The following is a 57,671-nucleotide window of genomic DNA, read 5'->3' as shown; positions in this document are numbered from 1 at the left end:
CCTGGCCCGTCCCGGACGGGACGCTCTTCGGCGCGGCGCCCGGCGGCGGCCCACCGGGCGTCCTCACGGGCCGGTGGGTCGACGCCCGCACCTACGACTCGGTGACCCGCACGACCACCCGCCTCGGCCCGCCCGCCTGAGACCCGGGGCGCCGTGCGGCACCGGTGCCGTACGGCACACACGACGGCCGGATCGCGTGCCCCCGCCGCCACTCCGTACCGGGGATCGTGTCGATGACGGGGACGGCTGAGGGGCGAGGCGCTATTGTGCCGCCCTCCGCGCCGGTGACCGTGCTCGCGACGGCGTGAACCGTTACTGCGGTGAACCTTTTCCGCCAAACGAGTGAGCGGAGGGCCGTTGGGTTTCGGCCGAATGTGAACCGGCCGGTACAACGCGGTGTGGCCCGGAACTGCACACGGGACGGGCGCGGCGCCCCGGCGCCCGTCCCGGTGCCGGTGCGTACGGGTCGTAATCCCCCATTTGTGTTCTTGAAGGGTGTTCACCATGAGCCGCAGTCTGATCGTCGTGGATGTACAGAACGACCTCTGTGAAGGGGGCCGCGTGCCCGTCACCGGAGGTGCCCGGATCGCGACGGCGATCGCCGAGCTGGTCGAGCGGACCGCCGGCGGCGACTACCGGTACGTCGTCGCGACGCGCGACCACCACGTCGACCCCGGCGACCACTTCTCCGACGAGCCCGACTTCCAGGAGAGCTTCCCGGTCCACTGCCTGGCCGGAGACCCGGGCAGCGAGTTCCACCCCGGCTTCGCCCCGGTCGTCACCGCCGGCAAGGTCGACGCCGTCTTCTTCAAGGGCGAGCGCAGCGCCTCCAAGAGCGGCTTCGAAGGCGCCGACGCGCAGGGCACGTCCCTCGGGGACTGGCTGCGCGCCCGCGGGGTGGAGGACGTCGACGTGGTCGGCATCGGCACGGAGCACTGCGTCCGCGCGACCGCGCTGGACGCCGTCGCGGCCGGGTTCCGCACGCGGGTGCTCCTGGAGTACTCGGTCGGGGTCACCCCGGACACCACGGCCGCCTCGCTGGAGGACTTCCGTGAGGCCGGCGTGACCGTGACCGGTCAGGTCCCCGTGGGGTGACGGCCGCGAGCCGCGCACGGCGTCCCGGAGCCGGCCCCGGGCGACCCGGGGCCGAGCCGTGCGTCCGCCGCGGCTGAGCACGTCGCAGCCCCGTCCGGTACGTCGAGCCGGACGGGGCTCGCCGTCGTCCCGTGCCGTCACGCACCGGGGCCCGGGTCCGGGTGGACCGGCTCCGTGACACCCGCCCTCGCGGCCTCCAGCTGCGCGGCGAAGGCCACCCCGAGGAACAGGGCGACACCCGTCACGTTGGCCCACAGCAGCAGCGCCACGAACGCGGTGAGCGGGCCGTACACGGCGCCGAACGAGCCGCTCCGGCCCACGTACAGGGCGAGCAGCCAGGTGGCGACGACCCAGAGGAGGAGGTGGACGCCCGAGCCGAACACGAGCCACGTGTAGCCGGGCTGGTCGCGGCGGGGCGCCCAGCGGAAGATCACGGCCGACGCCACCGCCGCGAGCAGCACCCCGAGCGGGACGTGCAGCGGCTGCCACCAGCCGAGGAGCGCGGGCGGCCAGTGCAACGCCCGGACCACCGACTCGCCGATGTCCCGGCCGGCGACGACCGCCAGGAAACCACCGCCGAGCGGGAGCCCCGCGCACACGGCGAGCACCACGCCCCGACCGTACTTGGCGAGGAAGGGGCGGTCGCGTTCGATGCCGTAGATCCGGTTGCAGCCGCGCTCGATCTGCGCCATGGCGGAGGCGAGGTTGAGCACGGCGAAACCGAGGCCCAGCCACATGGCCACGGCACCCGCGACGTCCGCCCCCGCACTGCGCCGGGTGTCCGCGAGGGCCTGCCGGACCAGGTCCGCGCTGGTGCCCGGCACGATCCGCGCCAGCGTCAGTTCGATGACCCGGCCGACGCCCTCCGTGTGCATGGTCGTGGCCACCCCGACCAGGGCGATCGTGAAGGGCACGATGCCGAGGACCACCTGGTAGCCGAGGGAGCGGGCGGAGCTGAAGCCGTCCGCGTACCGGAAGCGGGCGAACGAGTCGAGGACCAGCTCGCGCCCCCCGTACCGCCGCAGCGCGGTGAACGCCTCGTCCCCGGAGAGCTCCTCCCCGACCATGTCCCGCGTCTGCGGCACATGCACGACCGTGCCCATGTCGTCCCTTCCGCCGGACTCCGGCAGCTCCTCCGCCGCGTCCCGCGCGGTGGGGGTCCACCTCATGGACGGGGGGAGGGGCGGCCGCGGCCACCCCTCCGACGCGGTGTCTGCCGTCTGCCCCGGGGGAAGGCCCCGTACGCCCGTCGGGCCGCCGGACCTCCGGCTGCTCCGAGCCGGGCCCCCGGCAGCTCCGGGCCGGACCTCGGGCTGCTCCGGGCCCCGGCTGCCCCTGAGTGTCGGCCTCCGACTGCTCCCGGGCGGTCGGCCTCGGACTGCTCCCGTACGCCCGTCGGGTCGCCGGGCCTCTCTAGGGGCCCTCCCGCCGCGCGATCAACCGGTAGGCGTTGGTCAGTCCCAGCCGCCCCGCGAGCGGTCCCGCCACCGCCCGGTCCAGGAGGGCGGCCGCCAGCAGCAACGGCACCCCGGCCAGCAAGGCCGCACCGCGCGCCGCCCGGCGCACCGCCCCCGGTGGCTCGGGCAGCCACGGCAGGTCCTCGCGCGGCGCCAGCGCGTCCAGGGCCAGCCACGCGGCCGCCACCAGGTCAACCGCGTCGTGAGCCCGGGCGTGCTCCTGCGCCAGTACCGTGAAACCCGTCCCCTCCAGCCGTCGGCGCAGGTTGCCCACCGGCGCCAGGTGCAGGTGCTGCGGCTGGAGCCACGGCAGCCACCAGCGGCCCAGCAGCCGGGCGAAGCGGCACTCCGGGTCCGGTACGTCGATCACCAGCAGCCCACCGGGCCGCAGCGTGGCGCGCGCCGCCTCCAGCTCCTCCTGCGGGTCGGTCGCGTGCTCCAGGTAGTGGAACATGCTCACCACGTCGTACGTCCCGGGCCGCCGCGCCGCCAGTGCCGTGAACGTCCCGCGGTGCCCGTGGCGGACCCGGCCGGCGCGCCGGGCGATTTCCGCGCCGTCGGATCGGTCGAGGCCGTCGAACACCACCTGTGGCAGGACCTCCGCGGCGCTCGCGCAGAAGTGCCCGTGCCCGGTGCCCACGTCCAGCCACTCGGCCGGGCCGGTCAGGTGCGGGCGCACCGAGGCGGCCCGCGCCCGGTAGGACGCGGTGCGGCCCGCGAACACCCCGTCGAGGCGGTCCTCGCCGAGGCCGTCGTAGAAGTCCCGGTAGTAGAAGGCGAGTCCGCGCTCGTTGAGCCGGGGGTTCTGGAAGACGTGCCCGCAGTCGTGGCAGCGGTCCAGGGCGAACACGCCCGGTTTGTGCTGCAGGAGATCGGTGGTGCGCAGCCGGCCGCCGAGCCGGGCGGAGCCGCACCAGGGGCACCGGTGCCGGAGGGCCTCGAAGAACACGGCGGTGCCGTCGGCGAGTTCCCGCCGGTAGCCGGGGCGCAGTGCGGCCACCCGTGCGGCGCGCGCCCCGTGGCCCGAGCGACCGGGGGCGGCGCCGGCCGTGGCGGGGGAGGGGCCGGGCGTGCCGGGGCCGTCGGGCGCCTCGCCCGGGTCCGTGCGCGGTGCGGAGCTCATCCGTGGTCCTCCTGCCGTGCCAGTCGTTCGAGGTGGTCCGCCGCGGCACCCGCGCCCCCCGCCGCACGGAAGGCGGCGGAGACCCCGGCGGCCGCGGCCCGGACGTGCGGCTCGCCCAGTACGGTGTCCAGCGCCGCGCCGATCACGGCGGCGCCGGCCCGCCCGAAGCGGATCCGGACGCCCACCCCGGCCCTCGCCACCTGCGCGGCGACCACCGGCTGGTCGTCGCGGATGGGCGCCACGACGAGCGGGACCCCATGCCACAGGGCCTCGCACACGGTGTTGTGGCCCGCGTGGCAGACCACCGCGGCGGCGCGTTCCAGCAGGTCGAGCTGGGGGACGACGGGCAGGGCGATGACGTCCGGGTCGTCGGGCCGCCCGCGGATCACCCCCTCCGGGTCGGCCACCACGGCCTGCACCCGTCCGGCCCGGGCCCGTACCGCGTCGGCCGCCCCGGTGAGGAAGCGCCCGCCGGTACCGGCGTTCGCGGTGCCGAGCGTCACCAGCACCAGGGAGCGGCCGGGGTCGAGCCGGTGCCAGGGGAACGCGGCGGGGCGCGGCCGGGCGGCCAGCGAAGGACCGACCCAGCGGATCCGTTCTCCGCCGCGCAGCGCGGGCCCGGCCAGTTCGGGGGTGGTGAAGGCGAGCACGAGGTACGGGGAGAACCGGGGGTCACAGGTGCCGTCCGGCCGCCCGATCCTCTTCCGCAGGTCGCCCAGGAGCGCGGCGTTCCAGGCGGCGACCCGCGGCATCGGGGCGAGCACGTCCGCGAACTCCGCGGACGTCGTGGCCGACGTGGCCCACGGCACGCCGAGGTCCTCCGCCACCAGCGCCCCCGCGAGCGCCTGTTGGTCGGCGACGACCACGTCCGGCCGGAAGGCGTGGACCGCCTGCCGCACCCCCGGCGCCATCGCCTCGGCGAGCGGGACCAGGAAGCGTTCCCACAGGAAGCGCAGGGCCTCGGGGCCCCGGAGGTCCGGCGGCCGGACGGCGTGCGCCACCGCGCCGGCGTGCGCCACGTCCCCGGTGCGCGCCACGTTTCCGGCGGGCCCTGACAGCCCACCCCGCTCACCTGACCCACTCGCCCCGGCAGTCCCGGCCGTCCCGGCCGGCGGGTGGGGCGGCGGGCAGGCGTGGACGTCCGCGTCCGGGCCGGCCAGGCGGCGTACCAGCGCGGGTTCGCCTGCCCAGGCCACCCGGTGCCCGCGGGCGGTGAGCGCGGACGCCACCCCGACGAGCGGGTTGACGTGTCCGACCAGCGGTGGCACCACGAACAGGTAGGAACTCACCGCGAGCCCACCTCCGCCCCCGCCGCGACCGCCTTCGGCGCGGTCTCCGGCGGCGGGGCGTGGCGGGTGACCCAGTCGAGGACCGCGTCCCGCACGAGGCCGGGCGCCTCCACCAGCACCGAGTGCCGCAGCCCCGGCAGCAGTTCCGTGGTGCAGCGCGGCAGCAGCGAGCGCAGCCGGGGCGCCTGTGCCGCCAGGTCGGAGTCGGCGCCGTAGAGGGCGAGGACGGGGCAGCGGATCGCGCGGATCCGCGCGTCGTCGAGCACCGGGCCGGCCGGAACGTCCCGGGCGATGGTGGTGTCCCGCACCAGCCGTCCGGCGGACCTCGCCAGGCGGGCGGTGTGGCCGCCGTGGTGGGCGGCGATCCAGTCGAGGGCGGCCTCCTCGTCGGTGCTCATCGCGTGGCGGACCCGCTCCAGCAACCCGGCCAGTTTGACCGCCCACGCCGCGGTGGCGGGTTCCGACTCGACGACCACCAGGCTCGCCACCCGCTCCGGGCGCCGTTGGGCGTAGGAGAAGGCGACCGTGCCGCCGTACGAATTGCCCACCAGGTGCACCGGCCCGGGCACCCCGACCCCGGTGAGCACCGCCTCCAGATCGTCGGTGAACGCGTCGAGCCCGTAGCCGGACGCCGGACGTCCGCTGCGGCCGTGCCCCCGGTGGTCGTACATGACCACGTCCAGACCGGCGGCGGCGAAGGCCGGGGCCACGGTGAAGTAGTAGCTGGCGAGGCTGTCGGTGAGCAGGCCGTGGAGCAGGACCACGGTCGCGCGCGCCGGGCCACCGCCGGTGGGGGTGAGGCGCTGCACGTGCAGCCGGACCCGGCCGGTGTCGAGGAAGGTCATCGCGACCGGACTCCGTCCGACCGGACTCCGTCCGCGGCCTCCAGGCACCGGCGGATGTGCCCGACCAGTCGGCCCACGTCCAGCTCGATGATCTCCTCGAGCTCCATGTCGGCCACGAAGGCGGCGAAGTTGACCGCACCGCCGTAGCGCTCCTCCAGCAGCCCGGCGAGCGTCACCAGGTCGATGCTCTCCAGTTCGAGGTCCCTGCCGAAGCGGGTCGCCGGGGTGACCTCGCCCTCCTCCAGCTCGTACCCCTCCAGCACCTGCTGGATCATGGCGGTCAGTTCGGCGAGTATCCGTGCCTCGTCCGCCTCGTCCGCCTCGTCGGTGGCCCCGGACACGCCGGGCCGGCTGGTCGTCACGACTGGTCCCCCTCGTCACGGTCGGCGCCCGTACCCGGCGGTTCCGGGTCCGGGCCGGTCGTCCACGCCACGACGTACGCGCGCGGCGGCAGCCCCGGCGGGTTGGCGACCCGGGCGCAGTCGACCCGGTACACGCGGGCCGGGACCCGTGTGCGCGGCGTGCCGGACGCGCCGGACCCGTCCGGTGTACCGGTGGTGATCCGCAGCGTGTCCGGCCGGTGGACGTGGACCGTCAACCGGTCCGGGTCGGCGGCCGTCACCGCGATGTCCCGGGGGCGGCCGCCGAAGCCGGTGCCCTCCGCCTTGGCGACGGCCTCCTTCGCCGCCCAGAAGCGGGTGAACCACACCTCGGGCGGTTCCCCGGACCGTGCCTGGCAGGCCGTCAGCAGCGCGTACTCCTCCGGTCCGAGCGCGGTGGCCACGGTGGCCCCGGCCGGCACGGCGATCTCCTCGATGTCGATCCCCGGCCCCGGCCGACAGGCCCCCGCCCCCACGCCGCCCACCGAGCCCGACGCGTCCACCGCGTCCACCGCGTCCGGCGGGCGTCCGGGGAGGGCGAGCGCGACACCCGCCTCGGCGCGGTGCGCCAGCGACACCGCCAGCGGCGGGAGCGAGCGCCCGTGCCGACCGGTGACCCGCGGCCGCCCCGACGGCTCGTTCTCCACGAGGAGCTCGGCCGGGAAGACGGGCCCCTCCCCGGCGTCCCACAGCAGACGGCGCACGGCGTCCTTCGCGGCGATCCGGCCCAGCAGCCACTGCCGGCGGCCGCGCGGCGGTCTGGCGGCGTAGGCGGCCCGCTCGGGACCGCCCAGCGCGTTGCGCATGATCAGCTCCCGGGACGCCAGGTCGGGCCAGCGCTCGAACACCAGCGACCAGCCGCCGGGCCCGGTCGCCGACAGGGTGTGGCGCTCGGGGAAGCGTTCCACCGGCCGGGTGTGCGGGTCGTTGTCGAAGCGGCGGTCCTGCCAGCCGGTCAGCTCCGCCCACACCCGTCCCGCCACCGTCAGCACCGCGTCGGCCTCCAGGACGGTGTCCGTGAGGGAGCCGATCCGCACCAGGCACTCCACCGGCGTCCCGGGCCGCGGTTCAGGGCCGAAGAAGCGCAGCCGCCGCATCCGTACGGGGAAGACCACGGTCCGCTCGGTACGGGTCGCCATGATCCAGTAGCCGAGGACCTGGCCGACGTTGTCCAGCAGCGCGCCCGGCGCGGGCGGCGTGGTGAGGGTGGCCCGCACGTGTCGGTCACCGATGGCGGTGAGCCGGCTCAGGCCCTGGTAGGCCGGTCCGTGGAACATCCAGCGCTCCCGGTAAACCTGCTCGGCGGTGTGGTCGGGCGCGCGCTCGGAGGCCGGGTTCGGCGGTGCGGGCGGCGGAGGCGCCGCGGGGTGACGGTCGGCCAGTTCCACGACGGCGCGGGCGTGCGGTCCGAACGACACCGCCACCCGCCCCGGCCCGCGCGGGGTGACGGTGACCGGGACGTCCACCGGTTCGGACGCCGTGAGCCACCGGTCGAAGCACGCGTCGTGCACCGCCACGGCCACCCGCCCCGGCACGGCCCGCTCCGCCGCCGCCGTCAGGTGCGCCACGATCGTCGTCGCCGGCACCACCGGCCACCGGTCGGCGACGTCCGGCCAGTCCGCGCGCTGCGGGAAGAAGCAGTGGTCCAGCAGGTACGGCGTGTGCTCGACCGACACCCGCACCGTCTCGTGCCGTACCGTCTCGCGCCGCGCGGGACCCGTCGGGGCGGCACCCGGCCGGCGCGGTACGCCCTCCGAGCGGACGGCGTCCGCGGGACGCTGACCCGCCCCCTGCCCCGTGCCGCGCCCCGTCCCGCCTCCCGGGATCCGTCCCGGCCGCCGCTCCGGCGGTGTGACGGCCGCCGGTGCCGGGCGGCGTGCGGGCGCGGCGGTACGGTCCGCGCCGAGCAGCGCGGCGGCGGTGCGCGCGGCCTGCGCGGTCTCGTGCAGCAGGGCCGCCAGCTCCACCGCGACGGGGCCGGCGGCCGCCGGCGCGGGCGCGACGGCGGGGGCGCCGACGGCCGGGTCGGCGGCGGCCGGCACAACGGGTCCGGCGCCGGGGGAGGCGTGCGGGGTCAGGGACGGGCGGGCGGACGGCGGCAGGGTCACCAGCGCGCCGCCGAGGTCCAGCCGGACCGGCTGGTCCCGCCGCCCGGGCCGCCCGGCCCGCCCGTCGACGACGACGGGAGCGGGGCGGTGGGCGGCGCGCCCGGTCGCGTGGGGCCCGTCGGGCGCGTCGACCGCGTGCGGGCCGGTGGCGACGCCCGCCGTCCACAGGGCGGTGGCCACCCGCCGGAGCTGGTCGAGCCCGCCGCGCTGCGCGGAGTTGGCGGCCACCACCAGGTGGTCCCGCTCGGCGAGCGAGTCACCCACCAGGGAGCCGAGCTGCCCGGGCCCCGCCTGGACGAAGACCCGGAAGCCCGCCGCGTACAGCGCCCCGGTCAGCGCGCGGAAGCGGACCGGTTCGAGGAGGTGGCGTACGAACAGCTCCCGGACGCCCGCCTCGTCGGCCGGGAACGGCGCCGCCGTCGTACCGGACCAGACGGGCGTGTGCGGGGTGCGCAGCGGCAGTCGCTCGGCGGCGTCCCGGAACGGCCCGAGACAGGGCGCGAGCATCGGGGTGTGGAAGCCGGAGCGGAACGGCAGCGTGCGGACCAGTACCCCTTCGGCGCGCAGCACGGCGGCGAACCGCTCCACCGCGGCGGGCGGCCCGCAGACCATGGACTGGCGGGGGGCGTTGTCGTGCGAGACGACCACACCCGGGTGGTCTCCGGAGGCCAGCCGTCCGGCGACCCGGTCGGCGTGCGCGCCGACGGCCGCGTACGCCAGGTCGGCGCCCCGGACCGTCTCCGGGTCGAGGGCGGCCATGAACGCGTCGACCGCCTCCTCCTCGTAGAGGCCGCCCGCGGCCATCGCCGTCCACTCGCCGACGCTGTGTCCGGCGACCGCGTCCGGGACGACGCCCATGCGGCGCAGCACGGCGTCCATCAGGCGGCCGACGGCGACGACACCGAGCCCGTGCCGGCCCAGCCCGCCCAGCCCGCCCGACCCGGCCGACCCGGCCGACCCGCCCGACCCGCCCAGCCCGCCCGACCCGCCCGATCCGTCGGGTCCGTTCCGTCCGTCCGGGCCGCCGTCCGGGGGCCCGGCGGGGGCGGTCGGTGGGCGGGGGAGGCCGAACCGGTCGGCGACGTCGTCCACGTGGGGCGCGAACTCCGCCTCGAGACCGGGGAAGAGGAAGACCGTCCGGCCGGCCGCGCCCGCCCCGGCCCCGGACGCGCCGGCACCCACCAGCGGGTACGGCCGGAACCACACGTCGCCGCGCCCGTGCCAGGGTTCGCCCTTGGCGACGGCCCGCCGGGCCAGGGCGAGCCGCTTGGGGGTGGGACCGACGACGCCCAGCCGCACCGGGCCGGCGTCCGCACCGGCCGGGACCCCGACCACGCCACCCACCGCGCCCGCCGCTGCTGCGGCCTGGTGCTCGTCGAGGAGGCCGGCGAGGGCGTCGGGCGTCGCGGCGGCCAGCAGCAGGACCCGCTCCGGCTCGTCGACCACCGCCCGCCCCCGCCGCCCCGCCCCCGCCGTGGCGGCGGGCGGCGCCGGTGATCCGGCCGGTACGGCGCCCGCCCGGCGCGGGGCCTGTTCGAGGACGACGTGCGCGTTGATCCCGCCGAACCCGAAGGCGTTGACCGCGGCCCGGCGCGGCCCGCCACCCGGTGCGGGCTCCCAGGGGGCCGCCTGCGCGAGCGGCCGGAAGCGGGTCCCGGCCAGCGCCGGATGGGGGTCCTCGCAGTGCAGGGTCGGCAGCAGCACGCCGTGGTGGACGGCCAGTGCCGCCTTGACGAGCCCCGCCACCCCCGCGGCGGGCATGGCGTGCCCGATCATGGACTTCACCGATCCGATCACCGCCCGGTGCGCGGACGCACCGGTGTCCGCCGGGCCGAACACCTCCCGCAGCGTGGCCAGTTCGGCGGCGTCGCCGGCGGGGGTGCCCGTGCCGTGCGCCTCCAGCATCCCCAGCGCGCCGGGCGCCGCGGGGTCCAGGCCGGCGGCCCGCCAGGCCGCCCGCACCGCGCGGGCCTGCCCGGCCGGATCGGGGTTCACCAGGCCCGAGGCGCGGCCGTCGCTGCTCACCCCGGTACCGCGGATGACGGCGTAGACCCGGTCGCCGTCGCGCTGCGCGTCGGCGAGGCGCTTGAGCACCACCACCCCCGTGCCCTCGCCGATGAGGAGGCCGTCGGCGCCGCGGTGGAAGGGGCGGATCCGTTCGCTGGGGGAGAGGGCGCGCAGCTGCGAGAAGACGCTCCACAGCGTGATGTCGTGGCAGTGGTGCACGCCCCCCGCGAGCATCAGGTCGCACCGTCCGGAGGCGAGCGCGGCGACGGCCTGGTCCACGGCCAGCAGCGACGACGCGCAGGCGGCGTCGACGGTGTAGGCGGGGCCCCGCAGGTCCAGGCGGTTGGCGACCCGCGAGGCGGCGAGGTTGGGCACGAGCCCGATGGCGTCCTCCGGCCGGTCCGGGCCCAGGCGCGCGGTGAACGCCTCCCGCACCCGGTCCAGTCGGTCCGCGTCCAGCCCGGGCACCAGCTCGCCGAGGGTGTGCACCAACTGATGGGCGGTGCGGACCCGCTGGTCGAGGCGGACCAGGCCGGGGGTGAGGTAGCCGCCCCGCCCGAGGACGATCCCGACCCGGTCGCGGTCGGGCAGCCGGTCGGCGCCCCCCGCGTCGGCGAGCGCGGCCGCGGCCACGTGGAGGGCGATCAGCTGGTCCGGCTCGGTGCCGGGCACGGAACGCGGCATGACCCCCCAGCGCGTGACGTCGACCTCCGCGACGGCGTCCACGAACCCGCCGCGCCGGCAGTAGACCCGGTCGGCCGTCGCGGGCTCCGGCGCGGTGCCGGGGTGGTAGTAGGCGGCGTCCCAGCGGCCCGGCGGGACCTCGCCGATGACGTCCACGCCCGCGCGCAGGTTGTGCCAGTACGCGTCCATGTCGGGCGCGCCCGGCAGCAGTACGGCCATGCCGGTGATGGCGACGGGCGCGGCGGCGGGGGCGCCGGTCCCGTGCGGAGGGCGGGTCACCTCACCACTCCGAGGCGGTCAGGACGACCGCCCGCTCCGCCGGGTCGCCCCAGGCGAGCTCCCGCAACAGGGCCAGGGCGCCCTCCTCCGGATCGATCAGGCGCACCCCGCGCCGGGCGTAGTGCCGCGCCAGCTCCGGGCCGACCATGCCGCCGTGTCCCTCGGAAGGGGCCCACGGCCCCCAGTGCACGGTCAGCGCACGGCGCCCCGTGCGGGCGGCCCAGGCGGCGCCGTACGTCTCCAGCGCGTCGTTGGCGGCGGCGTAGTCGGCCTGACCGCGGTTGCCGAGGACGGCGGCGACGCTGCCGAACAGGACGGCGAAGGAGGGGCGTTCCGCCTCGGGCAGCTGCTCGACCGCCGTGAGCAGCGCGGCCGCGCCCTCCGCCTTGGTGCCGTGGACGCGGCGGAACGACGCTTCCGACTTGTCCTCGATCAGCCGGTCCTCGATGATCCCGGCGGCGTGGACCACCCCGTCGACGCGGCCGTGTTCGGAATGGATCTCCTTGATGGCCTGGAGCACGGCGGACGCGTCCCGGCAGTCGACGCTGCGGTACGCGGCCCGGCCGCCGGCGGCGCGCACGGCGTCCAGCGTCGCGGCGACCTCCCGCTGGGCGAGGATCAGGTCGGCGGCGCGGTTCACGTCGGCGGGCGAGGCGTGGCGCCCGGTACGGGCCAGTGCGCCCCGCAGGGCGGCGCGGTCGGGCGCCACGGCGGTCACCGGCTCCTCGGGGCCCGCGGGCGCCGGGGTGCGGCCGAGGAGCTCGATCCGGCAGTGGGCGGCGGCCGCCAGCGCGGTGACGCACCGCGCGGTGATCCCGCGGGCCCCGCCGACGACGACCAGCACGCTGTCGCGGTCCAGTCCCAGGGCCTGCGCCTCGGCGGCGCCCTCGCCGGCCGGCCCCGCGCCGGTACCGGCGAGCGGGCCGAGGGGCGCCTCGACGAGCCCCGGCGCGAACCGCCCGGCGGGCGTACGCACCACCACGGGTTCGGTACCGTCCGCGGTCAGCTCGTCCAGCAGCGCCTCCGCGGCCGCCACCGCACCGGACACACCGCCCCCACCGGGTGCCCCGGCCCCGCCGGACATCCCGACCGGGGTGTCGGGACCGTCCGCGTCGAGTGCGCCGCCCGGGGTGAGCGCGACGCAGCGCACCGTGACGTCGGGGTACTCGCGGGCGGCGGACCGCAGCAGGCCGTCCGTACCGGCCGCCCGCGCCCCGTATCCGGCCTCCCGGGCGAGGATCAGGCGCCGCGGGGCGGCCCGCAGGGCGGCGCGCACGACGGGGAAACCGGCCGGCAGGAAGGGCGGCCCGCCGTCGTCGCCCAGCGCGCCCAGCAGGACGACACCGTCCGGCGGGCCGTCCGCCACGGCCGTCAGGTCCGTGTCCGCCGCCGTCACCGCGTGCGCGCCCCGCGCCGCCAGCCGGGCCCGCAGCTCGGCGGCGGTCCCGCGCCAGGCCCCGGTCCCGTCCCCGAGCAGCACCCACCGGGTACCGGCGAGGTCCGCCGCCGCGCCGCCCGCACCGGCCAGGGCCCGCTGGACGACCCGGTACCGCCGGGGAGCGGCCACGACCGGCTCCGCCGGGTCCGGTGCCTCCGCGGCCGGCGTGGCTGCCCCGGCGGGCAGGGGGTCGGTGGCCCGTGCACCGGCCATGGCACGGGGAGGGACGGCCGCTCCGGTACCCGGCGCCCACCCGGGCCACGCGGTGCGACCCGCGCCGAGGCCGTCACCGTCCGGGGCGGTGGAGCCCGGCTCCTCGTACGTCGACGGGGCGTCGCCCCGGACCGCACCGGGCGCGGTGACCGGAGCCCCGGGTGGGGCGGGCGGGTCCTCTTCCGGGCCGGCGGGGGCCGCGCGGGCCACCAGCCACCGGGCGATCTCGGAGGCGGTCCGCGCCCGCGTCAGCTCCTCCAGTTCCGTGTCGTCCAGCGCCGCCGGCGTCGGGCCCCCCGAGCCGCCGAGACGCCGCGCGAGTTCGCCCGCGATCTCGGCGCGCTTGATGGAGTCCACGCTGAGGTCGGCTTCCAGGTCGAGGCCCGGCTCGACCATGTCCAGGGGGTAGCCGGTCCGTTCGCTGATCAGCTCCAGGACCGCCCGCAGCACCGTCTCCTCCGTGAGCCGCGCGGCGGTCCGCGGCGCGGGGGCTTCCGCCGCCCCGTCGCCCGGCGGGACGGGTACCGCGCCGTACGCGGCCGGCGCCGCCGGTTCCGCTACGCCGGTACCGTCCGACCGCCCGGCCCCGTGCTCCGGCACCGGCCCGGCCTCGTACCGCGGCGGCGCCACGGGCCCGGACACCGACACCGGCGACACCAGGGGCGGGGACAGCGGTACGGGGTCCCTCCGGCCGGGGGCCGCCCCCTCCGGCACGCCGCCGAAGTACGTCAGCAGCACGTCCCGCTGGGCGGCGATCACCTCCCGGCTGCTGCGCAGGAACTCGGCGATCAGCGCGTCCGACGCGCCGCCCGGCGCCTCGTCGGGGTTCGTCGTCACGGGGGCCTCCACGACTCGTCGGGCCGGCGCGAGGGCGCCGGGGAGCGGCTCGCCGGACGCGGTGCGGACGAGGTGTCCGTCCACCGTCCAGCCGGGTGTGCGGGGTGGGGCGGTGACGTCGACGTCGACGGCGTCCCGTCCGCGGAACATCCAGTCGTGGGCCACCGGCACCCCGGCCACCGCGAGCCTGGCGAGCGCGTCGAGGAAGCCGGGGAGCCCGCTGCCGACGTGTGGTTCGCAGGCGACGACGCGGTGCGGCCGGTCGCCCAGGACGTCCGAGACGAGCCGGGTCAGCACCCGACCGGGGCCGACCTCGACGAAGGTCCGGGCCCCGGCGCCGTACATCGCCTCGATCTGCGCCGCGAACCGTACCGGGGCCCCGATCTGCGCGGCGAGCTCCTCACGCACCGCCTGCGACCCGGACCCGTACGGACGGGCGGTGCGGTTGGCCCACACGGTGAACTCCGGCTCGCGCAGCGGCTGTTCGTCCAGGACCCGGCCGAAGGCGGGCCCTGCCCCGGCCACGAGCGGGCTGTGGAAGGCGCACGCCACCGGCAGCCGCCTCACTCCCAGCCCCGCGTCCCGCAGCCGGCGCGCCGCCGCCTCGACCGCGTGCGTCGGTCCGGACAGGACGCTCTGCCGGGGCGCGTTGTGGTTGGCGACCACCAGCCCGCCCGGCAGCGGCGGGCCGCCCAGGACCCGGCCGATGTCGTCCGGCGCGGCGGCCACCGCCGCCATGGCGCCGGGTTCGTCCCCGGCCGCGTCCAGGATGGCCGCGGCGCGGGCGGAGCTCAGCCGCGGCAGCGCCTCGGCGTCGACCACGCCCGCCGCGCACAGGGCGACCAGCTCGCCGTAGCTGTGGCCGGCGGCCATGTCGGGGCGGATCCCGCAGCGGGTGAGCAGCTCGTACGCCGCCAGCTCCACCACGCCCAGGGCCGGCTGGGCGGCCCGCGTGTCGGTGAGGGCCCGCCGCGCCTCCTCCCGGGCGGCGTCGTCGAAGGCGGCGGGCGGGTACAGCGCCGCGACCGCCCGGCCGTCCGTGTCGGCGCCGAGCAGCCGGCCGAGGTCGGGGAAGGTGGTGAAGAGGTGGGCGGACATCCCGGGCCGCTGACTGCCCTGCCCGGGGAAGAGGAACGCCGTACACCCGGCCTCCCCACCTCCCCCGACCGCCCGGTGCACGCCGTCCCCGGCACCCGCGCCCGCCCGGCCGTCGGTCCCGCCGTCCGCCCGACCATCCGTCTCCACGGCCGCCCGCAGCAACCGGCACAGGTCCTCGACGTCCGTGGCGACGAAGGCGATCCGGACCGCCCCCCGGGCCCGCGCCGCGCGGTGGGCCGCCGTCGCCGCCAGGTCGCGCAGCCGCCACGGGGCCTCACCGCGGGCGGCCGCGGCGGCCGGGGCGAGCATCTCGGCCGCGGCGTGTCGGGCGGCCGCGGGGTCGGCCCCGCGGAACAGGAAGAGCTCCGCCGGCCAGGCGTCCCGGGCGTGCGCCGGTGGGGGCCCGGCCGCGCGGTGGGCGGCCAGCACCGCGTGGAAGTTCGTGCCGCCGAACCCGAAGGCGCTCAGCCCCGCGTACCGCCGCTCCGGGGCGGCCGGCCACGGCAGGGCCTCGCGGTGGAAGACGAAGGGGCTGTCGCCGGCCCGCCAGGCGGAGTTCGGCCGCTCCAGGTGCAGGGTGGGGGGCCGCACCCCGGTGTACAGGGCCAGCGCGGTCTTGACGAGTCCGGCCAGTCCCGCCGCGCACTTCGTGTGCCCGATCTGCGATTTCACCGAGCCCAGCACGCAGCTCCCGCCGGGGGCTCCCGCCTCGCTGAAGACGTCTGTCAGCACGCCCAGTTCGGTGCGGTCGCCGACCACGGTCCCGGTGCCGTGCGCCTCCAGCAGGCCCACTTCGGCGGGGGACACGCCGGCGCTCCGGTAGGCACGTTCCAGGGCGGCGCGCTGGCCCTCCGGCCGGGGTGCGGTCAGTCCCAGGGAGCGGCCGTCGCTGGAGGCACCCACCCCTTTGATGACCCCGTACACGCGGTCCCCGTCCCGCTCGGCGTCCGCGAGGCGCTTGAGGACGACGCAGGCGACGCCCTCCCCGAGCGCGATGCCGTCGGCGGCACCGTCGAAGGCGCGGGAGCGGCCGGTCGGGGACAGGGCGTGCACGGAGGTGAAGAGGGCGTAGTCGTTGATGCCGTTGTGCAGGTCGGCGCCACCGCACAGCATCACGTCGCTCGTGCCGAGGACGAGTTCCTTGCACGCCACGTCCACGGCCGCCAGGGAGGACGCGCAGGCGGCGTCCACCGTGTAGTTGGGGCCGCGCAGGTCCAGGCGGTTGGCGACCCGGCCGGCGACGACGTTGGCGAGCAGCCCGGGGAAGGTGTCCTCGGTGAGCCGCGGCAGCTGCCCGTCCAGCGCCGCGGGCACCTGCCCGTAGTAGGAGGGCAGCACGGTCCGCAGCGTGGTCGCGTGGGACAGGTCGCTGCCGGCCTCCGTGCCGAACACCACACCGGTCCGCGTACGGTCGAAGGGGCGGCCCCCCTCGCCGTAGCCGGCGTCCTCCAGGGCGCGCCGGGACGCTTCCAGGGCGAGCAGCTGCACCGGTTCGATGCTGCCCAGCGACGCCGGCGGGATGCCGTAGCGCAGCGGGTCGAAGGGGACGCGCGGCAGGAACCCGCCCCACCGGGACGCGCTGGGCGCGTCGGCGCCGTCCGGGCCGGGGGAGCAGTGCACGGCCGGGTCCCAGCGCTCCGGCGGCACCTCGGTGACGGCGTCGCGGCCGTCCAGCACCTGCGCCCAGAAGGACGCCAGGTCCGGGGCCTGGGGGAACATGCAGGCCATGCCGACGACGGCCACGTCCAGCGGAGCCGGCGCCCCGGGGCCGTCCCCGGCGCGGGCCGTGTCCCGACCGGCCCGCAGGGCGGCGCGCCGCCGGTCCAGGAAGGCGGCGGCCCCCTCGGTGACGGACGCGTGCAGCGCGGCGACGGTGGTGGTGGCGTCGCGCAGCACCGCCACCTCGCCGGCCATGAACATCCCCTCGGCGTACTGCCGTTCCTCGTCGACCGGGATCAGGGCACCGGTGCCGGTGCGCTCGACGCCCTTGCTCGCCAGCCGCAGCCGGCCGACGTTCAGGCGCTCCAGCCGCTCCCAGACCTCGCGCTCGGGGAGGCCCTCGGCGCGCAGGCCCGCCGCGAGGTCGCGGAAACCGTCGCTGAACGGACTCGGTACGCACCGGGTGGCGTGCCCGGGTGCCGTGCGCAGCAGCGCGGTCCGCTCGGCGGCGAGCACCTGCCGCTGGAACAGGGGGCGCACGGCGCCGTGGGTGACGGCCTCCCGGGTGAACAGGTAGGCGGTGCCCATCAGCACGCCGACCGCGCAGCCGCGAGCGGTGAGCGGCGCGGCCAGGGCGGCCACCATGGCGGCGGAGCGGGCGTCGTGCACGCCGCCCGCGAAGAACACCTCGATCCCCGGTGCGGCGCCGGGGTCGTCCGCCAGGTGGTCGAGCAGGACGCCGGTCTGCGCCTCCCACAGCGGGAAGCTGTTGCGCGGCCCGACGTGGCCGCCGCACTCGGCGCCCTCGAAGACGAACCGGCGCGTGCCCTGCGCGAGGTACTGGCGCAGCAGCCCGGGGGAGGGCACGTGGAGGAAGGTGCGGATGCCGTCCGCCTCCAGGGCGCGGGCCTGCGAGGGCCTGCCCCCGGCGATGACGGCGTGGCTGGGCCGGTGCGCGCGCACCGCGTCGAGCTGCGCCGCACGGGTCCGTTCCGGCGCGAAGCCGAGGATCCCCACGCCCCAGGGGCGGCCCCGGAGCGCTGCGGCGGCCTCGGAGAGCAGGGCGTCGGCCCGGCCGCGGTCGGCGAGGGCCAGGGCGAGGAAGGGCAGGGCCCCGCCGTCGGCGACAACGCGGGCGAAGTCCGCTCCGTCGCTGACCCGGGTCATCGGGCCCTGGGCGACCGGCAGCGCCGTGCCGAGCGCGCGGCTCATGGGCGCCCCGGCGCGCAGGCCGCGGGCGGCGGCGTCGTCCTCGGTCGCGGCCCGGACGGCTGCGGTGACGGCGCGGACGGCGCCGGCCGCGTCGCGGTGGCGGTCGGCGAAGAGGGCGGCGAGGAAAGCGTCCTGTCCGACCGGCAGGAGCCGGGTGTCCGGGTCGCGCCCGCCGAGCATCGCGGCGACGCGGTCCTCGTCGGCGGGGGCATCCGCCTCCGGCGGATCGCCACCGGGCCGGCGGCGGGGCAGGAAGCGGTGCCCGCCCCGCACCGTGGTCTCGGAACCGTCCACGGACCGCAGGACGGCCGCGACGGACGCGGGGAGGGACGACTCCGCGAGGAGGGCCAGCTGCGTGTCGAGGACGACGCCCGCCGCGCCGCCGACGACGGCCGCGGCGGCCGTGCCCGGTGCCATGCCCCCGCAGGCCCATATCGGCGGCCCGTCGGGACCGGTGGCGTCGAGGAGCTGCTGCAGCAGGACGAAGGTGCCCAGGTCGCCGATCCGGCCGCCGCACTCGCTGCCCCGGGCGACCAGGCCGTGCGCGCCGTCGTCCAGGGCGGCCCGGGCCTCCGCCAGGCCGGTGACCTCCGCCAGCACCCGTACGCCGGGCGGCAGGTCGGCGGCGCGCGGAGCCGCCCCGGCGCCCAGGAGCACGGTACGGGGCCCGCCCGGACCGCCGAGGAGCCCGGCCACGTCGCCGGAGCGTAATCGGCACCGCGGCCCGATCCGCACGCCGTACCGCCCGGGGAGCCACCCGCGCAGGTCGCCGAGGGCCGCACGGGCGGCGCGGTCACCGGGGCCGAGGTCCAGGACGCCGAGCCCACCGCCGCGGGTGACCGCGGCCGCGAGACGCGCGTCGGGCTCGCCGAAGGGGGTCAGTCCGATGACCGGATTCAGGACGTGCTCTGCCGACGTCATAATTCTCCGAATGTGCGATGGCGTTGCCCGGAGGGGGGATTTCGGCCACAAAAGGCCGCGGGAAGGCGCAAGGTCGCGCGGGCCCGGAGCGGGAATTCGGGCCTTTCGGTGAACGTAGCGAAACTAGCGCCAAGTTACTGAAGGGTCAACGCTCCGTCCCTGATCCGACGGTGGCGGCGCGGGCGAAGTCGGAGGAAGCCGGAGGACCAGGAGCGGAAAGCGACCGCTTACCGGAAGAATGCGGCGTGCCGTGTACGGCGGAATGAGCGGCGTGAATGCGCTGTGGGGCGCCGGCCGCACCCGAGCCGGAAAGTACTGGTCAGTAGGGCCCGAATGCCCCTCACCGCAGACCGGGCCCGAGCGGGCCGTGTCCGATTCGCGCCGACGCGGCGTCGGCCCCGGCCCGCACCCGGCGGACGGGGCCCACGGCGCGCGCACCCGCCCCGCCGGCCCCTCCGCAGGCCGGCGACAGGTCCGCCGGCCTCTGATCCGTCTCCGTCGCTCCCGCGCCACGAGCGCGCCGCACACCGGGGCCCCACGGCGACGGTGTGCGGCGCGCGGGGCGAGCTCCCGCTCCGGCCGGGAGTCGTCATCGGGTGCCCGGGCGCGGGCCGATCCCGTCAGGAGACGGAGGCTCGGGCGGCGTCGAAGTCGGTCCGGGCGACGTACTCCGCGAAGTCGCGCGGCGCGCGGCCCAGCGCCTCGCGGACGCCGTCGGTCACCGTCGCCCCGCGCTCCTCCCGGATGTGCCGGTACATGGCCGGCAGTTCGTCGGCCACGGCGTCCGGGTATCCCCGTGCGGTGAACTCCGCCCGGTAGGCGTCCTCGGAGACCGGGACGAAGCGCAGCGGTCGGCCCGTCGCACGGGCGATCTCCGCGACCGCCTCCCCGAAGCCGAGGGACCGGGCGCCCGACAGGACGTACGTACGCCCCGCGTGCGCGTCCTCCGTCAGCGCCGCCACCGCCACGTCCGCGAGGTCCTCCAGGTCGACGAACGCCTCCCGGCCCTCCCCGGTGGGCAGCCGCAGCTCGCCCGGGGCGTCCAGCGGGGAGGCCAGGCTCTCCAGTTCGGTGAAGTCCTGGGCGAACCAGGTGGGGCGCAGGATCGTCCATTCCCTGCCCGACGCCCGTACGGCCTGCTCGGTGGCGAGACGGCCGCCGCCCAGCTCGCCCCAGATGCGGGCGGACAGCAGCACCAGCCGCCGTACCCCGGCTCGGGCGGCGGCGCCGGCGAAGTCGCGGACCTTGGCGGGCGCGTCGGGGCCCTGGGAGTCCACCACGTACACGGCGTCGACGCCGTCGAGGGCCGGCTTCCAGGTCGAGCGGTCGGCCCAGTCGAAGCGGACGGGGCCGCGGCGGGAGGCGACGGCGGGGGACAGGCCGCCACGGCGGAGCGCGGTGGCCACGCGGCTGCCGGACTTGCCGGTGCCGCCGAGGACGAGGATGCGAGGGGTGTTGTCAGTGATCATGTACTCAGTACACGGCGCGGGGGCGGGACGGGCGATGGCTGATCATCTCGTTCCGATGTCCGGGCGTCTCCCCTCGCCGGGCCCGCGCGGGGAACGGCCGCGCAGGCTCGGCCGGCATGGATGACGCGCTGTCCGGACTGCTGCAGGACGTCCGCGCCCGAGGGCACTCTTCGACCAGTCGGTCCTCAACCCCCCGTGGTCGTTGCGGTGCCTCGACGGGGCGCCGCTCTCCCTGCTGACGATGCTCCGCGGCGACGCCTGGCTGACCCCGGACGGCGCGGATCCGGTACCGCTGCGGCAGGGGGACGTGGCGATCGTGGCGGGACCCGAGCCCTACACCGTCGCGGACGACCCGCGGGCGCCGCCGATGGCCCTCCTGGACGCCCCGGACGGCGACGGCTACCGGTGCGCCACGCCCGACGGGGCCCTCATCGTGGGTGACGTCCTGCCCATGTGCGGGCCCGGCGCCGCGGACCCCGCCGACCCCGGCACCGTCCTCCTCAAGAGCACCTACCCGGTCCGGGGCCACGTCTCGGAGCGGGTCCTCACCGCCCTGCCGCGCCTGGCCCTGGTCCCCGCCGCCGCGGAGGGCCACCTCCCGCTCACGATGATCGAGAACGAGTTGCGCACGGACGCTCCCGGCCGCCAGGTCATCCTCGACCGACTGCTCGACCTGCTGCTCCTCTCCAGCCTCCGCGCCTGGTTCGACCACTCGGACGCCCACGCCCCCGCCTGGTACCGCGCCCACCGCGACCCCGCGGTCGGCGGGGTGCTGAAACTGATCCACGGCGACCCGGCCCGCCCCTGGACGGTCGCCTCGCTGGCCGCGGCGGCCGGCATGTCCCGCGCCCGGTTCGCCCAACGCTTCCACGACGTCGTCGGCCGGCCGCCGATGGCCTACCTCACCGAATGGCGGATCTCCCACGCCGCCGACCTGCTGGCCCGCACCGACGCCACCGTCGACGCGATCTCCCGCCAGGTCGGGTACGCCAACGCGTACGCCCTCAGTGCCGCCTTCAAGCGAACCCTGGGCATCCGCCCCACCGAACACCGCGTCCGGACCCGCGGACCCGCCTGACACATTGTCATGTGTGGCGCCCGGCAGGTCGCACGCTCTGCCAACTCGACACGGACCAGCGGTGTTTGATCTCCCCTGCTACGGTGACCCCAGCCCAGGGAAGGGACATCCGGCATGCCCACGAAGACGTTGCAGATACCCACCGCGGACGGCCGGGCCGACGCCTTCGCCGCCTTCCCCGACGGTGACGGGCGGCACCCGGGGGTCCTGCTGTACATGGACGCCATCGGACTGCGGCCCGTGCTGCGGGAGATGGCCCGCGAACTGTCCGCGCACGGCTACTACGTGCTCGTCCCCAACCTCTACTACCGGCACGGCCCGGCGCCGGTGGTCGAACTCCCCGAGTACATCGGAGAAGAGGCGCGACCCGGGCTCTTCGCCCGGCTCATGCCGCTGGTCGAGGCGCACACCACCGAGCGGGCCCTGCGCGACGCCGACGCCTACCTCGACTTCCTCACCGCCCAGCCCCAAGTCGGCGCCGGGCCGGTCGGCGTGATCGGCTACTGCATGGGCGCCGTCCTGGCGCTGCGCACCGCGGCGGCCCACCCCGACCGGGTGGCCGCCGTCGCCGGCTTCCACCCGAGCCCCCTGGTCACCGACGCGCCCGACAGTCCGCACCGCCTGGCCCCCCGGCTCACCGCCCGCGTCCACATCGGCCTCGCCGAGAACGACATGTCGGCGGAGGCCATCGGCGAGCTCGACCGGACCCTCGACGCCGCGGGTGTCCGCCACACCACCGAGGTCCATCCCGGTACCGTCCACGGCTTCACCATGGCCGACACCGCCGCCTTCGACCCCTCGGCGCTCCAGCGCCACTGGGACCGCCTGCTCCCGCTCCTCCGCCACGCCCTCGCCGACGGCTGACTCGGCCGCTCGACAACCGGAAAACGGGAGCGCACGGCCGGCCGTCCCCCGCGGTCGCCGGCCGCCGGCCGCCGGTCCCCGCGGTCGCCGGTCGCCGCGGTCGCCGGCCTCTCCCGCCGGGCACCCGAAGCCCACCCCGCTCGGTGAACACGCCTCGCGAAAGCGCAGAAAAGACGCACCCAGGGGCGATTTGTCTATGCTGGCGGCTGCTGTCCGACGTCTCGGAGGCCCCGCCCGTGAGCCCTGACGCCCGCACCACCGTCATCGTGATCACCCACAACCGCCGTGATCAGCTGCTGCGCTCACTCGACCGGCTCGCAGCCCTCCCAGAGGAGCCGCCGGTCATCGTCGTGGACAACGCGTCGACCGACGGCACCCCGGACGCCGTGGCCGCCCACCACCCCGGGACGACGGTGCTGACCCCGGGCCGCAACCTCGGGGCACCCGGCCGCACCCTGGGCGTGCGGCGGGCCCGCACTCCGTACGTGGCCTTCAGCGACGACGACTCCTGGTGGGAGCCGGGCTCGCTGCGGCGCGCGGCGGACCTCCTGGACCGGCACGAGAGGCTCGGGCTGGTCGCGGCGCGGATCCACGTCGGCCCGGCGGGCGAACCCGACCCCATGAACGATGTGCTCGCCTCCTCACCCCTCGGCCGTGCCGAAGACCTCCCGGGACCCCAGGTCTTCGGGTTCCTCGCCTGCGCCGCCGTGGCGCGACGGAAGGCCTTCCTGGCGGCGGGCGGTTACCACCCGCTCCTGTTCCTCGGCGGCGAGGAGACGCTCCTCGCCTACGACCTGACGGCCCGCGGCTGGGGCGTGTGCCACTGCCCCGACGTCGTCGCCGTCCACAGCCCGACCGGCGGCGTCCGGCCGGGGCGCCCCGCCGTCCAGCTCCGCAACGCCGCCCTGACGGCCTGGCTGCGCCGCCCCCTGCCCGTCGCGCTGCGGCACACCCGGGAGCTCCTCCAAGAGGCCGGGCGCGACCCGGACGCCCGTGCCGCCCTGCGCCAGATGCTCCGGCGACTCCCGGCGGCACTGCGGGACCGACGACCGCTGCCCGCCGCCGTGGAGGCCGCGGCCCGCCGCCTGGACGCCCGAGGAGCCCTCCTGTGAGCCACGTCGGCACCGACGCCCGTACCGCCCCGGGCCCGACCCGCGCACCACGGTCGTCATCCTCGCGACGGACAGGGCGTCACGCGGGTGGTGGCTGGTGTACGCCTCCGACGTGACGGTCCACCAGCCCCCTCGGCCACCAGGGACTCCACGCTGCGACGCGTCCACGGCCCGCGCGGCACGCTGTGGTCCTGCCGGCTGCGCCGCCCGGCCGGCGCCGCGCCGCGCCGGACGGTCTTCCTGGCCCGTACCGTCCCGCGCGACCTGCCGTCGCCGCGCGCGTTCGGACCGGCCCTGGCCGCACTGCCGTGGGTGCTGCGCGAGCGGCGCGTCGCCCCACCCGGGGTGGAGGCGCGGCTGGCGGCGCTGACGCTGTCCCCACGCCGCTCCACCGCGTGCCGCTGCGTCGGGCGACACGGGTGCGACACCGCCGCCGCCTCGGGCGCCGGGCCCGTCCCGACGGGCGGGCAGCGCCGCGCGCCGAGCGCCCGGCTGTCCCCACCACCCGACGTGGCGGCACCGGCAGCCCCCGACGCAGGCCCCCGGAGCTCCCGACGTAGGCCCCCGGTAGCCCCCGACGCAGGAACCCGGAGCTCCCGACGCAGGCACCCGTACCCGCGGGGCCGGCGCCCTGGCGCCCGTCACCCCCGAGCCCCGGCGCTCGGCACCCGGAGCCCGCGAGGCGCGCTCAGTCCTGGAGGAAGGAGGACAGCTCCCGTTCGAGGGCGACCTTCGGCTTGGCGCCGACGATGGTCTGCACCACTTCACCCCCCTGGTAGACGTTCAGGGTGGGAATGGACATGACGCCGTACTTGGCCGCGGTCGTCGGGTTCTGGTCGATGTTGAGCTTGACGATCTCGATCTTGTCGCCGTGTTCCTGGGCGATCGCTTCGAGGGACGGGGCGATCTGGCGGCAGGGCCCGCACCACTCCGCCCAGAAGTCCACCAGGACGGGCTTGTCGCTCTTGAGGACGTCCTCGTCGAACGAGGCGTCGGTCACCGTCTTGAGGGCCACAGGGGGCCTCCTTCACGTCGTTCCGCGCTGGACAGCTCAGGCCTTCCCGGCCAGGCGGCCAGTCAACACCCGCCCGCGGGTCGCGTCCCGCCGGGACACGGAAAGCCGCGGCCGACCCCGCGACGCCGCTGTGGACGGCCCGCCGGCCGGTGCCCGCCCGCCGGCCGGTGCCCGCCCGCGGGCCCGACAGGCCCCTCCGGTGGGCCGCGCTGCCACCCCTGCCGGGTACGGGCGACCGGCATAGGCTGAGAGCAGCGCAGTCGCTCCTATGGCGGGAGGCGTCATGACATTCGTCCAGATCATCGACTGCAAGACCGACAGGGTCGACGAGATGAGCCGGCTGATGGACAGCTGGGTCGAGGCCACACAGGGTAAGCGCACGGCCACGCACTCGTTGATGGCGCGGGACCGTTCCGACTCCACCCACGTCCTGGAGATCGTGGAATTCCCCTCGTACGAGGAGGCGATGGAGAACTCGAAGCTGCCGGAGACCGACCGGATCTTCCGGGAGATGGTGGCCCTGTGCGACGGGGAGCCCACCTTCACGGACCTGGACGTCGTCCGGGACGAGCAGCTCAACAAGCTCGTCGTCCGGAGCTTCGTGGACGAGGTGATCAACAAGGGTGACATCGGGGCGGCCGACCGGCTGTGCACCGCGGACTACCGCGAGCACGACCCGTCCCAGCCCTCGTACGACGTGGACCTGGCCACCGCCAAGGAGGCGAACCGGGAGATCATGGAGGCGTTCCGGCCGACGTGCACCATCGAGGGGCTCGTCGCCGAGGGCGACACCGTCTGTCTGCGGATGTCCTTCAAGGGCCGTCACGTCGGCCCCTACCAGGGCGTCGAACCCACGGGCCGGGACGTCACCGGCACGGGTCACGCGACCTTCCGCTGCCGCGGCGGGAAGATCGCGGAGAGCTGGTGGAACGTCGACGACATGGGCGTCATGCGGCAGTTGGGCGTCGTGGAGGGCTAGCCACCGCCGTCGCCCCGCACGGGTCGCACGGGCCGTCGCCCAGCACGGACCGCCGGGCCGCCCATGCCGCCGGGACCGCCGGGCCGCCCATGCCGCCGGGGCCGCCGGGCCGCCACGCTCGGCCCCGCCGGGGCCGAGCGTGGCGGAGGACCGACCAGGGGCCGGGACCCAGGGACGCACGGTGTGCCGAGCGCCTTTCGGGCCCCGGCCCCGACACGTGTCAGGCGCGGACGAGTTCGGCGGCCCCGAAGGACACGTCGAACCGGTCGCACCAGATGCTGACGCTCGTGTACGCCGGCACGTCGACGTCCGCCGGCAGCACGTAGTTCTGGTCACCCTTGTTGCCCTTGAGCTTCCCCAGGCTGACGTACTTCCCGTCATCGAAGACGCCCCATCCGGCCTTGCCCTCCTTCACCGGCGCGTCCGTCAGCCAGACCCGCAGGTCGGGGCCGTTGCTGGTGTCGAGGCCCTCCAGACGCAGGGCGTGCGTCCCGTCCTCGAGGCGCAGGAGCTTCACCGCGCCGGTCGTCGTGTGCTCGTGGCTGATGAACGTGCCCTGTGCCAGGGTCGTGGGCCCGCTCGGTGAGGGCGCCGTCGACACCCCCGCCGACGGGGCGTGCGACGGCCGCGGAGCCGCCGGCACGGTCGAGGGAAGCCCCTCGGTCACCGTCTCGTCCACCCAGAGCGCCCAGGGCTTGAACCACACCAGACCGCTCACGAGCACCACCGCGAAGGCGATCCCCGCCCCCACCCACAGCTGCTTCCTGCCACCCCGCCCCACGGTGCGTCCCTTTCCTCGGTGCCGGCCTTCCCCGCACATTCAACGCGGTCGCCGGGCGGGTGAGAAGCCGTAGGCCGACGAATCCCCGCACGTACGCACCGGCGCGACGGGACGGCGGCCGCACGGCGCCCATCCGCCGTCCACGCACCACCCGCCCGCGCACCCCCCACGCACCACCCGCGAGCCGTCTCCGTACCATCGGCCCACCGCCCCGGGCGGCCCACCCGCCGGCCGCGCGGCGCGCGGTCCGGCCGAGCCCCGCCCGACGGTCCCGCCCCTCAGACCACGATCGCGTGCAGCGCCGCGGGCAGGGCCGCCGGACGGGGGGACGGGGGGTCTGCCGCCGCGGCGTGCGGCGCGTACTCACTCCACGCCCGCGCCAGTCTGCCCACCGCCTCCGACAGGACGTCCGGAGGCAGCAGGAAGTGCAGCCGCAGCCGGCGCGTGCTGCCGCCCAGCGCGTCCATCGTGACACCCGGCAGCACCGCCACCCCGTGCCGGAGCGCGACCTGCGCGAAGGCGACGCCGTCGCCGTGGGGGAGGCGCACCCAGAGCGTCTGGCCGCCCTCGGCCGGCGGACAGCTCCACGACGGGAGCAGCCGCGCCAGCTCGGCCCGCAGGTGGTCGTGGCCGGCGCGCAGCGCCCGCACGCGGGCCGCCACGATCGGCGCGAAGCCGCCCAGCATCTGCGCGGCCACCCGCTGCGCCGGCACGTCGGACCCGAGGTCGTGGATGGCCTTGAGCCGGGCCAGCCGGGCGATCAGCGGTGCCGGGCCGCGCACCCAGCCGATCCGCAGCCCGCCCCACACCACCTTGCTCAGCGAGCCGACCCCGATCACCTCTCCGTAGGAGGAGAGCGACGGCGGCGGCGTGCCCGGCGCGAACGCGAGGTCGGTCAGCACCTCGTCGTCCACCAGCGGCACCCCGAGCCCGTTCGCCGCCTCGACGAGCCGACGGCCGGCCAACGGCGGCAGCAGGGACCCGGTCGGGTTCTGGAACCGGGGCACCACGTACGCGAACGCGGGTCGATGACGCTCCATCACCGCGACCGCGCCCGCCACGTCGACCCCGTCCGGCCCCACCGCCACCGGGTGCAGGACGGCGGCCGCCTCCCGGAACAGGTCCAGCGCCCCCGGGTACGTCGGCGCCTCGACCAGCACCCCGTCCCCGGGCGCCACCAGCATCCGGACCAGCAGCGAAAGTCCCTGCTGGGCGCCCGTGGTGACCAGGACCTGTTCCGGCCCGGTCGGTACGCCCCGCGCCCGGTACCGCTCCGCGACCGCCTCCCGCAACACCGGCAGGCCCGCCGGGTGGTAGCCCAGGTCGCCCGGCGGGAGCGTCACCGTCCGGTACGCCTCCGCCAGTTCGGGCGGTGGGTCCAGCGGGGCCGCGCAGCTCATCAGGATCACGTCGTCGGGCGCCTCCAGCAGATGCAGGAACAGCGGGTTCGACGTCTCGCGCACACGGGGCCCGGGCGGGAGCGCGGCGGACGCGACACGCGTCCCACTGCCCTGCCTCCGTACGAGCCGCCCCTCCTGACGGAGCGTGTCGTACGCCGCCACGACCGTCGTCCGGCCCACCGCCAGGGCCCCGGCGAGCCGCCGGTCGGGCGGCAGCAGGGCACCCGGGACCAGCACTCCCTCATCGATCAACTGCCGGAAACGGGCGGCGAGGAGCAGGTACAGCGGGCCCCGCCCGGCCGACCAGCGGCCGAGCCGGGCGACGAGTTCGTCGAGGGGGAGGGGGATTGGCTTCATCGCCGGACCAATCTGCCGGGATTGGTCCTGTGACCGCAAGCGGATCGCCCGTTCACTGGGTCCCATGAACGACGACACGACCGCCCTCCGTCCCGAGACGCTCGCCGTCCACCCTCCCCGGGTGCCCATCACCGGCAGCACGCCCCTGGGTGTCCCGCTGCACCAGGGGCACATCTTCGCCTTCGACAGCGCCGACGCGATGGCCGACGCCTTCCACTCGCCCGACACCTTCGTCTACAGCCGCCTCGGCAACCCGACGGTCCGCGCCCTGGAGGACGCCGTCGCCCGCCTCGAAGGCGGAGTCGCGGCCCTCTCCTACGCCTCCGGCATGGGCGCCATCAACGGCCTCCTGCTCGGGCTCCTCGCCGCCGGGGACCACGTCGTCGCGCAGCGCTGCCTCTACGGCGGCACGTACGCGGTCCTCACCGACCTCGCCGAGCGCTGGGGCGTCGAGGTGACGTACGTCTCCGGGACCGACCCGGAGGAGGTCCGGCGGGCGCTGCGGCCGAAGACGCGGCTGCTGTACCTGGAGACCATCGCCAACCCCACCACCCGGGTCTCCGACCTGCCCGCCCTGATCGCCGTGGCCACCGAGGCGGGAATCCCCAGCGCCGTCGACAACACCTTCGCCTCGCCGCTGCTGTGCCGGCCGATCGAGTACGGCGCCGACGTCGTCATCCACTCCGCGACCAAGTACCTCGCCGGGCACGCGGATGTCCTCGGCGGGATCGCCGTCTTCGCGGACCCCGGGCTGTACGGCCGCATCCGCCACCACGCGGTCGACCAGGGCGCCGTCACCGACCCCTTCGCGGCCTGGCTGACCCTGCGCGGCCTGCAGACGATGCCGCTGCGGATCGAGCGGCAGAGCGCGAGCGCCGTCGACCTGGCCGGCCGGCTCGCCGCACACCCGGCGGTGGCGGCCGTACGCCACCCGGCACTCCCCGGGCACCCCGATCACGCCGTGGCGCGGCGGCTGCTGCCCCGGGGCGGGGGCGGGGTCGTCTCCTTCGACCTGGCGGGCGGACGCGCGGCGGGCCGCGCCTTCATCGAGGGGGTTCGCCTGGCCGCCCTGACCGCGTCGCTCGGCGACGTGAAGACCCTGGTCATGCACCCGGCCTCCACCTCGCACCGCCGGCTCGACGCGGCGGCCCTCGACGCGGCGGGCATCGGCCCGGGCACGGTACGGATGTCCGTCGGCATCGAGCACGTCGAGGACCTGTGGGCCGACCTGGAGCAGGCGCTGGCGAAGGCCTCGGCCCGAAACCCGGGCCCGTCGGCCTGAGAGACAGCTCGCCGGTCAGGTCGGCGAGCCGCCCCTCGGACCGGGCCGCGCACACCAGAGCGGCGCCTGCGCGGGGCGCCGCCTCCCGGATGGGTCAGGGGCGCGGGCGGGTGGCGGTGTCGAGGTAGAAGGCGTCGATGCTCTGGACGGCCCGCTCGAACTCCTCCAGGTTGACCGGCTTGGTCACGTAGGCGTTGGCGTGGCTGCTGTAGGCGTCGGTCACGTCGTCCGGGGCGGTGGACGTGGTGAGCACGACCACGGGGATCGTCTGCAGGTCCTCGTCCGTCTTCAGCACCTTCAGCAGCTCGCGGCCGTTCATCCGGGGCATGTTGAGGTCCAGGACGATGAGGTCGGGCCGCGCGGTGTCCGACGCGCGCAGGTGCTCCAGCGCGGCGACCCCGTCGGTGACCCGGACCAGGTTGCGGGCGCCGCGCTCGGAGAGGGCCTCCTCGATGAGCATGGCGTCGGCGACGTCGTCCTCGACCAGCAGGACGTCGAAGGGGCGGGCGGGGCTGGTCATCGTCGGAAGCTCCGTTGGTTTCTCGTGGGAGTGGTGGTAGATCCCCGGCCAGCGGCGCCGGGCGCCCTGGCGGGTCAGACCGCAGGCGGCACCGAGCTGCGGATAGCCGGCCCCCGCGCGCGCGGCGGCCACGGCCGCCTCCCGCTGGAGCCGCTCGGTGGCCTGCTGGAGGTGGTCCAGCACGTGGAGCATGGCCAGGGCCCGCGTCGGATCGTCCGGTGCCGGGTGCGAGGAGGCTTCCAGCAGCTGGTGGGCGAGGCGCTGCGCGAGTGCGCCGACCGCCGCCTCCGCGAGGCCGGCCGTCTCCTGCGGAGTGGTCCGCATGTGGAAGTTTTTGCCTGGCACACCTGGCACTCTAGGCCCCGGGACAGCCGTGCGACAACAAACGTTGTCGCCGATTAAGGTGGGCTGGCCGTACCCCACGCAGCGGCTGTCACAGCGAGGAGCCCAGAGGATGACCAGCGAAGAGAAGCAACCGCGTACGCGAGGGCTCTCCACATGGACGACCCGGCGGTGGCTTCGTGTGGGGGCGGCCGTGTCCCTGGTGGTCCTGGCGCTGCTCGGGACGGCGGGGGGGTGGGTCCTGTCACGGACGCAGGCGCTCAGCACGGACCTCGTCGACGTGCGGTCCCCCGCGCTGACCACCGCGATCCGCCTGGAATCGGCCATCCTCAACCAGGAGACCGGCATCCGCGGCTACGGACTCACCGGCACTCCGGAGTTCATAGCCCCGTACGAGCAGGGCCTCACCGAGCAGCGGGCGAGCGCCGCCGACCTGGCCGGGCTGCTGCGCGGCGACCGGGCCGCCCTCGCCGACCTCGAGGCCGTGCAGGACCGTGTGGCGAGGTGGCAGGAGATGATCGCCCGCCCGGTCGCCGCCACGCCGCCCGGCACGCCCTCGCCGCTCGCCGCCGCGCGCGCGGCGGACGGCAAGGCGGCCTTCGACGCCGTACGGGTCGCCCTGAGCGGTCAGCAGGAGCGCCTGCGCGCGGACCTCGACCGGGCGAGGGACGACCTGACGGCCACGATAGCCCTGCGCAACTGGGTGTTCAGCGCCATCGCGGTCCTGATCGTCGTCCTCACCGCCTTCGTCTTCGAAGGGCTGCGCCGCGGCATCAACCAGCCGCTGGAGCAGCTCGGCACGGACGCCCGCACCATCGCCGGGGGTGACTTCGACCACCCCATCACCCCGACCGGCCCGGCCGACCTGCGGCATCTCAGCGGTGAGATCGACTTCATGCGCAGGCGCCTGGTGCGTGAGCTGGCCTTCAGTGAGGAGGCGCGTCTGCGCCTCGACGCGCAGGCCGCGGACCTGCAGCGGTCCAACGCCGAACTGGAGCAGTTCGCGTACGTCGCCTCCCACGACCTGCAGGAGCCGCTGCGGAAGGTGTCCAGCTTCACCCAGCTCCTCCAGCGGCGCTACGGGGGGCAGCTGGACGCGCGGGCCGACCAGTACATCGACTTCGCGGTCGACGGCGCGAACCGCATGCAGACGCTCATCAACGACCTGCTCGACTTCTCCCGCGTCGGCCGCCTGCACAACGCCCACGAGGAGGTCGACCTGGACGAGGTCCTGGAGCGGACCCTGTCCTCGCTGAGCGTCGGCATCGAGGAGTCCGGGGCGCTGGTCACCCACGAACCGCTGCCGTCCCTGGTCGCCGACCCCACCCAGATGGGCATGCTCTGGCAGAACCTGATCGGCAACGCCGTCAAGTTCCGCCGCCCGGACCAGGCGCCGGAGATCCACGTCACAGCCGCCCGGGAAGGCGACCTGTGGCGCTTCACGGTCACGGACAACGGCATCGGCATCGCACCGGAGTACGCCGACAAGGTCTTCGTGATCTTCCAGCGGCTGCACACCAAGGACACCTACTCCGGCAGCGGTATCGGCCTCGCGATGTGCAAGAAGATCGTCGAGTTCCACGGCGGCACCATCGCGGTCGACACGACGTACCGGGACGGCGCGCGCATCACCTTCACCCTGGCACCCCGGCCGCCGGAGAACCCCGGCCCGTCCACCCTGCCGGAGGCCAGCCGCTCCGGCCCGGAGCAGGCATGATGACCCCAGCGATGACCGCCGGTCCCGACGCGGCCTCCGGCGGGACGACGTACCGCATCCTCCTCATCGAGGACGACGAGGGCGACGCCCTGCTCGTCGAGGAGCTCCTCCACGACACGGGGCTGCGGTTCGAACTGACCACGAGGGCCACGCTCGCCGAGGCCCGCAGCCGGCTGGCCGCCGGCGCGCCGATCGACTGCATCCTCCTCGACCTGCACCTGCCCGACGTGTCCGGCATCGACGCGGTCGCCGCCGTCCGCGCCATGGCCCCGCACACCGCGGTCATCGTGCTGACCGGGCTGTCCGAGGCCCAGGCCGGCACCGACGCCATGGCCGCGGGCGCCCAGGACTTCCTCGTCAAGGGGAAGGTCGAAGCGGACCTGCTGCACCGGACGGTGCGGTACGCCGTCTACCGCAGCAAGACGGAACGCGCGAGCGCCGAGGCCCAGGCCGCGCGGCTGCGGGCCGAGGAGAACGCCCGCCTGGAGCGCGGCCTGCTGCCCCAGCCGATCCTCGACACCTCCACGGTGCGGGTGACCTCCCGCTACCTGCCGGGCGCCGCCATGGCCCTGCTCGGCGGGGACTTCCTCGACGTGGTGGAGGGTGACGACGGGCTGCTCCACGCCGTCGTCGGCGACGTCAGCGGGCACGGCCCCGACGCCGCGGCACTCGGCGTCTGCCTGCGCATCGCCTGGCGCTCCCTCGTCCTCGGCGGACACCGCGGCGACGACCTGCTGCACCTGATGGAACGCATCCTGATCGCCGAGCGCGGCGGCCGGCACATGTTCGCCACCTGCACCCTCCTCACCCTCGACCAGGGCGCCGGCACCGCGACGCTCCACCTCGCCGGCCACCACGAACCCCTCCTCACCACCGACGAGGGGACCCAGGAGGTGGCCGCGGCGCACGGCATCGCCCTCGGCATCCTCCCCGGTCTGCGGAGCTGGCCGCCCACGGTGGTCGCCCTCCCGCCCACCGGGGCTCTGACCCTCTACACCGACGGCCTGACCGAAGGGCACAACGGGGCGTCGAGCGAACGGCTCGGCGTCGAAGGGCTGCTCACGCTGATCGAGGACCTGCCGCCGACGGATCCGGCCGTTCACGTCGACCTCCTCATCGAGCGGACCCACAAGCTCAACGCCGGACGTCACTCCGACGACCTCGCCGTGCTCCGGCTCGACTGGGGCGACCGCCCCGCCCGCCCGTAGCCGAGGGGGATCCGGGCGAGCGGGGCGCGCGGAGCCGGTGTGCGGCCGTCACCGCTCGTGCCCGGCGTGGTGGTGCCCTTCGCCTCGCGCCTCGTGCCTTTTGCCGATGGTTCCGAGGCCGACCCAGGTGACGAAGAGGGCGACGGCAGCCGCGTACCCGAGGGGCGAATCCGTGAACCCCAGCCCCATGAGCACCACCATCAGCACCATGAACCAGGGGCCCGACGAGGTGGCCCTGTCGATGCGCAGGATCAGGCACAGCCGGCACGACACCCGGGCGGGGGGCTGAATCACGAAACGTCCTCTTCCTACGGAAGCCCGGGCGCGGGCGGCGGGGCCGGGCGGTACTTGCGTACCCATCATCGGCCGACGCCGACGCCCGCTGCCCTCCGGGGGTCGTGACGACGGCTCACTCCCCCCTGGTCGCAGCGGCGTTGTCAGTGGTGGCGGCTAGCGTCCGGGGTGTTGGAAGGGCTGTTTCCCGACAGGAGTGGACGATGACGGAGAACCGTGTGGGGCCCGCGCTCAGGGTGGTGCTGACCGATGTCAACGAGCGTGTGGTCGAGGCGTGGCGGGCGGCCTTCGCCGACACTCCCGGCATCGAGATCCGCCGGGGCTCGATCCTCGCCGAGAACGTCGACGCGTGGGTCACGCCGACCAACTCCCGGGGTCGGATGGACGGCGGGGTCGACGCCGCCATCAAGCGGCACCTCGGAGCCGGCATCCAGCTGCGGGTGCAGCGGGCGATCCGCGACCGGTTCGCCGGGAGCCTCCCGGTGGGCAGCGCGGTCTGCGTCCCGTCGGGCGCGGCCGTCCCGCGGTACCTGATATCGACGCCGACCATGGTCCGGTCCTCCCAGAACGTGCGGGACACGCTGAACGTGGCGCTGGCGTGCGCCGCCGCCTTCCAGGCCGTCCACCGGCAGAACCGACTGGTGCCGGGCAGCGTCCGTTCGGTGGCGCTGGTCGGGATGGGCGCGCAGACCGGCCGGGTGCCGGCCCGGGTCTGCGCCGACTTGATGTGGACCGGCTACACGCTCTTCCACGACCACTGGTTCGAGGACGACGACGAGCTGCGCGCCACGATCACCGCCCAGCTCGACGGCATCGAGAACGCCCAGGTGGGGGAGCGGGTGCGCATCGTGCCGCCCAAAGGGCGTCCCTTTCGCCCCTGACCCCGTCCACCCCGCCGGCCCCCCGGCCGGTGGGCCCGCCGACCACGTCCACCCCCCAGGTACGACGACCGGGAGCCCCACCCCCATGAGTGACGCCACCACCCCGGCCCAGCCCGACGCCGACGACCCGCTGGGTCTCACCGACCTCTTCAAGGGCGGGGGTGAGCCCTGGCTCCCGCTGCTCAAGCCCGTCATCGAGGCGCAGCCGGACGCGGCCGGGTTCATCGGCCAGGGCCGGAGCCCGGAGGTCGTCCCCGTCCGGGAACTGACCTTCCAGGCCCTCAAGCCGCACCCTCCGCACAAGTGGAAGGTGGTCGTCTTCGGGCAGAACCCGTATCCGCGGCCGGAGAGCGCCACCGGCATAGCGATGTTCGACAACACCTTCAACGACTGGAAGGACAGCCAGTTCGGCAGGGTCGTCAGCATCCGCTGCCTCATCAAGGCGGCCGCCATGTGGAAGTACGGCATCGCCCGGAAGACCCCCATCGCGGACGTGCGGGCCCTGCTGAAGGAGCGGGAGACGGTCCAGCCGCCGGAGTGGTTCCAGGCGATGCTCACGCAGGGCGTGCTCCTGCTGAACGCGTCGCTCACCGCCAGTGGCGACGGCGCGATGGGAGCCGACCGGCACACCGCGTTCTGGCGGCCCGTCGCCGAACGGATCGTCGAGGAGATCCTCAAGGCCAAGCAGGACGCCGACGAGGAGGACCGCGGCGTCGTCTTCGCCTGGTGGGGGGCGCACGCGCGCAGCCTGAAGAGGATCGTCCTGCGGCTGCAGAAGAAGTACCCGGACGTCGAGGTCCGGCACATCGACCACGCCAACCCCGCGGCCCAGGGCGACCTCTTCTGCGAGGGCGACCACTTCGCCACGGTCAACGCGGCCCTCGCGTCGCTGGGCGCCGAGGAGATCGACTGGCTGCCGAGCAAGGGGTGGGACGAGGCGGCGGTCGACGCGGGCGGTACGGACGGCGACGTCGCGGCCCGCATGGGTGCCTTCATCGCCTCGACGATGGAGCTGCACCAGCTGTATCTGGAGCGGCTCACCAGCGTCAAGGACGAGGGACTCGTCCTCCCGGCGATCACCGGGGTGTTCGACACCCCGCTGATGGACTTCCGGGACGCCGTCGCCCCGGTCGCCGGCGTGCTGCCCGGGCTGGGCCGGCACATCGACCGGTCCGGGGAGTTCGGCAGGCGGCGCGCGGACGAGACGGCCGGCGGCCTGTCCGCGCACGCGATCGCCGCGCTCCACCTGTACACCTGCGAGTCGGCCTTCTACCGGGAGATCAACGCCGTCCTGCGCTCCCCGGACCGGACCAAGGTCGTGCCGTACCTGCCGTACCTGCGGCTGCTGTTCTCCGCGGTCTCGGGGCTGCCCGCCCACACCCGGCCCCTGTGGCGCGGCGTGTCGCTGGACCTGCGGGCGCAGTACCCGGTCGGGCGGACGGTGACCTGGTGGGGCGTCTCCTCGTGCACCTCCGAGCTCGGCGTGGCCCGATCCTTCCTGGGCAACCGCGGCAAGCGGACGCTCTTCGAGGTCACACCCGCGCACGCGGTCGGTATCCGGAGCTTCTCCGCCTTCACCGGGGAGGAGGAGTACATCCTCGCGCCGGGCACCCAGCTGCGGGTGACGGACGTGACGGCGGAGCGCGGCGGCCTGTGCACGGTCAGGCTGGCTGAAGTGGACGCCGCCCCCCTCGTCTCCTGACGGCCCGCGCACGACCGGGACGGGGGCTTGCCTCTTCCTTGGACCTTCTGTCCAGACTTGGATAGCCTGTCCAAGTCGTCGGCGCCCGGTCGACGCGGAAGGAGGGCAGCCGTGCCGCAGCAGGACTCCCCGGGGACCAGTCCGCACCTCGTCGACGTACGCTCCGGCCGTACCTACGCGCTGGACCCGCTGCGGTGGCGCGGCGACGACGGCGCGCCGCTGACAGTGTCGCCACTGCCCGGCCTCACCCCCTCCGGCGTCGACACCGGCACCCGCTCGCTCTGGCGGTACCGGGCCGCGCTGCCCGACGTCTGCGGGGAGCGGCCTGTCAGCCTCGGCGAGGGCCGCACCCCGCTCGTCGAGGGGACGTGGGACGGCGAGCGGGTCCTGTTCAAGCTGGAGTGGTTCAGCCCCACCGGCAGCTTCAAGGACCGGGGCAGCAGCGTCATGGTCTCCGCGCTGGCCGCGAGCGGGGTGCGGGAGGTCGTCGAGGACAGCTCGGGCAACGGCGGGTCGTCCGTCGCCGCCTACGGTGCCGCCGCCGGGATCGGCGTCACCATCCTCGTCCCCGAGGGCACGTCACCGGCGAAGGTCCTGCAGACCCGGGCGTACGGCGCCGCCGTCGACACGGTGCCGGGCGGTCGCGACGAGACCGCAGCCGAGGCCCTGCGCCGGTCGGCCGACACCTGCTACGCCGGGCACAACTGGCACCCGTTTTTCCTGCAGGGCACCAAGACCCTCGCCTACGAACTCTGGGAGGACCTCGGCTTCCGGGCCCCCGACGCCGTGGTCACGGTCGCGGGGGCCGGCAGCATCGTCCTCGGCTGCGACCTCGGCTTCTCCGAGTTGCTCGCCACCGGGCAGATCCCCCGGCTGCCCCGGCTGCTCGTGGCGCAGCCCGCCGCCTGCGCCCCGCTGCACGCGGCGTTCCAGGGTCTGCCGGCGCCCGCCTTCGGGCCGACGGTCGCCGAGGGCACGGCGATCCGGGAGCCGGTGCGGCAGCCGGAGGTGGTCGACGCGATCCGCCGCTCGGGCGGGGACACCGTCGCGCTGTCCGAGGAGGCCATCATGGCCGCCGCCCGGCGCCTGGCGGCGTCGGGTCTGTACGCGGAGCCCACCAGCGCGACCGCCGCGGCGGCGGTGACGCTGTTCCGCGAGCGGGGGGCGATCCGGGACGGCGAGACGACGGTGGTCGTGCTGACCGGCTCGGGGCTCAAGGCCCCCGCCGCGACGGACCGCCTGCTGTCGGCGGCCGGCACGGGGAAGGGAACCGGCGGCAGTACCGGAACCGGCGACGGCAGCGGAGCCGGGGCCCCGGCCGGGGACGGTGCCGCATGACGGCCGGGCCGGGCGACTCCGGGCCCGCGCCGGAGCGCGCCACCTCCCACCCCGCCCCGCCGATGAGCGAGGACGACCTGCTGCTGCGCGAGGCCGAGAAGATCGTCACCGCGCTGGGCGCCATGTTCCCCGGACTGTGCGAGGTGGTGCTGCACGACCTGCGCGACCCGCGGCACGCCGTGCGCGCCATCGAGAACAACCTCTCCGGCCGGCAGGTCGGCGCCGGGGCCACCGAGCTCGGTCTCGCCCGCATCGAGGACCCGGACTACCCGGGCATCCTGCAGAACTACCCCAACAGCTTCCCCGACGGCCGACCCGCCAAGAGCACGTCGATCGGGCTCAAGAACAGCCGGGGCGAGTACGTGGCGGCCATCTGCCTCAACCTCGACGTGTCCCTCCTCGGCACCGCGGCCCGGACCCTGGCCAACCTGGTGCGCACCGACCCGTCGGACGAGCCGGTGGAGGAGACACTGCGGGCACAGACGGTGGACGAACTTCGCGCGGTGGTCGAGGAGTTCGCCGCCGCGCGGGGGAGTACGCCGCGCGGACTGGACACGGCCGCCCGGCGCGAGCTCGTCCGCGCGCTCAAGGACCGCGGGTACCTGAGGGTGAAGCACTCCGTCCAGGCCCTTGCTGATCTCCTCGGCATCTCCCGCGCCACCGTGTACAACTACCTGCGCTGACCGCCGCCCGGCGACCCCCCGCCGTGTTTGTGGCCCTTCTCCTCCTTCGGCGGCTTGACCTTGGCCGGCTTCGCGTCCGTCTCGTCACGCCCAGGACCCCCCGCCGCGTTGCCCCGGGCATTGCCCTGCCCGTCCCGGTAGGTGGCCGGAGCCCCTTCGGCGTCGGCGTCGGTGCCGGTCTCGGGACGCTCGTCGGCCGTCGGGCCGGTCCGGCCGGCCGCCGTGTCGGAGGTGTCGGTGGGGGAGCTCGTGAGCGGGCCCGGGTCGGAAGCCGGTACGGCGGGGGAGGGGGGCGACGGGTCGGGGTGGTCCACCGAGGCCGACGGCGGGTCCGTCACGGCCACTCGGGGTGGGGGCACCGCGCCCTCGCCCTCGACGGGACGTCCGTCGATCGATCCGGTCAGGGTGACGCCGAACACGGCCAGTGCCGCACCCGCCGTCAGCAGGGCCCGGCCGGTACGGAACGACGGAGCGGGCGCCGGGACAGCCGGCTCCGGGGCGGCCCGGCCGTCGCCCGGTGCCGCCGCGTCCACCGCACCGGCGCCACCGGTGCGCGCGTCGGTGTCCTGCGAGTGCAGCGTGTCGTCCGCGGGATCGTGGTCGTCGCCCGGCGGGCGGGCGCCCGGGAGGGGCAGCGCCGGGCGCGCGTCCGGCACCGCGGCCAGCGCCCTGGAGCAGGCGTCGGCGTCCGGCCGGCTGTTCTCGTCCGGATCCGTCATGGCCTCCAGCAGCGCGACGAGGTCACGCGGGAGGTCCGCGGGGATGACGGGGGGCCGGTGCAGCCGCGCGATCGCGGCTTCCATCGGAGCGCCCGCGTACTCCAGTTCGCCCTTCAGGGACTCCAGGAGGACCAGACCGAGGCTGTACACGTCCGCGGCCGGCCCGGCTCCCTGGCCCAGCACCTGCTCGGGCGCCATGTACGCGGCCGTGCCCACGAGTGTGCCGGTGCTGGTGTGGGCGGTGGTGTCGAGCAGCCGGGAGATGCCGAAGTCGGTGAGGTGCGGGGCGCCCGCCCCGTCCAGGAGTATGTTCGACGGCTTGACGTCGCGGTGCACGACACCGGCCGCGTGGACGTGGGCCAGGACCGAGGCCAGTGCGGCACCGGTCCGGCCGGCCTCGCCGGGCGTCAGGGGGGCCGTGGCGATGCGCCGGCGCAACGTCGTCCCCTTGATGAGCTGCATCACCAGGTACGGCTGCCCGTCCTCCTGGCCGGAGTCGTACACGGTGACCAGCCCGGGGTGCTCCAGCCGGGCCAGCAAGCGGCCCTCGTGGTCGAAGCGCTCCTCCGTCTGGACCGCGCTCTCCGGTCGGAAGACCTTCACCGCGATCGGCCGTCGCAGGCGCAGGTCCAGCCCCTCGTACACGTCAGCCGCACCGCCGCGCCCGAGCAGGTCGTCGAGCCGGTAGCGGCCGGCGACCACATGGGCCGTGAGCCGGAGATCCGGTCGGATGGACCACGGGCGGACCTTCATCTGTGCTCCCTGCGTGCGTTCCGCTGACACCTTCCCGTCCGCCCGCCCACGTACGTCCGTGCCGGGCCGTCGCCCGACCGCATGACTGCCGGACCGCGCCCGGCGCCGGACGGCAGGCCGCAGCCCGACCGTGTGCGAGCACGGACTACGCGTGCCCCCTCAGCGCCCGGCCATCCGTGCCGGGAGCGGAAAGTCCGGATCGGGGCCCGCGCGGAGGAGGCCCCGGTCCGGGGCATGACGGAAGGACGGAGGGGCGGTACCGGACGTACGACGGTCCGACGCCGGTCGAGGCGGGCGGCGCGGTTCAGGTGCCGGACACGGTACAGGCCGGGGCGGCCCTCCTGCCCCGGAGTCCCGTGAGGCGGTCGAGGTCGTCGCGCACCGACCGCCGCTCGTCCGGGGTCAGGGCGACCGCCTCGGCCCGGGCGAGCGCGCAGGACGCGGTCTCGTCGTCCCCGAGGCGTTCGGCGACGTCCGCGCGCCAGGAAGAGGAGCCGCAGGAGCCGCACGGGGGTGGGCCGCTCGTCCCGGAGGCGCAGCACCCGGTCGATGATCCTGGCGGCGCCCTCGGTTCGTCCCGGGAGTCCAAATGTGAAGAGTGTGCATGGGGGTTTGTGGTGTCGCCGCGGTCCGCAGAAGTGCCCCGGACGCGGTGGGGACGCGTGGACAACCCCGTCGTAGGCTTCGCCCAGCACGGAAACGGCGGCGGGGGGCGGGCACATGACGGCTGGTACGACACCGGGGTGGACTTCGGTCCTCGACGCGGTCGTGGTGTACGCGCAAGGCGCGGTCTGCCGGCGCCTGGCGCGCGGCGGCGTGCCGCAGGACGGCCGGGTGCGGGTGACGGGACTGCCGCGCACGCTGGACCCTGGTTCGCTGCGGGCCCGTGTCGTGGGCGCCTCCGGCGTGCGCGTCACCGAGGCCCGGGTGGCGGTCGAGGCGGAACCGTCCGACACCGAGACCGGCACTGGCATCGGTACCGACACCGGTTCAGAGGCCGGAACACCCGACGCCCTGCGGCGGGAGGTGGAGCGGCTGCGGGACGAGTGCGCGGCCACGCGGGGGCGCCGCGACCGGCAGCTGGGCCTGATCGGGGAGGTCGCCGCGCTGCGCCCGGTACCGCCGGTCCGCAGGCGTGACGACCCGCACCGGCGGACACCGGTCGACGCCTGGCTGGAGCTCGCCGACTTCGTCGACGAACGGCTGGCGGGGCTGCACGCCCGCCTCGCCGAACTGGAAGAGGACGTGCGCCGCGTCGAGCACGAGCTCGACATCGCCGCGGACCGACTCGGGCGCGCCTCCACCGACGCGCCGGCAGCGCACGTGGACACCACCGTCTCGGTGCTGCTGACCCTCACCCGCCCCACCGGCGCCGCCCCCGGCACCGACACCACCACGGCCGAGGTCGAGGTGGAGGTGGAGTACGGGGTGCCCGGCGCCGTCTGGGTGCCGACCTACCGCCTCGCCCACCGCCGGGGCGACACCGGTGGCCTCCTGCTGCTGCGGGCCGCGGTCGCCCAGCGCACGGGCGAGGACTGGACCGGCGTACGCGTGGCCCTGGCCACCGCCGACCTGCGGCGCGCCACCGACCTGCCGCGGCTCCGCTCGCTGCGTATCGGACGCCGTCAGCCCGCCCCCGCGCCCTCCGGTTGGCGCGTGCCGCCGGCGGGTCTCGGTGAACTGTTCGCCGGGTACGACGCCACGGGCCCGCGCCCCGCCACGACCGCCACCACCACGGCGGCAGGCGCGGCCACGGTGGCGTCGGCCGGAGCGGTCACGGCCACGGCGGGCGCGGCCGCCGGAGCGGGTCCCGCTCCCGCTCCCCGCGCCTCCGCGGCCGGTCCCGTACCCCCGCCGCCTCCGGCGCCGCTCGGCTACGGGGCGCCGCCCGCCGCGTTCGCGGTGCCCGGCGGCGCCCCGCCGCAACCCTTCGCCGGCGCCGCCTCCGCCCCCGCGGCACCGGTCCGGTCGCGACCGGACGGCAGGCCGCGCACGGGAGGCAGGGCGGCCCCTCCCGCGGGACCCTCCGCTCCCGCGGGGTCGGCCGCTCCCGGGCGGGCCGCGGCTCCACCCTCTCCGGCACCGGCGGGGCCGCCGCAGCCGAGCGGCGCCGAACTCGACTACGCCGCCCTCGTCCTGTGCGGCCCCGACGACCGGCGCAACCGTCGCGGCCGGCTGTTCCCCGACCCCACCCCCGACCCGGTGGCCGCCGAGTATCGCCGCCACGCCGAAGCGGTCGCCGCGTTGCCGCTCCCCGGGAACGCCGTGCGGCCCCGCGAGTCGGCGGGCTCCTTCGACCACCGCTACGACTGCACCGCCCGCGCCGACATCCCCTCGGACGGAACCTGGCACACCGTCACCGTCGGCGAGATCACGGTCGGCCTGCGCACCGAGTACCTGTGCGTGCCGTCCGTGGAGCCGACCGTGTACGCGACGCTGGTCCTCTCCAACGCCACCGACCAGGCCCTGCTGGCCGGCCCGGTCGACGTCACCGTCGACGACGAGTTCCTGCTCACCGCGGCCCTGCCCACGCTCGCCCCCGGCGGTGTCCGGCTTCTGGGGCTCGGCCCGGCCGAGGGCGTCCGGGTCACCCGCGGCGCCCACCTTCGCGAGTCGACCGCCGGCCTGCGCGGCACCACCACCGTGCTCGACCACCGAGTCCACGTCGAACTGGCCAACAGCCTGACGGGGCCCGTGACCGTCGAGGTCCGCGAACGGGTCCCCGTCACCTCCGAACCGGACGTCCGGATCGAGGAACGCGCCGATTGGAGCGTCCCCGACGACGGCACCGGGCCCGACCGCCACGCCCCGGGCACCCGCGTCTGGCGGGTGGACCTGCCCGCGGGCGGCACCGCCGCCCTCGAAGGCGGCTACGAGATCCGCATCCCGGCCGGCAAGGCCCTGGTCGGCGGCAACCGCAGGAGCTGACACACGCCATGACCACGTCCCCGGCCCCCGGACCGATCGCCCTCCCCGTCACCGCCGTCACCTGCCTGGAGGACCGCGCCCACGTCGAGCGCGCCGCCGCGCTCGACCTGCGGGCCGGGATCCAGCGGCTGCGCCTCGGACCGGTCAGCGCGCTGGCCGTCGACCGGACCCTGCACGCCGAGCTGACCGCCGACCAGCCCGCGTCCGTACTCGACGTGCGGATCGTCCGCGACTGGACGCCGCGCGGACCGGTGCCGTCCGCCGGCGACGACTCCGCCCTGCGCCACCGCGAACACGCCCTCGGCGAGGAGCGACGCGAGCTGGAGCGCCGGCGCGACCGTCTGCACGCCCGCCTCGACGCGCTCGGCCGGCTCGCCGCCGACCTGCTGCGGGACATCGGCGCCGGCGCCGGCGCCGGCGAGACCGACACGGCGCGCTGGACCCGCGAACTGGACCGGACGGACGGCGAACGGGCCTCGTACGCCGAGCGACTGCGCACCACCGACGCCCGGTTGACCGCACTCGACGCCGAACTCCACGCGGTCCGTCAGGCGATGGGCCGCACCGAGGAGGAGCCGGCCGAGCTGATCGGCCACATCGAACTGACCGTGGAGGCCACGGCCGCGGGACCGGCCGCGCTGCGCCTCACCCATCTCACCCCGTGTGCGTTGTGGCGGCCCGCCTACCGGGCCGTGCTCGACGGGGACGCCCTGACGCTGGAGACCGACGCGATGGTCTGGCAGCGCACCGGCGAGGACTGGTCCGATGTACGGCTGACGCTGTCGACGGCCCGCTCGGCCCTCGCCACCGACCCACCGTCGCTGGGCGAGGACCGGCTGACGCTCACGGACCGCTCCGCCGCGGATCGCCGCACGGTCGACGTCGAGCTCCGCGACGAGGAGGTCGGCGATCCGGGTCCGACCCCGGTGCTCGGCCTGCCGGGCGTCGACGACGGCGGCCGGACGCGGGTGCTCCACTCCCCGGAGCCGGTCTCCGTACGCGCGGACGGCCGTGCCCACCGGGTGCCGATCTCCTCCTTCACCGCGGCCGCGACCAGCGAGTACGCCTGCTCACCCGAACTGTCCCCGCTGGTCACCCGCGTGGTGCGGTGCGACAACCGGTCCGGGCACGCGCTCCTGGCCGGGCCCGTCGACCTGGTCCGCGGCAGCGGGTCCGGCGGCCGCGGCTCGCTGGACTTCACCGCGCCGGGCGCCCCCGTCGAACTGGCCTTCGGCAGCTGCGACGACCACCGCGTGGTCCGGCACACCGAGGAGTCCCGCGACACCGCCGGCCTGACCCAACGGATCGTGGTCACCCGCTCGGTGCGGCTGGACCTGTCCCGGTTCTCCGCCCCCGGCGAGCACGGCGACCGGGTCGTCGTCGTACGGGAGCGCATCCCCGTCTCCGAGGTGGCGGCAGTGGAGGTGCGGCTGCGGGGCGACGCCTGTTCCCCGCGCCCCGACGAGGTCGACGCCGACGGCATCGCACGATGGGACGTCACCCTCCCGCCGGGCGGACGCCGTACGGTCACCCTGGTGTACGAGCTGTCGGCGAGCGCCAAGGTCACCGGGCTCTGACCCGGACACCGGGCCGCTCGCGGCGCCGCTGCCCCGGTCCCGCCCGAGGGCTCGGGCGTCCGGCGGCCGGCGGCGGAGCGCTACCGCCGGCCGGCCGCGTGCGCGGCCCGTACGCCCCTCCCGGCGCGCCGCAGGACCCGGAGCGGCCGGCCCGGGCGCTGTACGTCGCGGGCCGCACCCGACCGGCCGTCAGAGGTGACCGCCGACCAGGGGCACGGTGGTGAGGCGGCGGCCGGTCGTGTAGTCACCGCGGGGCCGGGTGACCGGGCGGGCCGGGTGGTCGAAGGTGTGGCGCCGCCGACGGCGCCGGGCCGGGCGGGCCTTCGGCTGCCGCCGCGGCTCGGCCGCCGCCTGCGGCGGGGACGGCACGCCAGCGGCGGCACCGTCGTCCCACAACGCGTCCTGGCGCCACACCATGCGGATCGCGGTCTGCCCGTCGAGCCGCGCAGGGGGCGCTTCGGACAGTTTCCGCTCCGCGGCCCGAAGCCGCGCCACGGCTGATGACGTCACACGCACCCCTCCCACGGCGGTCCGACTCGAAGATCCGCCTTCCCCCCGTGCCGCCGCTGACGCCGGTCCGTACGCACCTCGCCGGGACGGCTCCGGCATGACGGTACCCCGGCTCCTCCGGTGCGGCGGACGGGCGGGGGCGGACCGCCCGCCGTCGTTCACCGGCACGCGACCGGCCGCGCGGTGGATCAGGGTGCGCGGGAGCCCTCGTACCCCAGTGCGGACCGGTGTGGACCGGGGTGTGGCGCCGACGTTGCCGAGGGGCGGGAGGAGGGGTGGCCCGGCCGACGGTTCCGGCGCCGACGACGGGCGGCATCGTCACAGCCTGTTGCATGAGCGCTGTTATATTAGCGCTGTGACGAATTCCGACCCCACGCTCCTCCCCGACCCCTGGCAGGCGCTGCACGAACTGCTGGCCGCCATGGACGCCGAGATCGAGCAGGTCTACCGAGAGCGCGGCATCGAGGGGGTACGGCCGCGGTTCGCCTATCCGCTGATCCGGCTCGCCCACACCGGACCGATGACCATCCGCCGGCTCGCGGAGTCCCTGGGGCGCTCCCACTCCGCGACCAGCCAGACGGTCGCCGCCCTGCGCAAGGAGGGCCTGGTCACCTCCGAACCCGGGCCCGACGCCCGCACCCGGCGCATCGACCTGACCGAGCGGGGCCGGTCGCTGGTGCCGTTCCTGGAGGCCGAGTGGCGCGCCACCCACGCCACGGTCACCGAGCTGGACGGGGAGATCCCTTACGCGCTGACCACCGCCGTCGGGGACCTGCGGCGGGCGCTGGAACGCCGGTCGATGCGGCAGCGGATCCTCGACCACCTCGTCGAGCCACCGCGATGAGGAAGCGCGTCCGGTTCCTCGACACCCGCCCGCTGCGGAGCAGCCGGGCCTTCCGCTCGCTGTGGATCGGCTCCGCAGCCTCCCAACTCGGCGGGCAGATCGCCCTGGTGGCGGTGCTGGCCCAGGTCTGGGACCTGACCGGCAGCCCGGTCGGCACGGGTGCCATCGGTCTCGCGACCGGTCTGCCGATGGTGGTGTTCGGGCTGCTCGGCGGCGCGTTGGCCGACGCCGTGGACCGCCGGGCGATCGTGCGGGCCACCACCGCCGGCCAAGTGCTGGCGGCCGCGGGGCTGTGCGCGCAGGCGCTGGCGGGCAACCGCGACGTACCGGTGCTGCTCGCCCTGGTCGCCCTGGGGGCCGCCTGCGGCGCACTCGGCGCCCCCGCCCGGCGCACCTTCCCGGTCCGGCTGCTGCCCGCCGACCAGGTCGCGGCCGGTCTCGCGCTGACCAACGTCTCCTTCCAGGTGGCGATGCTGGGCGGGCCCGCGCTGGCCGGACTGCTGATCGCCCGCTGGGACCTCCCCGCCGCCTACGCCGCGCAGGCCGTCACCAGCGTGGTCGCGCTGCTCTCGCTGATCCACCTCCCGGCCATGAGGCCCGAGGGCGCCGACACGGCGGGCGGCAGGCCCCGGCCGGAGCGCGGCGGCCTGCGGATCGCCCTGCGTCGGCCGACGCTGTGGGGCTCGTTGGCCACCGACCTGTCGGCGACGCTGCTCGCCATGCCGGTCGCGCTCTTCCCGCTGGTCAACGAGATGCGGTTCGACGGCGACCCGCGGACCCTCGGTCTGTTCCTCTCGGCCGTCGCGGTCGGGGGCATCACGGCCGGCCTCCTCTCCGGCACGGTGACGCGCCGGCGGCGCGTCGGCCTGGTGCAGCTGGCCGCGGCCGGCACCTGGGGGCTGGCGCTGGCCGGCTTCGGTCTGGCCGAGCCGTTGTGGGCGGCCCTCGGCTGCCTGGCCGTGGCCGGCGCCGCCGACACGGTGTCGGTGGTCACCCGAGGCGCCCTGGTGCAGTGGGAGACCCCGGACGCGTACCGGGGCCGGATCTCCTCCGTGGAACACGTGATCGGCGTCGCGGGCCCCGAACTCGGCAACTTCCGCGGCGGCCTGCTGGCGTCCGTCACCTCCGCCCCCTTCGCCCTGGTCACCGGCGGGCTGTCCGCCGCGCTGGCGGTCGCCGCCGTGGCCGCGGCCAACGCCCCTCTCCGCGCCTACCGCACCCCGTCCACCACCCACGGGCCGACTGTGCCCGAGGTCGCCGACGCGGCGGCGGCTCCCGAGGCTGCCGACGCGGCGACGGCCGCCCGCTAGCGACGGCCGCCCGTCAGGCGGCCGTGGGCGATCCCGCCGGCCTGCCCCGTACGCGTTCCCCTCGTGCACGGCCCGACCACGAACGCCGTGGACCGCGCCCGGCCGGGCGGGACGCCGGCCGACGCGGGCCCCGCGCGCGGTGCGCCGGCCGACGCGCCCTCGCCGGGGCGGGTTCAGCGCGGGATCCGGTCCCCGATCAGTGCGAGGTTCTGGATGGCCGCGAGACCGAACAGGGCCGTGGTGTTGGTGCTGATCGCCAGGTGCTCGTAGCCCGGTTCGAGGACGGCCGGGCCCTCCAGGGGTGTCTTCTCCCACGTCATGGCGGTGGTGTAGCCGTCGCTGTCCAGGAACTTCCGCCAGGCGCGCGCCGCCAGCCCGTCGTCGCGCAACTGGGCCGCCGCGTAGGCGTCCTGGCGCGAATGGCCCTGGAAGAGCAGCAGGTTCCCGAAGTGCGCACCGTACCGGGCCGCCTGTTCCGCCCTGGTCGCGTTGAAGTAGCGGCAGTAGTCCAGCCAGGCGTCCTTGAAGGCGGGCATGTCGATCAGGTCGATGAGTTCGGCGCACATCTCGACGAGCCCGAACATGGCCGACAGGTGGGAGACATTGACGACGGGTTGGGCCGGGACCGCGAAACGGCCGGTGTCGAGGTCGTACAGGCCCGTGCCCTGGACGAAGCCGTTGGGCTGGGCGCCGATGGTCTCCATGGTGGAACGCAGCCGAGCCTCCGCCTTGGCGGCCTTGGGCCCCCGCCGCTCCCACTCGGTGAGCCAGGCCGCCGCCAGACCGCTCCAGTCGGTGCCGAAGCCGATGGACAGGGCGTTGCGGTCCGGGGTGTAGGGCTCGGTACGGATCTTGCGGATCGGGTCGAGGACGAGGAACGTCTCGTCCGAGTCGACCAGGTCGTGCATGAGGTCCCCGACCCGCTCGTCGGCGGTGAGGAAGTAGTACGGGCGGCGGTAGACGGCGGTCGAGATCCGCTGCTGCTTGGCGCTGCACGCGAAGTGCTGCACGCCGTGCCGGGTGCCGAGCCCGGCCCACTTCCCGAGGTGGTACACGTCGACCTCGCCGGTGTGGCGGGTCATGGCCTCCGCGAACCGGAAGATCTCGCCGCGGCCCGATCGCAGGTAGGCGTACCAGAGCCAGAGGTCGGGCGAGAGCTCGGAGTTGTCCCAGGCGTAGCCCCCGACGTCGTACCGCCACTGGTGGCGGTCCTCGTCGTAGGTGTGCATGATGTCGCCGTAGTCCCAGAAGCCGTACCAGCGGCGCTGCTCGACCTGGTCCTTGTAGTACGTGAAGAGGAAGTCGAGCTGGTCCTCGATCCTCGCCTTCGCCGGTACCGAGCGGTCGACGGGCGCGAACAGCCCACCGAAGACGCCCGCGCGGGCGAGGTCGGCGGGGCCCGCCGCGAGCTGGGGCGGGGTGCGCACGGCGGCGGCCTGGGCGACGAGGACGTCGGCGCGCGGCGTCGCGGCGTTGGCCCAGAACATCAGCTCGCTGGTGCGGGCGATGCCGTACGGGGTGCCGAAACCGGGCTCGTGGTCCTCGTAGGTGATGTTGAGGCCTTCGAGCTGCTCCGGGTACGTGTCCTGCCCCATGCCGTCGTGGTAGAAGCGCAGGTCCATGGGCTGCGCCTCGGGGGACCAGAGCCAGAGGGTCACCTCCGCCGCCTCGCCGGCCGCCCCCCGTATGTCGAGCTGCGCGGGGTGCTTCTCCCAGAAGTCCCGCAACCCGAAGGACAGTCCGCCGCCGACCCCGCCGACGTACCCGAAGCCGCTCGCCCGGCCGCCGCCCCCGGCGGCGATCCAGCCGCGGCCGGGGCCGGTGCGCTTGCGGAGGGTGAAACCGTCGGGGGACAGCTGCGCGAGGGTGTAGTCGCCCCAGTGGGGGACGTACGCCAGCCGGCTGGTGACGCGCTGGTCCCAGGTGGCCGGGTCGGGCAGCCTCTCGCCCCTCACCTGCGCGGCGCGCACGGCGGCACCGGGGTCGCGGCGCAGACCGGTGATCCCCTGCACGGCCTCCGTGAGGAACCCCTCGCCCTCGCCCGCGATGCGGATGTGGCGGTCGTAGGCGGCGTCCCGCATGGGCACGGTGAAGCGGACGCCGAGGCCGCGGATGAAGTCCTCGTCCTGGTCGCCGTCGAAGGTGATGGTGTGGACCATGCGGAACGACTCGGCGCCCGCGTGGAAGTACAGCCGCACGCTGAACGGCAGCAGGCGGCGGCTCCCCTTGCGGTGCGTGCCGTCGATGCGTACCACCGCCCGCACGGGGCCGCGCTGTTCGACGGTCGCGCCGCTGATCTCGCCGTCGAACCGCTCCCACGTGACGCTGCCCTGGTCGCCGTCGTCCGGCTCGCCCTGGCGCAGCAGGACGAGGCGGCCGTCGGTGGCGATCCTCGTCCCGCCCCGGGTGACGGACTCGACGAGCCTGCGCCCGCCCTGGGGGACGACGGCCCTGATCGTGCCGGTGTCGACGGTGATCCTGCGGCCGGTCTCGGTGACGGTGACGCGGTGGGCGGAGGTGGCCGGGACCCCGGCGGCGAGGGTGAACCTCTCCGTCCCGGCCGCCTCGGGGCCGACCGCGTGGGCGGTCCACTTGAGGGAACCGTCGGGCCAGTAGGCGGTGGCCCAGGTCTGCACGGGGACGCCGCGGGCGCCGTCCGCGGTCGTCAGGGCGAACGTCTGACCCGCCGGGTGGGCGCCCTTGGGCCACGGGACGCCGAACGTGGAGCCGGGCGCGGCTCCGAGCCCGCCCTCCTCCAACCAGCCGACGCCCACCGGAGCGTCGCCGGCGGGGGTGGCGGCCGGCGAGGCCGCCCGGGCGGTGTCCCGACCGAGCGCCCAGCTGAACTGCGCGGCGGCGCCGGCGGCCGCGGCGGCCTTCAGGAGACCTCTGCGCGCGAGGGGAGTCATGGGTGTCCTTTCGTCGACATGACGCTCCGGAGGTACGGGTGTGCCACGGAACCGGGTGCCGTGGCGTGGGGGTGCGGTCGGGGTCGGGGCGCGGACGGGGGTGCGCCTGGTGGGCCGGGCCCCGCCGGGAACGGGCTCCGCCGGAGGAACGGGCCCTGACGAGAACGGCCCTCGCTGGGGAAGGCGCGCGGCGTGAACGGACTCCGCCGGTGTCAGGCCCCGCCGGGAGAGGGCCCCGGCGGTGGGAACGACCCCGCCCGTGCCCGGTCCCCTCCCGTGGCCGCTCCCCGGACGTCCGCCCGCCGCTCCAGCGCGAGGGCCGCTGCCGTGACGACGCCGAGCGCGGGCGCCGCCAGCGGCAGGGCGAACCATGCCGACGCCGCGACCACGGCGAACCCGCACACGAGCAGGGAGGAGCCCACCGGGTCGCGTACCGTCCGCCGGGCGGCGACGGCGGACAGCGCCCGCCAGGAGGCACCCGGACGCCACGCCACGGCCGCCCGCAGCCCCGCGACCGCGAGGGCGAGCAGCGCCAGCACCCCGACGGTGCCGGCGAAGACGCCGCCCGGCAGCCCGCCCGCCCGTACGACGGCCAGGTCCGCCGCCACCAGGGCGAGCGCCCCCCACCCGGCCAACCCGGCGAGCCACCCGCGCCGCGCCGCGGCCCGCAGGTCGGCGGCGTACTCCCGCAGCCCGCCGCGCTCGTGGGCGAGGTGGCGGCGCAGGTGAGCGGCTCCGGCGGCGACGGCCGCGGGCAGGGTGACGAGCGGCAGCGACGCGAGGGCGATCCACACGCCGGTGAGCAGGCACTCGGCGAAGACCCCGAAGCGCACCAGGCGCAGTGTCCGCACCGCTTCAGCCCTTCAGACCCGAGGTGGCCATGCCGTCGATCAGATAGCGCTGGAAGGCCAGGAAGAACAGCAGCACGGGCAGCAGGGCGACCAGCGACATGGCGATCATGCTGCCGTAGTTGGCGACGCCGTCCTGGTCCACGAACATCTTCAGACCGAGCGAGACCGTGTACTTCTCGGGTTCGTTGAGGTAGATCAGCGGGCCCATGAAGTCGTTCCACGCGTTGATGAAGGTGAAGATCGCGCTGGTGATCAGCGCGGGCCGGCACAGCGGCAGCACGATCGACCAGTAGATGCGCGCGTGCCCGCAGCCGTCCAGCCGGGCCGCCTCGTCCAGTTCCTTCGGCAGCCCCCGCATGAACTGCATCATCAGGAACACGAAGAAGGCGTCCGTCGCGAGGTACTTGCCGAGCAGCAGCGGCGTGTAGGTGTTGATCAGGCCCAGTTCCTGGAACAGCACGTACTGCGGGATGAGCAGCACGTGGTACGGCAGCAGCAGCGTGCCGATCATCAGCGCGAAGAGGACGCTCCGCCCGGCGAACCCGATCCGGGCGAAGGCGTAGGCGGCGAGCGAGCAGGAGACCAGCACCCCCACGACCGAACCGAGCGCCAGGACCAGGGAGTTGCCGAAGAAGGTGGAGACGGGGATGTCGGCGATGCCGTCGGCGAGACGCCGGTAGTTGTCGGTGAGGGGGTCGGCGGGGAACAGCTCCAGGCTGCCGACGATCTCGTCATTGGGCTTGAACGAGCCGCCGATCACCCACACCACGGGGTAGAGCACCACCGCGAGGACGGCGAGGGCCCCGAGGTGCCAGGCGAACGATCCGGCGCCCCGCCGGCGCGGGGACGTGACGACGCTCATCGGGCGGCCTCCTCGTAGTGCACCCAGCGCCGCTGGGACCAGAACAGCACCGCCGTCACCAGGCCGACCGCGAGGAGCAGCATCCAGGCCATGGCGGAGGCGAAGCCCATGCGGCTGTTCTCGAAGCCCTGGACGTACAGGTAGCAGGTGTAGACGAGCGTGGCGTCGGCGGGGCCGCAGGTGCCGCCCTGGCCTCCCAGGATGTACGCCGAGCCGAAGATCTGGAACGAGTGGATGGTCTCCAGCAGGACGTTGAAGAAGAGCACCGGCGAGATCATCGGCAGCGTGATGCTCCAAAACCGGCGCCAGGCACCCGCCCCGTCGACCTCGGCCGCCTCGTACAACTCGCGAGGCACCTGCTTCAGACCGGCCAGGAAGATGACCATGGGCGCGCCGAACTGCCAGACCGTCAGCGCCACCAGGCTGTAGAGGATCCAGTCCGGGTCACCCGTCCAGCCGCCGACGTCCACGCCGAACAGGGCCCGCTGGGCGCGGTCGACGATGGCGTCGTCCGAGAAGATCGCCTTCCAGACGATCGCGACGGAGACGCTGGCCCCGATCAGGGAGGGCGCGTAGAACGCCGCCCGGTAGAAGGACTGACCGCGGCGCTTCTGGTTGAGCAGCAGCGCCACGCCCAGTGCGGCGGCGAGCTTGAGCGGGGTGCCGATGACCACGTACCAGAGCGTCACCTCCACCGACGTGCGCCAGCGGGGGTCGGCGAACATGTCGGTGAAGTTCTTCAGGCCGATCCAGCGGGGGGCGTCGAAGAGGTCGTAGTCCGTGAAGGCGAAGTAGAGCGAGGCGACCATCGGGCCTGCCGTCAGGAGCAGGAACCCGGCGAGCCAGGGTGACATGAAGAGGTAGCCGGCGAGGTTGTCGCCCCGGCGCCGGCTCCGGTGGGCGCGGGCGCCGCCGGTCGGGACGGGGGGTGCCGCGGGCCCCGCGGCGCCCTTCGCCGGGGGTCCCGACGAGGCCGGGCGGTGCTGTGTCACGGTGTTCCCCATCAGGACCCCAGGGCCGTCTTCGCCTCGGTGAAGAACTGCGCGACCGCTTCGGCGACGGACCGCTTGCCCAGGGCCATGTCCTCGGCGATGCGCAGGAACGCCGCCTCCGCCACGTCGGCACCGGCCGGGTGCGGCGTGATGGGCTCCAGCACGCCGCTGTCGACGAGCTGCTGCTCGTAGGCGGCGATCTGCCGGTTGACCTCGTCGGTCGGGGTGAACGCCTCGTACTGCGTGGTGGTGGCCGGTACGCCCCGGTCGTAGCCCATGATCTTCCCGACCTCGGGGTCGTGGACCATGAAGTCGATGAACCGGGCGACCTCCTCGGGGTGCTTGGTGCGCCGGGACGCGCTCAGCATCAGCGAACCGAGGTACTGACCGGTCCTCCTGCCGTCGGTGGTGGGGATCGGCGCGAGGCCGTACTGGCTCTTGCCCTCGGAGGTGTAGCGGATGGTGAAGTTGTCCCAGGTGAACTCGGCCGCGGCCAGCTCCCCGGCGACGGCCGACTTGGGCTTGATCTGGGCGACCTTCTTGGGGTCGGCGTGGACGCCGGACCGCACGCCCGCCCGCGCCGCGGTCCACCACTCGGTGAGGTCCGCCTCGGTGAAGCCGAGTCCGTCCTTCGTGAAGAACGCCTTGCCGTGCTGGCGCAGGTGGAGGTCGTACAGGTACATGACGCCGTACAGGCCGCTGTCCCCGGCGCGGCCCTGGGTGTCGCGGATCTTCGCCATGGCCGCCTGGAACTCGCCCCAGGTCCAGCCGGGTTCCGGTGTGATGCCGGCCTTGGCGAACACGGCCCGGTCGATGACGAGGGCCATGGAGTTGGAGCCGACGGGGACGCCCAGCAGCTTGCCGTCGACCTCGCCGAACTTCTCCAGCCCGGCGCGGAAGCCCCGCATGCGCAGGTTCCCGGCCTCGGCCTGCGGACGGAGGTCGAGCAGCACGTTCTTCTCGTCGTACTTGCGCAGGAAGCCGATCGCGTTCTGGAAGACGTCCGGCGGGTTGCCGCCGGAGGCCTGGGTGTTGAACTTCTTCCAGAAGTCGAGGTAGGGCTGGAAGTCGGTCTTCACCCTGATCTTCGGGTGCTTCTTCTCGAAGAGTCGGATCGTCTCGTTGATGCGCTCGGCACGGTCGTCGGACCCCCACCACGCGTACCTGATCGTGACGGTGCCGTCGCCGCCCGCGCCGCTTCCGGCGCCGCAGCCCGCCGCCGTCAGGCCCATAGCGGCCACGGAGCCGCCCGCCACCTTGAGCAGGCCGCGCCGGTCAACAGTCCCGTCGGTACGCACAGTTGTCCTCCAGCGGGCTTTGAATCGTTTTAGGAAAGCGCTTGCCGGGCCAACGTAGGGACCACCGCCGAGTACGTCAACGGTTCGGACGAGATCCGCCGAAGACGGGGCGGGTGCAGCGCACGCCCGGTTATCCGCCTGCCGCGCCCGCCCTGCTGCCTGATGCCCGGCGGCCGCCGCACCGGTCACCGGGGTATGAATCGATTCATAACGCACTCGACGGGGAGGAGGGCGCCCGACGTTCGGCGGCCCGGGAAGCGAGGCGGTCGCGGAACGAACCGAACGGGCGCGGGGTGACCGCGCCGACCGTGGAGGCGGGGTCGAGCGGGGAGCGGGCGGCCATGGGGGTCCTCTCCCCTCGACGTCACCGGAGCCGGGAGGCCCTCGGGGAAGCGGCCGACCTGGGACGATCGTGTTCGACATGCCGACCCTGGATCGTCTCTTCGAACGGGACCGTAGGTTCGGCGACCGCCGGCGTCAATGGCGCGGCGTGGACTCCGCCCACCGTGCCGACCGATGTCCGGAGGGCCGAACGACCCCCGGACGACGGCGTGCGGACGCCCGGGTGGCGAGCGCGGCCGACCGATACGGATGCAGCTGGGTGGGCCGGTCCGAGCGGATGGCGTCGCCGGCCTACCGGACCCTCGCCACCCAGCGGCGCAGGGGGTACACCTACGAGCGATCCGGGCCGTCGCCGGCCGGGCCTTCGCCGAGCGGGGAGTGGACCGCATCGAGAGCGTGGGCGAGGTGACGAACCGGGCGTCGCCGGGCTGTGCCGTCGAGGCGGGGTTCATTCGGAGGTGACAGGCGGCATCGGGAGGGTACCTGCGGCTGAGTACGACGAACGCACCATTGCGGGAGGTACCCATGGGCAAGCTCGGAGACATGGCGAACAAGGCCAAGGAGATGGCGAAGGGCCACCCGGACCAGGCGGACAAGGGTGTCGCCGGCGCCGAACGGGTCGTCGACGAGCGTACGGGCAACAAGTACGACGCCCAGACCGACAGGGGCGCCGACGCGGTACGCCGCTCCTACGGGAGCGACGGTACGACGGAGCGCTGACCCGCACGCGGACGCGGCAGGCTCCCCGGGCACGACGCCGGGGAGCCCGGCCGCGTCCGCGTGCGGCGCGGCCCTCAATCCCTCCGCCATGACAGCAGCCTGATGATCACGCGGGGGTGGTCCGAGACGCACGAGGGAGACGGCAACTCGGCCGCGCCCGCCGCGCCAACTGCCGCCCTGCCGACGGCTTCCTCCCCCTGGCCGGCCCGCGTCGAGGCGTGTACCGCCGCGCGGTCGTCGTGGCCGTTCGGAGCCCGGACGGCGACGCGTCCGTCCGGCGCCGCCGTCCGCCGGCGCCGTCGTCCGGACACCGCCGCTGCCGGCACCACGGAGCGGCACCCGCCCATGCGGCGAAGAGGGCGCCACCGTGGCAGCGCCCCCTCCGACTCGGGACGTCAGCCCCTCACCCGTTCCCCCCCGACTCCACGGCGACGGCGCCCTCGCGCAGCTCCAGACGGGAGCCCGTGAACCGCGCCCGCATCCGGCGGTCGTGGGTGACGACCACCAGCGCGCCCGCGTAACCGACCAGTGCTTCCTCCAGCTCCTCCACGAGCGCCGGCGAGAGGTGGTTGGTGGGCTCGTCCAGCAGGAGCAGGTCCACCGGCTCACTCACCAGCCGGGCCAGCTCGACACGGCGCCGCTGACCGTAGGACAGCTCCCCGACGCGCAGCCGCAGCGCCCCCGGCTCGAACAGGCCGAGCGACAACAGCCGGTCGGCGTGCTCGTCCCGGTCACCGGGGCGGCCGTGGGCGAACGCCTCCAGCAGGGTCAGTCCCGGCGGCCACGGCGCCTCCTCCTGCCGCAGGTGCCCCACGCGCCCGGGAACGCTCACCGTGCCCGTGTCCGGCGGCAGTTCCCCGGCCAGGACGCGCAGCAGCGTGCTCTTGCCCGCGCCGTTGGGGCCGGTGACCAGCAACCGCTCGGCCGGGGCGAGCACCAACTCCGGCACGTGCAGGCGGTTCCCCACGACCACACCGTGGAGCGCCGCGGCCGGCGTCGTGCCCGGCCCGCCCGCGGTGGCGACGCGGGCCGTGAAGGACAGCGGATCCGGCGGCGGCGCCACCGGGTTCGCGGTGAGCCGCTCGACCCGTTCCTTGGCATTGCGGACACGGCTCATCGCGCCGTGCGCACGCCCCCTCATCCGGAACGCGCCGTGCCCGAAGCAGGCCTTCGCCATCTTGCGCGGGATGTCGTCCAGCCGGGCCGCGCCCGCCTCGGCGAGCCGACGGCTGCGATCGAGTTCGGTACGCCACTCGTCGTGGCTCCGCTGTCGTTGCCGGCGTTCGGCGGCCTTGGCGGTGAGGTACCCGGTGTAGCCGTTGCCGTGGCGGGAGACGCGACCGCCGTCGACCTCCAGGACCGTGCTGGTGATCCGTTCCAGGAACACCCGGTCGTGGGTGACCGCGACGACGGTTCCGCCATGGGCCCTCAGGTGCTCCTCCAGCCAGCCCACGGCCTGGTCGTCGAGGTCGTTGGTCGGCTCGTCGAGCAGCAGCAGCTCCGGGCGGGACGCCAGGGTCGCGGCCAGCGCCAGCCGCGACCGCTCGCCGCCGGAGAGCGTCCCGAGCGGTCGTCGCCGCTCCAGCCCCGGCAGGCCGAGTCCGTGCAGCGCGGCATCGACGCGGGCGTCGGCGCCGTAGCCGTCGCGGGCCTCGTACCGCTCGATCAGCCGCGCGTACGCGGCGAGGGTTCCTTCCAGGGCGGCACCCTCGGGTGCCTCTGCCAGCGCGGCCTCGGCCCGCCGCAGCGCCGCCTCCAGCGCACGCAGCTCCGCGAGCGCCAGATCGACGGCGTCCCGGACGGTGGAGTGCGCGGGCAGGCTCAGCGTCTGGGGCAGGTACCCGGTCCCGCCGGGCGCGACCGCGGTCAACTCGCCTGCGTCGGGCCGCTCATGACCCGCGAGGAGACGCAGCAACGTGGACTTGCCGGCCCCGTTGTCACCGACGACGCCCGCCTTCTCACCGGGGGAGAGGCTGAACGACACCTGGTCGAGCACGGTGCGGTCGCCGTACCGCTTGGTGACGCCGTGCAGGGAGAGCTGTGAGGAACGTACGGAAGGTGAGGACGGTGCGGAACGTGGCGCACGCATGCGAAAGCCCCTGTTCTCGGCCATGCCGATGGAACGGATTCGTCAGGACGAAGGAGCGCGACGACGACGGAGCGGAGCTCTACGCGGTCGTGCGCGGGGCTGTCACAGAGTTCCCATGCGCGGCACCTTACGGGGGCGCCCCGCTCCCGGGCCACGCCTTTTCCGCCCTCGCCGGCGGTGGGCGCGCGGCGCGCTGAGACGAACCGGGCGTCAGGCACAGGCAGTTCGGGTGCCTCGGTTGCCTCGGGTCCCTGTCGGCCCGCGGCGACCGCGCCCCCGTGCTGCCCCGCACTGCGCCCTTGTTGCCTACTCCGGCAGGACGACCTCCGCCCAGGTCAGCTCGGCGGAGTCCTCCAGCGTGTGCGGCGCCCCTGCCAGCACGGCCCGGAGCGCCGCGGCGCGGCGCGTGTCGCCCGGCATCGTGACCACGCTGAGGGTCGGGCCCGCCGGCCCGTCCTGTACGCCGAGTACCAGCTCGTCCGGGGTGCTCCGGTCCGCGAGGGCGGCCGTGAGCACGGCGCGCAGCAGGGCCGTCCGGGCGGGCGTCTCGGCCGGTGGGGCGTTGTCGTCGGCCCGCGCGTGGATCGTCACCTCGCAACCCCCCTCCCGGGCACGACCGACCAGGTCGCGCAGGGGGCCGTCGAGGACGCCCGGCAGGTGCAGTTCGTCGCGGAGGGACTGGGCCAGGCGGTCGGCACGGGCTCGCACGGCGTCCGGCCCGGGGCCGTCGTCCGCGGCGACCGCACGGAGGAACGGCACGATCTGTGTGTCGATCTCCCGCAGCCGGCGGCGGTGCTGTTCCGCCCTCGCGCGCGCCGCGGACTCGGTCGCGACGACGACCATGCGGTGCTGGTGGGCGTCCAGTACCGCACCGCCCAGGGTGACCAGGGTGCGCCGGATGACCAGGCCCATCACCACCCCCGTCGCGGGAGCGAGCATCGCCGGGAGCGTCATGACGACCGAGCCCGCCGCCGACCCGGCGACCGGCGGGTCCATGGCGATCAACACGGCGACGCCCGCCTCCTCGCACGCCAGGGCGAGGAACGTCTGGCGCACCGGGCGCACGATGACGAGCAGCGTCAGGAGCGGCGACACGGCGCCGATCGGCCACGACCGGTAGTCCGTGACGGCCTCCGGTGGGATCACCCACAGGCAACTCACCGCCCCCGCGACCGCGACCACCAGCAGCGGAACGGCCACCCGTCCGCTGATCCGGCGGTCGGCCCGCAAGAGCAGCAGACAGGTGGCGGCCGCCAGCGCCAGGTACCAGACGAGATGGCCGAACAGCGCCGGCGTCCCC

General features: G+C 75.5%; 39 protein-coding genes and 1 pseudogene (2 of these 40 running past the window's edge). 18 read left to right on the top strand and 22 right to left on the bottom strand.

From position 1 onward, the window contains the following. Both NRO40_RS00680 and NRO40_RS00675 read left to right on the top strand, forming a co-directional pair. A protein-coding gene (locus NRO40_RS00680) for a 2'-5' RNA ligase family protein (protein ID WP_058940018.1) crosses the window boundary here: on the top strand, nt 1-140 show its end. 409 nt of this gene lie to the left of the window's left edge; 140 of the gene's 549 nt are visible here — the last part of the coding sequence; its start codon lies off the left edge, out of view; it ends in the stop codon at nt 138-140. Nucleotides 141-504: 364 nt separating this feature from the next. After that, nucleotides 505-1,095, top strand: coding sequence for an isochorismatase family protein (locus tag NRO40_RS00675; protein ID WP_058940118.1), 591 nt, complete (start codon nt 505-507; stop codon nt 1,093-1,095). Nucleotides 1,096-1,232: 137 nt separating this feature from the next. On the opposite strand, the gene NRO40_RS00670 is transcribed toward NRO40_RS00675, so the two are convergent. The 8 genes from NRO40_RS00670 to NRO40_RS00635 form a co-directional block, all read right to left on the bottom strand. Next, entirely contained in the window at nt 1,233-2,198 is a 966-nt protein-coding gene (locus NRO40_RS00670) for a YihY/virulence factor BrkB family protein (RefSeq protein WP_058940119.1), read from the bottom strand. A gap of 310 nt (nt 2,199-2,508) precedes the next feature. Further along, entirely contained in the window at nt 2,509-3,552 is a 1,044-nt protein-coding gene (locus tag NRO40_RS00665; protein WP_058940120.1) for a class I SAM-dependent methyltransferase, read from the bottom strand. Between the two features lie 119 nt (nt 3,553-3,671). Then, complete coding sequence (locus tag NRO40_RS00660) at nt 3,672-4,964, bottom strand: glycosyltransferase (RefSeq protein WP_058940019.1); 1,293 nt, start codon at nt 4,962-4,964, stop codon at nt 3,672-3,674. Further along, complete coding sequence (locus NRO40_RS00655) at nt 4,961-5,809, bottom strand: alpha/beta fold hydrolase (protein WP_058940020.1); 849 nt, start codon at nt 5,807-5,809, stop codon at nt 4,961-4,963. The genes NRO40_RS00660 and NRO40_RS00655 overlap by 4 nt, the downstream gene beginning before the upstream one ends. Further along, nucleotides 5,806-6,171: a phosphopantetheine-binding protein gene (locus NRO40_RS00650; RefSeq protein ID WP_408056967.1), complete on the bottom strand. Its 366-nt coding sequence runs from the start codon at nt 6,169-6,171 to the stop codon at nt 5,806-5,808. Before NRO40_RS00650 ends, NRO40_RS00655 begins: the two co-directional genes overlap by 4 nt. After that, the gene (locus NRO40_RS00645; RefSeq protein WP_058940122.1) at nt 6,168-11,207 is read right to left on the bottom strand and encodes a type I polyketide synthase; all 5,040 of its coding nucleotides are present in this window, start codon (nt 11,205-11,207) and stop codon (nt 6,168-6,170) included. The genes NRO40_RS00650 and NRO40_RS00645 overlap by 4 nt, the downstream gene beginning before the upstream one ends. Before the next feature lie 61 nt (nt 11,208-11,268). Continuing rightward, entirely contained in the window at nt 11,269-18,645 is a 7,377-nt protein-coding gene (locus NRO40_RS00640; protein ID WP_058940021.1) for a type I polyketide synthase, read from the bottom strand. Between the two features lie 620 nt (nt 18,646-19,265). Beyond that, nucleotides 19,266-20,114: an NmrA family NAD(P)-binding protein gene (locus NRO40_RS00635; RefSeq protein WP_058940022.1), complete on the bottom strand. Its 849-nt coding sequence runs from the start codon at nt 20,112-20,114 to the stop codon at nt 19,266-19,268. A gap of 116 nt (nt 20,115-20,230) precedes the next feature. Here NRO40_RS00635 and NRO40_RS00630 point away from each other — a divergent pair. The 3 genes and pseudogenes from NRO40_RS00630 (at nt 20,231) to NRO40_RS00620 (ending at nt 23,168) form a co-directional block, all read left to right on the top strand. Then, nucleotides 20,231-21,192, top strand: a pseudogene (locus tag NRO40_RS00630) (AraC family transcriptional regulator). A 114-nt stretch (nt 21,193-21,306) separates the two neighbouring features. Continuing rightward, the gene (locus NRO40_RS00625; RefSeq protein ID WP_058940023.1) at nt 21,307-22,056 is read left to right on the top strand and encodes a dienelactone hydrolase family protein; all 750 of its coding nucleotides are present in this window, start codon (nt 21,307-21,309) and stop codon (nt 22,054-22,056) included. A gap of 236 nt (nt 22,057-22,292) precedes the next feature. After that, on the top strand, nt 22,293-23,168 hold the full coding sequence (locus tag NRO40_RS00620) for a glycosyltransferase family 2 protein (protein WP_107114962.1): 876 nt from the start codon (nt 22,293-22,295) through the stop codon (nt 23,166-23,168). A 688-nt stretch (nt 23,169-23,856) separates the two neighbouring features. Here NRO40_RS00620 and trxA read toward each other — a convergent pair. After that, nucleotides 23,857-24,183 (bottom strand): thioredoxin, encoded by a 327-nt coding sequence (trxA, locus tag NRO40_RS00610; protein WP_058940024.1) that lies wholly within the window; start codon nt 24,181-24,183, stop codon nt 23,857-23,859. 283 nt (nt 24,184-24,466) lie between these two features. Between trxA and NRO40_RS00605 the strand changes: the two genes are divergently transcribed. Then, complete coding sequence (locus NRO40_RS00605; protein WP_058940025.1) at nt 24,467-25,162, top strand: ester cyclase; 696 nt, start codon at nt 24,467-24,469, stop codon at nt 25,160-25,162. A 220-nt stretch (nt 25,163-25,382) separates the two neighbouring features. Here the strand turns inward: NRO40_RS00605 and NRO40_RS00600 are convergent, their stop codons facing one another. Continuing rightward, entirely contained in the window at nt 25,383-25,982 is a 600-nt protein-coding gene (locus NRO40_RS00600; RefSeq protein ID WP_079046727.1) for a DM13 domain-containing protein, read from the bottom strand. A 239-nt stretch (nt 25,983-26,221) separates the two neighbouring features. After that, a complete protein-coding gene (locus NRO40_RS00595) occupies nt 26,222-27,700 on the bottom strand; it encodes an aminotransferase-like domain-containing protein (protein WP_058940026.1) in 1,479 nt (492 codons plus the stop codon). A 64-nt stretch (nt 27,701-27,764) separates the two neighbouring features. Here NRO40_RS00595 and NRO40_RS00590 point away from each other — a divergent pair, with 64 nt between their 5' ends. Next, a complete protein-coding gene (locus tag NRO40_RS00590) occupies nt 27,765-28,982 on the top strand; it encodes a trans-sulfuration enzyme family protein (RefSeq protein WP_058940027.1) in 1,218 nt (405 codons plus the stop codon). Between the two features lie 94 nt (nt 28,983-29,076). Here the strand turns inward: NRO40_RS00590 and NRO40_RS00585 are convergent, their stop codons facing one another. Continuing rightward, complete coding sequence (locus tag NRO40_RS00585) at nt 29,077-29,847, bottom strand: response regulator (protein ID WP_232790909.1); 771 nt, start codon at nt 29,845-29,847, stop codon at nt 29,077-29,079. Between the two features lie 109 nt (nt 29,848-29,956). Between NRO40_RS00585 and NRO40_RS00580 the strand changes: the two genes are divergently transcribed. Continuing rightward, nucleotides 29,957-31,561 carry a sensor histidine kinase gene (locus NRO40_RS00580; RefSeq protein WP_058940028.1) on the top strand — a complete coding sequence of 535 codons (1,605 nt, stop codon included), beginning with the start codon at nt 29,957-29,959 and terminating at the stop codon, nt 31,559-31,561. Nucleotides 31,562-31,572: 11 nt separating this feature from the next. After that, nucleotides 31,573-32,769: a PP2C family protein-serine/threonine phosphatase gene (locus NRO40_RS00575; protein WP_058940029.1), complete on the top strand. Its 1,197-nt coding sequence runs from the start codon at nt 31,573-31,575 to the stop codon at nt 32,767-32,769. Nucleotides 32,770-32,817: 48 nt separating this feature from the next. Here the strand turns inward: NRO40_RS00575 and NRO40_RS00570 are convergent, their stop codons facing one another. Continuing rightward, nucleotides 32,818-33,063 carry a hypothetical protein gene (locus NRO40_RS00570; protein WP_058940030.1) on the bottom strand — a complete coding sequence of 82 codons (246 nt, stop codon included), beginning with the start codon at nt 33,061-33,063 and terminating at the stop codon, nt 32,818-32,820. 203 nt (nt 33,064-33,266) lie between these two features. Here NRO40_RS00570 and NRO40_RS00565 point away from each other — a divergent pair, with 203 nt between their 5' ends. From NRO40_RS00565 to NRO40_RS00550, 4 genes are all read left to right on the top strand, one after another. Further along, a complete protein-coding gene (locus NRO40_RS00565; RefSeq protein WP_058940031.1) occupies nt 33,267-33,944 on the top strand; it encodes a macro domain-containing protein in 678 nt (225 codons plus the stop codon). Between the two features lie 85 nt (nt 33,945-34,029). Next, on the top strand, nt 34,030-35,646 hold the full coding sequence (locus NRO40_RS00560; RefSeq protein WP_058940032.1) for an ADP-ribosyltransferase domain-containing protein: 1,617 nt from the start codon (nt 34,030-34,032) through the stop codon (nt 35,644-35,646). Between the two features lie 111 nt (nt 35,647-35,757). After that, entirely contained in the window at nt 35,758-36,984 is a 1,227-nt protein-coding gene (locus tag NRO40_RS00555; RefSeq protein WP_079046730.1) for a threonine synthase, read from the top strand. 62 nt (nt 36,985-37,046) lie between these two features. Continuing rightward, nucleotides 37,047-37,667, top strand: coding sequence for a helix-turn-helix transcriptional regulator (locus tag NRO40_RS00550; RefSeq protein WP_058940126.1), 621 nt, complete (start codon nt 37,047-37,049; stop codon nt 37,665-37,667). Here the strand turns inward: NRO40_RS00550 and NRO40_RS00545 are convergent. Beyond that, the gene (locus tag NRO40_RS00545; protein ID WP_079046731.1) at nt 37,655-39,139 is read right to left on the bottom strand and encodes a serine/threonine-protein kinase; all 1,485 of its coding nucleotides are present in this window, start codon (nt 39,137-39,139) and stop codon (nt 37,655-37,657) included. The two genes, NRO40_RS00550 and NRO40_RS00545, sit on opposite strands and share 13 nt — an antisense overlap. Nucleotides 39,140-39,859: 720 nt before the next feature. Between NRO40_RS00545 and NRO40_RS00535 the strand changes: the two genes are divergently transcribed. Together NRO40_RS00535 and NRO40_RS00530 are read left to right on the top strand one after the other, a co-directional pair. Beyond that, nucleotides 39,860-42,067, top strand: a complete 2,208-nt coding sequence (locus NRO40_RS00535; protein WP_058940033.1) for a DUF4139 domain-containing protein — start codon at nt 39,860-39,862, stop codon at nt 42,065-42,067. Nucleotides 42,068-42,075: 8 nt separating this feature from the next. Continuing rightward, a complete protein-coding gene (locus NRO40_RS00530) occupies nt 42,076-43,644 on the top strand; it encodes a mucoidy inhibitor MuiA family protein (RefSeq protein ID WP_058940034.1) in 1,569 nt (522 codons plus the stop codon). Nucleotides 43,645-43,833: 189 nt separating this feature from the next. On the opposite strand, the gene NRO40_RS00525 is transcribed toward NRO40_RS00530, so the two are convergent. Beyond that, complete coding sequence (locus tag NRO40_RS00525) at nt 43,834-44,154, bottom strand: hypothetical protein (protein ID WP_157901769.1); 321 nt, start codon at nt 44,152-44,154, stop codon at nt 43,834-43,836. A 355-nt stretch (nt 44,155-44,509) separates the two neighbouring features. Between NRO40_RS00525 and NRO40_RS00520 the strand changes: the two genes are divergently transcribed. Both NRO40_RS00520 and NRO40_RS00515 read left to right on the top strand, forming a co-directional pair. Then, a complete protein-coding gene (locus tag NRO40_RS00520; protein WP_058940036.1) occupies nt 44,510-44,998 on the top strand; it encodes a MarR family winged helix-turn-helix transcriptional regulator in 489 nt (162 codons plus the stop codon). Then, on the top strand, nt 44,995-46,308 hold the full coding sequence (locus NRO40_RS00515) for an MFS transporter (protein ID WP_058940037.1): 1,314 nt from the start codon (nt 44,995-44,997) through the stop codon (nt 46,306-46,308). Before NRO40_RS00520 ends, NRO40_RS00515 begins: the two co-directional genes overlap by 4 nt. Before the next feature lie 173 nt (nt 46,309-46,481). Here the strand turns inward: NRO40_RS00515 and NRO40_RS00510 are convergent, their stop codons facing one another. The 5 genes from NRO40_RS00510 to NRO40_RS00490 form a co-directional block, all read right to left on the bottom strand. Further along, nucleotides 46,482-49,217 (bottom strand): exo-rhamnogalacturonan lyase family protein, encoded by a 2,736-nt coding sequence (locus NRO40_RS00510; protein ID WP_058940038.1) that lies wholly within the window; start codon nt 49,215-49,217, stop codon nt 46,482-46,484. A 212-nt stretch (nt 49,218-49,429) separates the two neighbouring features. After that, entirely contained in the window at nt 49,430-50,053 is a 624-nt protein-coding gene (locus tag NRO40_RS00505; protein ID WP_257375557.1) for a hypothetical protein, read from the bottom strand. 19 nt (nt 50,054-50,072) lie between these two features. After that, nucleotides 50,073-50,930, bottom strand: a complete 858-nt coding sequence (locus NRO40_RS00500) for a carbohydrate ABC transporter permease (protein WP_058940039.1) — start codon at nt 50,928-50,930, stop codon at nt 50,073-50,075. Beyond that, nucleotides 50,927-51,934 carry a carbohydrate ABC transporter permease gene (locus tag NRO40_RS00495; RefSeq protein WP_058940040.1) on the bottom strand — a complete coding sequence of 336 codons (1,008 nt, stop codon included), beginning with the start codon at nt 51,932-51,934 and terminating at the stop codon, nt 50,927-50,929. The genes NRO40_RS00500 and NRO40_RS00495 overlap by 4 nt, the downstream gene beginning before the upstream one ends. Beyond that, a complete protein-coding gene (locus NRO40_RS00490) occupies nt 51,934-53,154 on the bottom strand; it encodes an ABC transporter substrate-binding protein (protein WP_107114963.1) in 1,221 nt (406 codons plus the stop codon). The genes NRO40_RS00495 and NRO40_RS00490 overlap by 1 nt, the downstream gene beginning before the upstream one ends. 933 nt (nt 53,155-54,087) lie before the next feature. On the opposite strand from NRO40_RS00490, the gene NRO40_RS00485 reads away from it, so the two are divergent. Then, nucleotides 54,088-54,282: an antitoxin gene (locus tag NRO40_RS00485; RefSeq protein ID WP_058940043.1), complete on the top strand. Its 195-nt coding sequence runs from the start codon at nt 54,088-54,090 to the stop codon at nt 54,280-54,282. Between the two features lie 403 nt (nt 54,283-54,685). On the opposite strand, the gene NRO40_RS00480 is transcribed toward NRO40_RS00485, so the two are convergent. After that, nucleotides 54,686-56,371, bottom strand: coding sequence for a TlrC/CarA/OleB/SrmB family ABC-F type ribosomal protection protein (locus tag NRO40_RS00480; RefSeq protein ID WP_058940127.1), 1,686 nt, complete (start codon nt 56,369-56,371; stop codon nt 54,686-54,688). A gap of 306 nt (nt 56,372-56,677) precedes the next feature. Continuing rightward, a protein-coding gene (locus NRO40_RS00475; RefSeq protein ID WP_058940044.1) for a sensor histidine kinase crosses the window boundary here: on the bottom strand, nt 56,678-57,671 show its end. Its footprint extends 1,307 nt past the window's final position; the window shows 994 of its 2,301 coding nt (coding positions 1,308-2,301); its start codon lies off the right edge, out of view; the stop codon is at nt 56,678-56,680.

It is taken from the genome of Streptomyces changanensis, from assembly GCF_024600715.1.
Classification (GTDB): domain Bacteria; phylum Actinomycetota; class Actinomycetes; order Streptomycetales; family Streptomycetaceae; genus Streptomyces; species Streptomyces changanensis.
This window is presented reverse-complemented; position numbering and strand designations above follow the sequence as displayed.

Excerpts from the sequence above, each read along its gene's own strand:
- NRO40_RS00675 (WP_058940118.1), top strand. The coding sequence starts at position 505 with ATGAGCCGCAGTCTGATCGTCGTGGATGTACAGAACGACCTCTGTGAA.
- NRO40_RS00670 (WP_058940119.1), bottom strand. The coding sequence starts at position 2,198 with ATGGGCACGGTCGTGCATGTGCCGCAGACGCGGGACATGGTCGGGGAG.
- NRO40_RS00655 (WP_058940020.1), bottom strand. The coding sequence starts at position 5,809 with ATGACCTTCCTCGACACCGGCCGGGTCCGGCTGCACGTGCAGCGCCTC.
- NRO40_RS00645 (WP_058940122.1), bottom strand. The coding sequence starts at position 11,207 with ATGGCCGTACTGCTGCCGGGCGCGCCCGACATGGACGCGTACTGGCAC.
- NRO40_RS00640 (WP_058940021.1), bottom strand. The coding sequence starts at position 18,645 with ATGACGTCGGCAGAGCACGTCCTGAATCCGGTCATCGGACTGACCCCC.
- NRO40_RS00635 (WP_058940022.1), bottom strand. The coding sequence starts at position 20,114 with ATGATCACTGACAACACCCCTCGCATCCTCGTCCTCGGCGGCACCGGC.
- NRO40_RS00625 (WP_058940023.1), top strand. The coding sequence starts at position 21,307 with ATGCCCACGAAGACGTTGCAGATACCCACCGCGGACGGCCGGGCCGAC.
- NRO40_RS00605 (WP_058940025.1), top strand. The coding sequence starts at position 24,467 with ATGACATTCGTCCAGATCATCGACTGCAAGACCGACAGGGTCGACGAG.
- NRO40_RS00600 (WP_079046727.1), bottom strand. The coding sequence starts at position 25,982 with ATGTGCGGGGAAGGCCGGCACCGAGGAAAGGGACGCACCGTGGGGCGG.
- NRO40_RS00595 (WP_058940026.1), bottom strand. The coding sequence starts at position 27,700 with ATGAAGCCAATCCCCCTCCCCCTCGACGAACTCGTCGCCCGGCTCGGC.
- NRO40_RS00590 (WP_058940027.1), top strand. The coding sequence starts at position 27,765 with ATGAACGACGACACGACCGCCCTCCGTCCCGAGACGCTCGCCGTCCAC.
- NRO40_RS00580 (WP_058940028.1), top strand. The coding sequence starts at position 29,957 with ATGACCAGCGAAGAGAAGCAACCGCGTACGCGAGGGCTCTCCACATGG.
- NRO40_RS00575 (WP_058940029.1), top strand. The coding sequence starts at position 31,573 with ATGACCGCCGGTCCCGACGCGGCCTCCGGCGGGACGACGTACCGCATC.
- NRO40_RS00565 (WP_058940031.1), top strand. The coding sequence starts at position 33,267 with ATGACGGAGAACCGTGTGGGGCCCGCGCTCAGGGTGGTGCTGACCGAT.
- NRO40_RS00560 (WP_058940032.1), top strand. The coding sequence starts at position 34,030 with ATGAGTGACGCCACCACCCCGGCCCAGCCCGACGCCGACGACCCGCTG.
- NRO40_RS00550 (WP_058940126.1), top strand. The coding sequence starts at position 37,047 with ATGAGCGAGGACGACCTGCTGCTGCGCGAGGCCGAGAAGATCGTCACC.
- NRO40_RS00545 (WP_079046731.1), bottom strand. The coding sequence starts at position 39,139 with ATGAAGGTCCGCCCGTGGTCCATCCGACCGGATCTCCGGCTCACGGCC.
- NRO40_RS00535 (WP_058940033.1), top strand. The coding sequence starts at position 39,860 with ATGACGGCTGGTACGACACCGGGGTGGACTTCGGTCCTCGACGCGGTC.
- NRO40_RS00530 (WP_058940034.1), top strand. The coding sequence starts at position 42,076 with ATGACCACGTCCCCGGCCCCCGGACCGATCGCCCTCCCCGTCACCGCC.
- NRO40_RS00515 (WP_058940037.1), top strand. The coding sequence starts at position 44,995 with ATGAGGAAGCGCGTCCGGTTCCTCGACACCCGCCCGCTGCGGAGCAGC.
- NRO40_RS00510 (WP_058940038.1), bottom strand. The coding sequence starts at position 49,217 with ATGACTCCCCTCGCGCGCAGAGGTCTCCTGAAGGCCGCCGCGGCCGCC.
- NRO40_RS00500 (WP_058940039.1), bottom strand. The coding sequence starts at position 50,930 with ATGAGCGTCGTCACGTCCCCGCGCCGGCGGGGCGCCGGATCGTTCGCC.
- NRO40_RS00495 (WP_058940040.1), bottom strand. The coding sequence starts at position 51,934 with ATGGGGAACACCGTGACACAGCACCGCCCGGCCTCGTCGGGACCCCCG.
- NRO40_RS00490 (WP_107114963.1), bottom strand. The coding sequence starts at position 53,154 with ATGGGCCTGACGGCGGCGGGCTGCGGCGCCGGAAGCGGCGCGGGCGGC.
- NRO40_RS00485 (WP_058940043.1), top strand. The coding sequence starts at position 54,088 with ATGGGCAAGCTCGGAGACATGGCGAACAAGGCCAAGGAGATGGCGAAG.
- NRO40_RS00480 (WP_058940127.1), bottom strand. The coding sequence starts at position 56,371 with ATGCGTGCGCCACGTTCCGCACCGTCCTCACCTTCCGTACGTTCCTCA.